Origin of the sequence: Pseudomonas sp. IT-347P (assembly GCF_949768005.1) — a bacterium.
Taxonomy (GTDB): domain Bacteria; phylum Pseudomonadota; class Gammaproteobacteria; order Pseudomonadales; family Pseudomonadaceae; genus Aquipseudomonas.
This window is the reverse complement of the sequence record NZ_CATKPQ010000044.1, coordinates 511620-566356: the sequence shown is the minus strand read 5'-3', so window position 1 is coordinate 566356 and position 54737 is coordinate 511620. Positions and strand designations below refer to the sequence as shown.

Sequence of the window (54737 nt, the reverse complement as noted above, 5' to 3'; positions counted from 1 at the left end):
CCAGCCCACGGAACGTTACGATCGCCACCGGTTGGCCGTCGAGTTTCTTGCGCAAACGATGCACGTAGATTTCGATGGCATCGGGACTGGCCTCTTCGTCGAGGCCGAACACCTGCGAGGCCAGTTGCTCCTTGCTCATCACCCGTCCCGGTCGGGCGATCAGCGCTTCCAGCACCGCTTGCTCACGGGACGTCAACGTCAGCAATTCTTCGCCAAGGGTGAAGCGCCGGGTGTCGAGATCATAGGCCAGCACGCCACAGCGCTGCTGGCGCTCACCGCCAAGTACGCTGCGCCGCAGCAAGGCTTTGACCCGGGCTTCCAGCTCGGTCAGTTCGAAAGGTTTGGCCAGATAATCGTCGGCGCCCAGATTGAGGCCATGGACGCGATCCTTCACATCGCTGCGTGCCGTCAGCATCAACACCGGCAGATTCTTGCCGCGTGCGCGCAAGCGCGCGAGTACTTCGAAACCGTCCATGCGCGGCAAGCCGACATCGAGGATCGCCACAGCGTATTCCTCACTGCCCAGCGCCAGGTCGGCGGCCACGCCATCGTGCAACACATCCACGGTCAGACCGGTGCTCTTGAGCGCCTGCGCAACGCTTTCGGCCAGTTGCAGATGGTCTTCGACGAGCAGAACACGCATGGATTTTTACCTCGTTCGGGGATGGCCAACGCCACGCTTTGCCGCGGAGTTTACAGCCGCGACCGCCGCTGTGAAGCCCGAAAATCTTGAAAACCCGTTGAAAGGTTAGCGAAAGGTTAGCTGGTTAGAGTCGGCCCACGGACAGTTCCGACTACCGTCGCTGATGCCACACAGCGCAACGAAAAACGCCTCGAAGCGTTTTCGACCCATAAAAACAATAAACGGAGTACACCCGCATGCCGTCCATGCAGCCTCAGGCGTCCACGCCTGCTCGCCCTTGCCGTTTCAGCCACACCGCCCTCGCCAGTGCCGCCGCTTTTGTCGATGGCAGCGCCCCGTATCTGATCAACTTCGTGCAGATCAACGCCTTCGCCGGTGCTGAAGAACGTTCCTGAAAATCAAAAGGTCGCCGCCTGCGGCAGCTCCCGCAAAGCCCCTACAACAAGAAACCGTGGAGAAAACCATGAACCTGTCACTGCGTAAAGTCGCTATAGCCGCTGGCGTAATGCTGTTTGCCGGCCAACTGATGGCCGAACCGAAACGTCCGGAATGTATCGCCCCGGCCTCCCCCGGCGGTGGTTTCGACCTGACCTGCAAACTGGTGCAAAGCGCACTGGTCAACCAGAAACTGCTGAGCAAACCGATGCGCGTGACCTACATGCCCGGTGGTGTCGGCGCGGTGGCCTACAACGCCGTGGTCGCGCAACGTCCGGCCGATGCCGGGACGCTGGTCGCATGGTCGAGCGGTTCGCTGTTGAACCTGGCCCAGGGCAAGTTCGGTCGCTTCGATGAAACCAACGTGCGTTGGTTGGCAGCCGTCGGCACCAGCTATGGCGCCATCGCAGTGAAAAGCGATTCGCCCTACAAAACCCTCGACGATCTCGTTCAGGCGCTGAAGAAAGATCCAAGCTCGGTAGTGATCGGTTCCGGCGGTACCGTCGGCAGCCAGGACTGGATGCAAACCGCACTGATCGCCAAGGCCGCCGGGATCAACCCGCGTGACCTGCGTTACGTTGCGCTCGAGGGTGGCGGCGAAATCGCCACCGCCCTCCTCGGCGGGCACATCCAGGTCGGCAGTACCGACATCTCCGACTCCATGCCACATATCCAGAGCGGTGACATGCGTCTACTCGCGGTTTTCGCCGACAAACGTCTCGACGAGCCGGAAATGAAAGACATCCCGACCGCTCGCGAGCAAGGCTACGACATCGTCTGGCCAGTGGTGCGCGGTTTCTACCTGGGGCCAAAAGTCAGCGATGAAGACTATGCCTGGTGGAAAGACTCGTTCGACAAACTGCTGGCCTCCGATGAGTTCGCCAAACTGCGCGATCAGCGTGAACTGTTCCCGTTCGCCATGACCGGCCCGGAACTCGACACCTACGTGAAGAAGCAAGTGGCGGACTACAAAGTGCTGGCCAAAGAGTTCGGCCTGATTCAGTGATCGCCTCTTTCTAGCGGCTGCGTTCCCGGTGACGGGGACGCAGCACAGGAGCTCCCATGCTTATTCAACGCATTTTCGCCTCGGTGTTGTTGCTGGTCTGTGCCGGCCTGGCACTGATGGCGTGGCCGTACCAAGCGGCTTTTTCCTACGAACCGGTGGGCCCGCGCGCCTTCCCTCTGCTGATGCTCGGCCTGATGGGCCTGGCGCTGCTGTACATGGTGTTTCGCCCGGCGCCAATCAAACACAGCGAAGACGAGCCGCCACTGGATCGCGAAACCCTGACCAAGATCGCCATCTGCGTTGCGCTGTTGCTGGTGTTCGCCGGCCTGTTTGAACCGCTGGGTTTCATCCTCAGCAGCATGCTCATCGGCATTCCGATGGCGCGTCTGTATGGCGGTCGCTGGATGCCGAGTGTGGTGGTAACCACGCTGATGGCCATCGGTCTGTACCTGCTGTTCGACCGTGTGATGGACGTTCCGCTGCCCCTTGGCCTGCTCGACGTGCTGGAGAACTGATATGGATACCCTCGGTTATTTGGGTCAAGGCTTCGGCGTCGCGCTGAGCCCGTACAACCTGGTCACGGCCCTGACCGGCACACTGATCGGCACCGTCGTCGGCCTGCTGCCGGGCCTCGGCCCGATCAACGGCGTGGCCCTGCTCATTCCGATTGCCTTCGCCCTCGGCCTGCCGCCGGAGTCGGCACTCATCCTGCTCGCGGCGGTGTACCTCGGCTGCGAATACGGTGGCCGGATCAGCTCGATCCTGCTGAACATTCCGGGCGAAGCATCGACCGTAATGACCACCCTCGACGGCTACCCGATGGCGCGCAAAGGCCTCGCCGGTGTGGCGCTTTCACTGTCGGCGTGGAGTTCGTTCATCGGTGCGTTTATCGCCACCTGCGGCATGGTGCTGTTCGCACCACTGCTGGCGAAATGGGCGATTGCCTTTGGCCCGGCGGAATACTTCGTGCTGATGGTGTTTGCGATTGTCTGTCTCGGCGGCATGGCCGGTGATCGACCGTTGAAAACCTTCATCGCAGCGTTGATCGGCCTGTTCCTGTCGAGTGTCGGCATCGACGCCAACAGCGGCGTATATCGCTTCACCGGCGACAACATTCACCTGACTGACGGTATTCAGTTCGTCGTGCTGGTGCTGGGCCTGTTCTCGGTCAGCGAGATCCTGTTGCTGCTGGAGAAAACCCATCGCGGCCAGGAAGCGGTGAAAGCCACCGGGCGAATGATGTTCAACTTCAAGGAAGCCTCGTCGGTGTTCGTGGTGAACATCCGTTGCGGCCTGCTCGGCTTCATCATGGGCGTATTGCCGGGTGCCGGCGCGACGCTGGCCAGCGCCGTGGCTTATATGACCGAAAAACGCATCGCCGGTGCCAGCGGCAAATTCGGTCAGGGTGATGCCCGTGGCCTTGCCGCCCCCGAAACCGCCATCGGTGCCTCGGCCTGTGGCGCGCTGGTGCCAATGCTGACGCTGGGTGTGCCAGGTTCGGGCACCACAGCAGTGATGATCGGCGCGCTTTCGTTGTACAACATCACCCCAGGCCCGCTGCTGTTCCAGCAACAACCGGACATCGTCTGGGGCCTGATCGCCTCGCTGTTCATCGCCAACATCATGCTGGTGATCCTCAACATCCCGATGATCCGCATCTTCACCCGCATCCTCGCCGTGCCTAACTGGGCGCTGGTGCCGGTGATCGCGATCATCACCGGGATCGGCGTTTACGCGGTGCACGCCACCACGTTCGACCTGTTCCTGATGGTCGGTATCGGCATCTTCGGTTACATCCTGCGCAAGCTCGATTTCCCGCTGTCGCCGGTGCTGCTGGGCTTTATCCTCGGCGGTCTGATGGAGCAAAACCTGCGGCGGGCGCTGTCGATTTCCAACGGTGCGCTGGAAATCCTCTGGTCGAGCCCGATCACCTTCGGTGTCTGGGTGCTGACCGCGATCATGCTGCTGATGCCGCTGCTGCGCATCTGGCGCAAACGCTCGGTCGCGCGTCGCGCCATCGCCGATGTTTGATCGCGCCTCACTGAAATCCTGGTGGGGAACCCCGCTGGTCGGTCTGCTCGGCGGTTACCTCGCCAGCCAGATCGGCTGGCCACTGCCGTGGATGGTCGGCTCGTTGCTGGCGATCATCCTCGTGCGCTGCCTGACCCCTTGGCAACTCACGGAAATCCCTGGCGGCCGCAAGTGCGGCCAGTGGATTGTCGGCATTGGTATTGGCCTGCACTTCACCCCGGTGGTGATGGAACAGGTGCTCAGTCATTTCGGTTTGATCTTCTTTGGGGCGCTGGTCACCAGTGTCTCGGCGGTGGTCGGCGTATGGTTGATGCGCCGCACCGGCGAGGATCGCGCCACCGCGTTTTTCTCGAGCATGCCCGGCGGCTCCGGGGAGATGGTCAACCTCGGCGCGCGCAATGGCGCGATGCTCAGTCATGTTGCGGCAGGGCAAAGTTTGCGCGTGTTGGTGGTGGTTTTGTGTGTGCCAGCGGCGTTCAAGTACCTGCTCGGCGATGGCAACCCGATTTCCCACGCTGGCAGCGTCGATTGGCGCTGGCTGGCGATTTTGTTTCCGGCAGGCGGTTTGCTCGCGTGGCTCTGGCAACGTTTGCGCCAACCCAATCCGTGGCTGTTCGGGCCGTTGCTGGTGAGTGCGGCGGTGAGCATTGGCTGGGATCTGCACATCGGTTTGCCCAATGGCGGCAGTCAGATTGGTCAGTGGTTGATTGGCAGCGGTTTGGGTTGCCACTTCAACCGGCAATTCTTCCGCCGTGCGCCTTCATTCATGGGGCGGACGTTGATTGGCACGGCGTTGACCATGTTGATCGCGACGTTGGCGGCGTTGGGGCTGAGTGCGCTGACTCATCTGGATTTGCGTTCGCTGACGCTCGGCATGATGCCGGGCGGGATTGCCGAGATGAGTCTGACGGCGGAGACCCTGCAATTGTCGGTGCCGCTGGTGACGGCGATGCAGGTGATGCGGTTGTTGTTTGTGCTGTTTCTGGCGGAGCCGTTGTTCAAGTACTGGAATCGTCATCCCGAGTAAGACCGAGTTGCCCTTTTCGCGAGCAGGCTCACTCCTACAGCGGAACGCATTTCAACTGTAGGAGTGAGCCTGCTCGCGATGCTTTTTAGATCGGCGGCAGGCGCCACTCGATCGGCGTCTCGCCATTCTGCTCGAGAAACTTGTTGGTGCGGCTGAAGTGCCCGCAACCCAAGAACCCGCGATACGCCGACAATGGCGACGGATGCACCGACGTCAGCACCAGATGCTTGGTTGCGTCGATCAGCTTTTGCTTGCTCTGCGCATGCGCGCCCCAGAGCATGAACACCAGATGCGGCTGGCGCTCGCTGACCACTTCAATGATCCGATCAGTAAAAAACTGCCAGCCCTTGTCCTTGTGCGCATTGGCGTTGGCGCGCTCGACGGTCATGGTGGTGTTGAGCATCAGCACGCCCTGCTCGGCCCAGCTCTGCAGGTAGCCATGATTGGGGATGTCGATATTCAGGTCGCGCTTCAACTCTTTATAGATGTTGACCAGCGACGGTGGCGCCGGCACGCCCGGTTGCACCGAGAAGCACAAACCGTGGGCCTGCCCTGGGCCGTGATACGGATCCTGGCCGAGGATCACCACCTTCACTTGATCCAGCGGCGTCGAATTCAGCGCGTTGAAAATCATCGGCCCCGGCGGATAGATTTCCTTGCCGGCCGCCCGCTCCTGCTGCAGAAACTGGCGCAACTCTGCCATGTAAGGCTGGTCGAACTCAGCACGCAGTGCCTCCTTCCAGCTCGGTTCGAGTTTGATACGGTCGTCAGCAGTCATGGTCATACCCGGCAAAAACAATGGGGCGAACCCTAGGAAAGCCGACCACGCTTGTCAATTGATCTGACGCAGATCCGGCACTTTCCCACACAACGATCATACTGATCGTTCAAATTCCCGATCGAGGTCACGATGAATCTGCACTTCGAAGAACTCACCGGCACCGACGGCGCCCGCATCGGTATCGCCAGCCTGGATGCTGAAAAATCGCTGAACGCGCTGTCCCTGCCAATGATCAACGCACTCAGCGACAAATTGAGCGCCTGGGCCAATGACCCGCAAATCGTCTGCGTGCTGCTGCGCGGCAACGGCGCCAAGGCGTTCTGCGCCGGCGGCGAGGTGCGCAGCCTGGTCGAGGCCTGTCGCGCCCACCCCGGCGAGGTTCCACCGCTGGCCGCTCAGTTTTTCAGCGCGGAATATCGCCTGGATTACAGCCTGCACACTTATCCGAAACCGCTGATCTGCTGGGGCCACGGCTATGTACTCGGCGGCGGCATGGGCCTGTTGCAAGGCGCGAGTACGCGGATCGTCACACCGAGCAGCCGCTTGGCGATGCCGGAAATCACCATTGGTCTGTATCCGGACGTTGGCGCCAGTTGGTTCCTCGCACGGCTGCCGGGCAAGCTTGGCCTGTTTCTCGGATTGACCGGCGCGCACATGAACGGCCGTGATGCGATAGATCTCGATCTGGCTGATCGCTTCCTGCTCGACGAACAGCAGCCGCAACTGATCGAAGGCCTGTTGCAGCTCAATTGGCAGGAACAGACCGACATGCAACTCAACAGTCTGCTCAAGGCCCTGCAACAGGAAGCCGTGGCGCAGCTGCCCGAGGCGCAGTGGCTGCCGCGTCGTCAGCAGATCGATGAACTGCTCGACGTCAGCGACGTCACTTGCGCCTGGAAAGCCATTAGCCTGCAACGCGACAGCAGGGATCCGTTGATCGCCCGCGCGGCAAAAACCATGGCCGAGGGCTCGCCGTTAACCGCACATCTGGTCTGGGAACAGATCATCCGCGCCCGGCACTTGTCGTTGGCGGAAGTCTTTCAGATGGAATACACCTTGAGCCTCAATTGCTGCAGGCATCCGGAATTCAGCGAAGGCGTGCGGGCACGTTTGCTCGACAAGGATCAGAAGCCGCACTGGCACTGGCCGGACATCAATAACGTGCCGGATGCGGTGGTCGAGGCGCACTTTCACAAAGTCTGGGAGGGGCGTCATCCGTTGGCGGATTTGACGCAATACTGAGTGCCCCGGAAAAAATCCACGCACAAAAAAGCGGCGCTTCATGCGCCACTTTTCATTTGCGGGTGTTTACCAGCGATGGCCACGTCCATTGTGGTCGCCGCGTCCACTGTGGCGATCATAGTTGCCACGACCGCGGTGATCGTTATCCCAACCGCCACGACGATGGCCGTCCCAGCGTCCGCGATCATTGCCGTGCCAGCGACGGCTTTCGTAGTAGCGTGGGGCCGGTTGGTAGTAACGCGGCGCCGATTGGTAATAGCGCGGTTGCTGGTAATACCGCGGGGCTGGCTGGTAGTAGCGTGGTTGCGCGTAATACGTGCTGCCACCGCGGTAATAGGTGCCGCCCGTGTTGTAGTAGGCCGGTGCGGGTGACGTGTAGACCTCTGAGCTGTAATACGAGTCCGCGTAAGAGTACGGGACGCAACCGGCAACGGAAAACATCAACGCAGCAAGCAGAAGAATTCGTCTATACATGGCGGCCTCCTGGACCGCGGGTGGGCCACACCAGCGACGCTGGCAGGCGTCAGTCGTTTATTCGGTGACTGACGAAATATCTGACAGCGTTTTCCGAATCTGGTGCGTTCATGTAACAAGTTGAAACAAGTGCTTGATGAAACCTTGTTCATCCGCAAAACCCGATCATTCAGCCGCTGATTAATGGTGGCTACCGTGATATCCGCCGCCGTGATAACCCCGTCCGTAACCCCCTCGATACCCGTAGCCACCATGGTAATAACGCGCGCCGCCGTAGTAACGCGGACCGTAATAGCCGCCGTAGTAATAAGGCGAGTAATAACCGGGATAGTAGTAGGTAGACGGATATGCATCGTAGGGACCGGCGTAGTAATAACAACCGGACAGACCGAAACCGAGCACCGCTCCCAGCAGCACCCTGCGTAACGTTTTAGAAATAAGCATGGCGGCCTCCTGAAAGACCTGCGACAGCAGTCGGCACAGACCGGCTGACATCTGTTTTGACTGGCGAAGCCATGCCGAGTGCCAACACCGCAAAACCATCGGATCAGCGGCAAGCACGCTGCATCACGGTGCAGCCGCGCACCAACACAAAGCGCCTAAGCGCCCACGCCGCCAAGCCGATGGACCCACGCCCCCGTGCCAGAGCGCCTGACGCGACTTGGCACGCGTCTCGCTTTAGCAAACCCGTGCAGGAGTCAACACAGGTTCGTGGCACCACAATTTGCAATGGCTGACTAGGGTTCCGGCTCGCAATAGCGAGTGGCTGGTCCGAGAGTTGGCGACCTCCAGTTGAGGTTACACGGCGGGACAAAAGCCCGGGAGACAAGCCACCGTTCGCGGTGCCGCGTTGCCTTCCTGTCCGCCCTCGATCAACTGGAGAACCCACCATGACCCGACTACGTTTGCCCGCCCTGCTCGCCGCCGCGTTCGCTGCGCTCATCAGCAGCCAAGCCCCCGCCGCCCAGAAAGACCACTTCAGCGTGTGCTGGACTATCTACGCTGGCTGGATGCCATGGGAATACGCCGGTAGCCAGGGCATCGTCGACAAATGGGCGAAGAAGTACGGGATCAAGATCGACGTCGTGCAGCTCAACGACTACGTCGAATCGATCAACCAGTACACCGCAGGCCAGTTCGACGGTTGCACCATGACCAACATGGACGCACTGACCATTCCGGCTGCCGGCGGCGTCGACAGCACCGCGCTGATCGTCAGCGATTTCTCCAACGGCAACGACGGCATCGTCCTCAAGGGCGACGGTAAAAAGGTCAGCGACCTCAAGGGCATGGACGTCAATCTGGTCGAACTGTCGGTCTCGCATTACCTGCTGGCCCGCGCGCTCGATTCGGTGGACCTGACCGAAAAAGACCTGAAGGTGGTCAACACCTCCGACGCCGACATCTCCGCCGCCTTCAACACCACGCAAGTCAACGCCGTGACTACGTGGAACCCGATGCTCTCGGACATCAAGGCCAAACCGGGCGTGACCGAAGTGTTCAACTCCAGCCAGATTCCCGGCGAAATCATGGACATGATGGTGGTCAACAGCGCCACCCTCAAAGACAACCCGGCGCTGGGCAAAGCGCTGACCGGTGCGTGGTTCGAAGTGGTCGAACTGATGAACGCCAAGAACGCCGCGAGCAAAGCTGCGCTGGAGCACATGGCCAAGGCCTCGGGCACCGATCTGGCCGGATTCCAGGCACAACTCGACACCACCAGACTGTTCGCCACACCGAGCGAAGCGCTGAGTTTCGCCACCAGCAAACAACTGCCGGAAACCATGCGCAAGGTCGCCGAATTCTCCTTCCAGCACGGCCTGCTCGGAGAAGGCGCGAAAGACACCAGCGCGGTCGGCATGGCCTTCGCCAACGGCGTGACCAGTGGCGATACCGGCAACCTCAAGCTGCGTTTCGATCCGACCTACGTGCAGATGGCCGCCGACGCCAAGCTGTAAGCCACGGAGGATTTGGCCATGCGCCTGATCAATCGCCACCCGGATCGCCCCAGTCGCCTGTTGCTGGTGATCCTGCCGTTCGCATTGCTGCTGTTCGCCTACTTCATGGGCTCGGCCGAGCGCCTGGCGGACAACCCCAACGACAAACTGCTGCCCAGCGCCGTGCAGATGAGCGACGCGGTAAAACGTTTGGCCTTCAATGCCGACAGCCGCACCGGTGACTACCTGTTGTGGCAGGACACCGCGTCGAGTCTGCGGCGTCTGGTCATCGGCCTCGGCATCGCTGCATTGGCCGGGCTGTGCCTGGGCATCGCCGCCGGCACGCTGCCGCTGTTCGGCGCACCTTTGTCGCCACTGTTGACGGTGCTGTCGATGGTGCCGCCACTGGCGATCCTGCCGATTCTGTTCATCGTCTTCGGGCTGGGCGAGTTGTCGAAAGTCATGCTGATCGTGATCGGCATCACCCCGGCGCTTGCTCGCGATCTGGAACAGCGCGCGCGGGACATTCCCGTCGAACTGCTGATCAAGGCGCAGACCCTCGGCGCCTCGACCTGGACGCTGTTGCTGCGCGTGGTACTGCCGCAGTTGTTGCCGCGCTTGTTGATCTCGTTGCGGCTGATGCTCGGTTCGGCGTGGCTGTTCCTGATTGCCGCCGAAGCGATCGCCTCCACCGACGGCCTCGGTTACCGGATTTTTCTGGTACGCCGCTATCTGGCGATGGACGTGATTCTGCCGTACGTGGTGTGGATCACCCTCCTCGCCTGGCTGATGGATTGGGGCCTGAAGTACCTGACCCGTCGCGCCTTCCCTTGGTATGAGGGGGCGGCCAAATGAGCTTCATCACGGTAAAAAATGTCTGGCAGCAATATGCCGATCAGATCGTGCTGGAAGGCTTGAACCTGAGCGTCAACGAGGGCGAGTTCTGCACCTTGGTCGGCGCGTCCGGTTGCGGTAAATCGACCTTCCTGCGCCTGCTGCTCGGTCAGGAAACGGCGAGTCGCGGCGAGATTCTGCTCGACGGTCAAGCGCTGGCCAGCGAGCCGGATGTCAGCCGTGGCGTGGTGTTCCAGCGCTACTCGGTATTCCCGCATTTGAGCGTACTGGACAACGTCGCCCTCGGCCTGGAACTGCCGCGTGCGCCGCTGATCGGTCGGTTGTTCGGCAGCGGTAAACGTGAGGCGCGCGAACAAGCGGCGGCCTTGCTGGAAAAAGTCGGCCTCGGCCATGCGCTCGACAAATACCCGGCGCAGTTGTCCGGCGGCATGCAGCAACGGCTGGCGATTGCCCAGGCACTGATCATGAAGCCGCGAGTATTGCTGCTCGACGAACCGTTCGGCGCGCTCGATCCGGGCATCCGCAAAGACATGCACGCCTTGCTGCTGGAGTTGTGGCGCGAAACCAAACTGACGGTGTTCATGGTCACCCACGACCTGTCCGAAGGTTTCAGCCTCGGCACCCGTCTACTGGTGTTCGACAAGGTGCGTCTCGATCCGCACGCCCCCGGCGCCTATGGCGCCCGCATCACCTACGACATCCCTTTGAACAGCGACCGCCGCGCCCAACGCGCCGCCGTCGACGCCCTGCCACTGCCATTGGCAGGCGCCCTTCGCACCGCTTGAGAGGACTGCTCCGATGAAAACACCGATGACCGATTCGACCCAACTGTTTCCACCGTTCGCCGAAGAAATGCTCCCCGGCGGCGGCCACCGTTCCTTCGTGCTCAAGCGCGGCCAATTGCTGCGCCTGACCGATCTGCGCGGTGGCGCCAACGTCAGCCTGACCCTGCTCAACGCCAATGAAAAAACCGAGCGGCTGAACCTGCCCGACAGCCTCAAATGCCAACACACCGCCAAGCTCACCAGCGGCCACTGCCTGTACTCGGACATGGGCCGTGTACTCGCTGCGATCACCGCTGATACCTGCGGCTGGAGCGACAGCCTCGGCGGTGTGCTCTGCGCCGAAGAAGTCGCGCAGAAGTACGGTCAGGGCCGCTATCAGGAACTGCGCAACGGTTTCTTCCGCAACGGCACAGACAACCTGTTGGTAGAACTCGGCAAGTGGGGGCTGGGCCTGTCTGACCTGTTAATGACGCTCAATCTGTTCAGCCGTGTGAACGTCGATGAAACCGGGCGCTTCCACTTCGTCGAGGGCAATTCCAAGGCCGGCGATTACATCGAGTTGTACGCGCCGATGGACACGCTGGTGGTGCTCACCGCCCTGCAACACCCGATGGATCCGTCCCCTGAATACGCGCCCAAACCGCTAAAGCTGAGCTGGATGAACGCCGACGCCAGCGTCGCCGAGCACTGCCGCACCTCGCGCCCGGAAAACGAGCGCGGCTTTATCAACACCGACCGTTTGTTCGCCTGAGGATCGCTGCCATGTCAGTTGCTATCGCCACTTCGCAAAAACAACCCGACGCAGCGGTGTACCGCGCCACGATCCCGGCCGGTGAACCCTGGCTGATGGAGGTCAAGGCTGGCCAGACCCTGCGCATTCTCGACCTGGAAGGCAATCAGGCCGTCGATACCTTGTTCTACAGCCTCGCCAATCCCAAGGAACGCTACGACGTGCAGCGCACACTGCGCCGACAAAACAGCGTCTACCTGAGCACCGGCAGCGTGCTGTATTCCAACCTCGGTCACGCAATGCTGACCATCGTCGCCGACACCTGCGGACGTCACGACACCCTCGGCGGCGCGTGCGCGCAAGAGAGCAACACTGTGCGCTACGCCCTGGAAAAACGCTACATGCACAGCTGCCGCGACAACTACCTGCGCGCCTGTGCCCATGATGGGCGACTGGGCAAAGGCGACATCGGGCCGAACATCAATTTCTTCATGAATGTGCCGGTCACGGCGGATGGCGGGCTGACCTTCGAGGACGGAATTTCTGCGCCGGGCAAGTACGTCGACTTGCGCGCGGAGATGGATGTCATCGTGCTGATTTCCAACTGCCCGCAGTTGAACAACCCGTGCAACGCCTACAACCCGACACCTGCGGAGCTGCTGGTATGGAACTGAAAATCAGCCGTTTGCGCCGTTGGCTATTCGCACTGTGCCAGGCCCGTTCCGGGCAGTGCCTGAAATCCCCCAAACACCCCTGATCAAAATGTGGGAGCGAGCTTGCTCGCGAAGGCGTCGCATCAGAAACATCAATGCTGACTGACACATCGCATTCGCGAGCAAGCTCGCTCCCACAAGGGATCCGAGGTGGTTTGGAATAGGTATTTTTTTTCATCCGGGACGGCCCGGATGTCTGTCGAAAAACGGCGGGACGGCCCGCTCCCCCTTCAGGGGTTATGCCATGTTCGAAAAAGTCCTTATCGCCAACCGTGGCGCCATTGCCTGCCGCATCCTGCGCACCCTTGAATCTTTGCAGGTGAAAGGCGTGGCCGTGTATTCCGAAGCCGACGTCGCCAGCCTGCACATCCTGCACGCCGATGAAGCGCACAGTCTCGGTGAAGGCGCTGCTGCCGGCACTTATCTGGCCATCGGAAAGATCCTCGCCATCGCCAGACAAAGCGGCGCCACGGCGATCCATCCCGGCTACGGATTTCTCTCGGAAAACGCTGCGTTCGCCGAAGCCTGTGAAGCGCAGAACATCGCCTTCATCGGCCCCACGCCGGAGCAACTTCGCGTGTTCGGCCTCAAGCACACCGCCCGCGCGCTGGCCAAACAGCACGGCGTGCCCATGCTCGAAGGCACCGAACTGCTCGACAGCCTCGACGCCGCGCTGATTGCCGGTGAACAGGTCGGCTACCCGGTGATGCTGAAAAGCACCGCCGGCGGTGGCGGTATCGGCATGCGCGTGTGCCGCAGCGCCATTGAATTAAGCGAATCGTTTGAAGCGGTAAAACGTCTCGGCCAGAACAACTTCAGCGACGCCGGGGTGTTCATCGAAAAATACATCCAGCGCGCCCGTCATCTGGAAGTGCAGGTGTTCGGCGACGGTCGCGGTGAGGTCATCGCCCTCGGCGTGCGCGACTGCTCGGTGCAGCGACGCAATCAGAAAGTCCTTGAGGAAACCCCTGCGCCGAACCTGCCGGACGGCATGGCCGATCAGCTGTGCGCTGCGGCGGTCAAACTGGCGAAAGCGGTGAACTACCGCAGCGCCGGCACGGTTGAATTCGTCTTCGACAGCGAGGCGCAGCGTTTTTATTTTCTCGAAGTGAACACGCGGTTGCAGGTGGAGCATGGCGTCACTGAACAAGTCTGGGGCGTCGATCTGGTGCGCTGGATGGTCGAGTTGGCGGCCGGTGATCTGCCGCCGCTGAGCGAACTCATATGTGGTCTGCAACCCGAGGGCCATGCGATTCAGGCGCGGCTGTATGCGGAAGATCCTGGACGTGATTTTCAGCCGAGCCCGGGCCTGCTGACGGCGGTGGATTTCCCCCCGGCCAATGGCATTCAACTGCGCATCGACACCTGGGTCGAGGCTGGCTGCGAGATACCGCCGTACTTCGACCCGATGGTCGCCAAAGTCATCACCTGGGCGCCGACCCGCGAACAGGCGCGTGCCGAGTTGCACCAGGCGTTGGGCGATAGTTTGTTGTACGGCGTCGAAACCAACCGCGATTATCTGCGGCAGATTCTCCTCGACAGGCCTTTCGTCAGCGGCGAGCCGTGGACCCGTTGCCTGGAAGGTCTGGTCTATCGCGCCAACACCTTCGAAGTGCTCAGCGCCGGCACGCAAACCAGCGTGCAGGACTATCCCGGTCGCCTCGGCTACTGGGCGGTCGGTGTACCGCCGTCGGGGCCGATGGACAGCCGCGCGTTGCGTCTGGGCAATCGTCTGCTCGGCAATGCTGACGGGGCTGCGGCGCTGGAAATCACCATGAGCGGGCCGTTGCTGCGTTTCAATTGTGAGGCGGTGGTCGCGGTGACTGGCGCGCCGATTAGCCTGACGCTTGAAGGTTTGAGCGTGCCGATGAACACCGCGTTGCTGATCCCGGCGGGCGCGACGTTGCATCTGGGCAGTATCAGCGGTGCCGGGGCACGCAGTTATCTGTGCCTGCGCGGTGGTTTGCAGGTGCCGGACTATCTGGGCAGTAAAAGCACTTTCACCCTTGGCCAGTTTGGTGGGCATGGTGGTCGGGCATTGCGTGCCGGGGATGTATTGCCTATCCCTGCGCTGACTGACCGCAGTGCTGGTCAGCATCTGGCCGAACAGCACATCACCGCGTTGCCAGCGGTGCGGCAGATCCGGGTGATCTACGGCCCGCACGGCGCACCGGAATACTTCACCGAAAACTACATCGGCACTTTTTTTGAAACCCAGTGGGAAGTGCATTTCAACTCCAGCCGCACCGGTGTCCGCCTGATCGGACCGAAGCCGGAATGGGTGCGCGCCGACGGTGGCGAGGCCGGGTTGCATCCATCGAATATTCACGATAATCCGTATGCCATTGGCGCGGTGGATTTTACCGGTGACATGCCAGTGATCCTCGGCCCGGACGGCCCGAGCCTTGGCGGGTTTGTGTGCCCGGTGACGGTGATCGAGGCGGACCTTTGGCAGCTTGGGCAGCTCAAGGCGGGCGATAAAATCCAGTTCATCCCCGTCGACCTCAAAACCGCCCGCGATCTCGCTCTGAAATGGGATCTCCCCTGTGGGAGCGAGCTTGCTCGCGAAGAGGCCTTGTCAGTCAACATTGATGTGTCTGACACACCGCATTCGCGAGCAAGCTCGCTCCCACAGGGTCTGGTTTCGCCTGTGGTGTTGGAGTTGGGTCAGGGCGATATGCGTTTGGTTGGGCGGGTTTCTGGCGACACTCATTTACTGCTGGAAATCGGCGAGCCTGAACTCAATCTTGTTCTGCGTTTCCGCGCCCACGCCCTGATGCAGGCACTGGAGAGCAAAACCCTGCACGGCGTGATCGACCTCACCCCCGGCATCCGCTCGCTGCAAATCCACTACCAGCCCGAGCAACTGCCGCTGGCCGATCTGCTCGGCATCATCGCTGGCGAATGGGATGCGGTGTGTGCCGCCAACGACCTGCAAGTGCCGTCACGCATCGTGCATTTGCCGCTGTCGTGGGACGACCCGGCCTGCCAGTTGGCCATCGAGAAATACATGACCACCGTGCGCAAGGACGCGCCGTGGTGCCCGAGCAATCTGGAGTTCATCCGCCGTATCAACGACCTGCCCAACCTCGACGAAGTGCAGCGCACGGTGTTCGACGCAAGCTATCTGGTGATGGGCCTTGGTGACGTTTACCTCGGTGCGCCAGTCGCCACACCGCTCGATCCGCGTCATCGTCTGGTCACGACCAAATACAACCCGGCGCGCACCTGGACCGCTGAAAACTCGGTGGGCATCGGCGGCGCTTACATGTGCGTGTACGGCATGGAAGGCCCCGGCGGTTATCAGTTTGTCGGGCGCACGCTGCAGATGTGGAACCGCTATCGCGATGTCGCCGCGTTCGAAGGCAAACCGTGGCTGCTGCGCTTCTTCGATCAGATTCGTTTCTACCCGGTCAGCGCCGACGAGCTGCTGCGCATTCGCCGCGATTTTCCCTTGGGGCGCTTCAATCTGAACATCGAACACAGCCAGCTCAACCTCGCCGACTATCAGGCGTTTCTCAATCTTGAAGCCCAGAGCATCAGTGCCTTTCGCGCCCAGCAACAGGGCGCGTTCAACGCCGAGCGTGAACGCTGGATCGCCAGCGGTCAGGCGCATTTCGACAGTGAAGAAGCCGTGCCGGAATCGACCGAGGATGCGCCACTGGCCGATGGTGAACACAGCGTCGACAGCCACATAGCCGGCAATCTCTGGCAGGTGCAGGTCGAGGCCGGCAGCCGTGTCGCGGCGGGCGACGTGCTGGTAATTCTCGAGTCGATGAAAATGGAAATCCCGGTACTCGCGCCGCTGCCCGGGGTGGTGCGCGAGATTCGCGTGCAACCCGGTTCAGCGGTGCGCGCCGGACAACGGGTCGTGGTGCTGGAACTCGACTGAAGCCTATTGCATAAGGATCTACTCATGAATCTGCAACTCGATGTTCTGCGCCAGGCCTATCGCAATGGCGATACCACACCACGCCAACTGCTGCTGAAACTGCGCGATAAAGCTGCCGCGCTGAATCCGGATTATCACCTGTTCATCCACCTGCTCAGCGTCGCCGAACTGGAGCCCTATCTCGCCGCTCTTGACGGTCGCAACCTCGACAGTCTGCCGTTGTATGGCGTGCCGTTTGCGATCAAGGACAATATCGATCTGGCCGGTATTCCCACCACGGCCGCGTGCCCGGACTTTGCTTATGTGCCGGAGCGCTCGGCGACCATCGTCGAGCAACTGCTGGCACTGGGCGCAATTCCTTTGGGCAAGACCAATCTCGATCAATTTGCCACGGGGCTCAATGGCAGCCGCTCGCCTTATGGCGCGTGTCCGAACAGCGTGCTGACGGAGTACCCGTCTGGCGGCTCCAGCGCCGGCTCGTCGCTGGCGGTGGCGCTGGGCGTGGCGAGTTTTGCCTTGGGCACCGACACCGCAGGCTCAGGTCGGGTGCCGGCGGCACTGAATAATCTGGTCGGATTGAAGGCGAGCAAAGGCCTGATTTCCACTGCTGGTGTGCTGCCTGCATGCCGAACGCTGGATTGCGTGACCACGTTTACCGCGACGGCGCGTGAGGCCAGTCAGTTGCTGGCGCTGACCGCCAAACTTGATCCGCGCGACGAATACAGCCGTCGCAATCCATCGTGGAATGACGGCTCGGCGTTTGGTGCACCACGCGCGTTTCGTTTCGGCGTGCCGCGCGCGCAGGATCTTGAGTTTTTCGGCTGCGTCGAAGGGCCGCTGTTGTTCGGCGACGCCATCGATCAACTCAAGGCCTTGGGTGGCGAAGCGGTCGAGCTGGATCTGTCGCCATTCCTTGAAGCCGCGCGTTTGCTTTACGAAGGGCCGTGGGTTGCCGAGCGCTATAGCGTGGCGGGCGAGTTGATGGAGCAGAATCCCGAGGCCGTTTTGCCGGTGATCCGCGCCGTACTGGCCAAGGCGCCGGCGGTGACAGGCGTGCAGACCTTCCGCGCGCAGTATCGGCTGCAAGCTTTGAAAGCGCTGTGCGATCAGGCCCTCGAAGGCCTCGACTGCGTGCTCACACCGACCATTGGCCGGCCGGTGACGCTGGCCGAACTGCACGCCGAACCGGTGCTGCGCAATTCCGAACTGGGTTACTACACCAACTTCATGAACCTGCTCGACTACGCCGCCGTCGCCGTGCCAAGCGGGTTTATGGCCAATGGATTGCCGTGGGGCGTGACGCTGTTTGGCCGGGCGTTCACCGATCAATATTTGCTGAGTGTGGCCGATGCGCTGCAGCGTCAGCAGGACCCGGCATTGCCCACGCCTATGAACGCAGCGCGCCATGATCGTGCACGCATCGTGGTGTGTGGCGCGCATCTGCAGGGGTTGGCACTGAACTGGCAACTGACCCAGCGGGGTGGGCGTTTGCTGGAGACAACGTTGAGCTCACCGGATTATCAACTGTATGCGTTGGCCGGCGGCCCGCCGCTGCGGCCGGGCATGGTGCGAGTGAAGGATGGCGGTGTGGCGATTGCGGTGGAGGTGTGGGAATTGCCGAGCAGTGAATTGGGCTCGTTCCTCACCGGGATTCCGGCACCGCTTGGATTGGGCAAGGTGCAACTGGCGGATGGGCGTTGGGAGAGCGGGTTTATTTGTGAGCCGTATGGACTGGAGGGTGCGCTGGACGTCAGCCATTTGGGGGGCTGGCGGGCGTATCTTGAGACTCGGATCTGATCCGGAAACCAACCCTCACCCTAGCCCTCTCCCAGAGGGAGAGGGGACTGATCGAGGTGTTTGTCAGGTGGTTGCCATTCGGTGATACCGAGCCGAACACAATTTTTGAATTCACCACAAATCGGCGCCCTCTCCCTCCGGGAGAGGGCTGGGGTGAGGGCGCGATCCTCCTGACACACCCTCAAGGTCATATCCCCCGCCATTTCAGGCATAAATCCCGCAGTCTTTTCTCGGCCATCCCACTAGAATGCATGCCATCGGGCCATTGCCAACGGATCTGCCATGCCGCTTCGTTCTCCCCTGTACTCGCAACGCTCGCTGGTCCTGACGCTGATCGCCCTGCTCGGCGCCGGGTTCCTTGCCACGTCGTTACTCAGCTACTACGCCTCCCGCGAGTCGATCCGCGACAACATCGTCAACACCGAACTGCCGCTGACCTCCGACACGGTCTACTCGGAAATTCAGAAAGACCTGGTCCGGCCGATCCTGATTTCCTCGATGATGTCCCGCGACACCTTCATGCGCGACTGGGTGGTCAACGGCGAGCAAAATCCCGAGCAGATGACCCGCTACCTCGACGAGGTCATGAGCCATTACGGCGCCTACACCGCGTTCTTCGTTTCCGACGGCAGCCACACCTACTACCACGCCAAAGGCGTGCTCAAGCAGGTCAGGGTCGATGAGCCGCGCGACGCCTGGTACTTCCGCGTGCGCGACATGAAGGATCCCTACGAGATCAACGTCGACCCGGATCTGGCCAACAAGGACAACCTGACCTTCTTCATCAACTACAAGGTTTACGACTATCACAATCGCTTCATCGGCGCGGCCGGGGTCGGTCTGACCGTGGACGCGGTGATCAAGTTGATCGACAAGTATCAACAGCGCTATCAACGCAGCGTGTACTTCGTCGACACCTTCGGCCGACTGGTGTTGACCGGCGCCGACGGCGGCCCCGAGGGTGCGCACATCGGCCAGAGCCTGAGTGAACTGGAGAGTATGAAGAGTCTGGTCAGCCAGTTACCCAAACCGCACAGCGGCAGCTACGAATATTCCGCCCACGGTCAGGGGCATTTCCTCAACGTGCGGTTTATTCCGGAGCTGAACTGGTACCTGTTCGTTGATAAGCGCGAAGACGGCGCCCTGAGTGAAATCCGTCAGTCGCTGTATCTGAATCTGCTGATCTGCCTGCTGGTGACACTGATTGTCCTGGCGCTGCTCAACCGCGTGATCAAGCGCTATCAAGGAAAGATTCAGGCGCAGGCGATTCTCGACAGCCTCACCGAACTGCCGAACCGCCGTGGCTTCGACATCCTCGCCGCGCAGGCCCTGCACGAAGCGCAACGCGAGACCAAACCCCTGACTGCGTTACTGCTCGATCTCGATCACTTCAAGGCATTGAACGACACTTACGGGCACATGGCCGGCGATCAGGTGTTGATCGGTTTTGCCCGCGACCTGCAAAGTTGCCTGCGCCATGCCGACATCGTCTGCCGCTGGGGCGGTGAGGAATTTATCGTTTTACTGAAGGACACCGACGGCGACACCGGTCAGAAAATTGCCGAGAAGATCCGCCAACACGTCGAACAGCACGAATATGCCTACGACGGCCATCGCCTAAATCTGACGGTGAGCATCGGCGCGACCACGCTGCAACGCGATGACAGCTTGCACAGCCTGCTGTCGCGGGCCGATCATGCGATGTACCGAGCCAAACAAACCGGCCGCAATCGCACCTGCGTGGAAATGCTTCACTCGACTTATGCCTGATTCCGACGTTCAACCCGACCATTGCCCAGCCTGCGGCGCCCGCAACGACTGCAGCCTGGCTGACCCGCGCACCGCCGACCGCGAATGCTGGTGCTATGGCGTGAGCATCGACCCGGCGGTGCTTGAAGCACTGCCGCCAGCGCTGCGCAACCAATCCTGCCTGTGCCCGCGCTGCGCCCAGGTCGAAGCGCAACTGCAAGCAGCCAAGCGGCCGATCCCGTAAGATGCGCGCCCCGCTATCCACTGAACCCTGAACATGCGCGTCGACCGTTTCCTCAGCAACCTGCCCCGCTACAACCGTCAGCAGGTTCGCCTGTTGCTGGTGGAAAAGCGCGTGCGGATTGACGGAAAAGTCGTCAGCGACCCGCACAGCGAAGTGCTGGAATTCAGCCGCGTCGAAGTCGATGACGAAGTGCTGCAAAGCGGCAAAGCGGCGCGCTACTTCATGCTGCACAAGCCGCCGGGCTGCGTCAGCGCCACCCGCGATCCGCAACACCCGACTGTGCTCGACCTGCTCGATGAGCCGGACAAGGACGACCTGCACATCGCCGGGCGTCTGGACTTCAACACTACGGGCCTGATGTTGATCACCAACGACGGCGCGTGGTCGCGCCGCCTGACCCAGCCGCAGACCAAACTGCCGAAGGTCTATTACGTCGAGACCGAGCAAGAGATTGGCGCGCACTATGCGATCACCTTTGCCGCAGGGATCTACTTCGCCTTCGAGGACCTGACCACGCAACCGGCGCAACTGGAGCTGCTCGGCTCCCATTCGGCGCGACTGAGCATCGTCGAAGGCCGCTACCATCAGGTGAAGCGCATGTTCGGTTACTTCAACAACAAAGTCCTGCGCCTGCACCGCGAATCGATGGGCCCGCTGCGGCTCGATAACGCGCTAAAACCGGGCGAGTACCGCGCTTTGCGCACCGAAGAGATCCATTTGTTCTAAGCCCGCGACCGCTCAGCAGAAGTTGTCGAACAATTTACCAACGGCACTTGCGCGATCCCGACTGCCCTGCTTGAATCAGGACGTCGGCCAGATTGTGACCGATGAGTCACGACATACATCCAAGAAACTTTTTGCCGGTAGAGAGCCTTCAAGGCTCCGCCTCAGCCGGCAGACTGCCCGCCAATAACAACACCCGTCGACCGTAGTCATGGATCGACATGGGCCAAGCAAATTCCAGGCGTATGCCTACCTGTCACAAAGCTCGTGCAATCTCAATTTGCGCGCATACCCGCTTGCTTGCCAGGAGTCTTATGACATGAGGCCAGAAATCGCTGTGCTGGATATACAGGGTCAGTATCGGGTTTACACGGAGTTCTATCGCGCAGACGCCGCAGAAAAGACCATCATCCTGGTCAACGGCTCGATGGCCACGACTGCGTCGTTTGCACAGACTGTGAAAAACCTGCACCCGCAATTCAACGTGGTCTGCTACGACCAGCCCTACGCGGGCAAGTCAAAAGCCCACAACCGCCACGAGAAACATCTGACGAAAGATGTCGAAGGGCAGATTCTGCTCGAGCTGATCGACCACTTCGCCGCCGAACACGTGCTGTCGTTTTCCTGGGGCGGCGCGGCGACCCTGGTCGCCCTCGCCCACCAGCCACGGCGCATCGAACGGGCCGTGATCAGCTCCTTCTCGCCGGTGATCAACGCGCACATGCTCGATTATCTCGAACGTGGCGTCGACTACCTCGGCCAGCGTGACGGCGACCGCGTCGGCCACTTGGTCAACAACACCATCGGCAAACACCTGCCGTCACTGTTCAAACGCTTCAACTATCGCCACGTCAGCAGCCTGGCCGAACACGAATACGGACAGATGCACTTCCACATCAGCGACGTGTTGCACAGCGATCGGCAGTGCTATCTGAACGCAGCGAAAAAGATCAACGTGCCGGTGCTGTTCTTAAACGGCGAATGGGACGAGTACACCGCTGCCGAAGACGCACGCCTGTTCGGCAACCACGTGGCACAAAGCACGTTTACTACGCTGCAGGCCACCGGGCACTTCCTCGACATGGAACACAAGGCGGCGTGCCGCGACAGCCAGAATGCCCTGCTCGGCTTTCTGAAACCGGCGCAGCAGACCAGCCGAACGCGTTACTCGTTTGTTCAGGATCAACATGCATTGGCAATTTGAAAGAGAGTCGTCGCGAGCGAGGCTGTGGGGTTGGGATTTTGCTTTACGCACCGCAGTGCTCGCCCGCGATTGACCGTTTTCAGTGATTCAAAGCGTTCATGAGTAAAAGAAAAACTTCAAATCCGTGGCCGAGTCTGGTACAAAGTCAGCCGCTCTGAGCGGGTATAGTTTAATGGTAGAACAGTAGCTTCCCAAGCTTCCGACGAGGGTTCGATTCCCTCTACCCGCTCCACTCAATTTTGTCTCACGTTGTGTTTTTTGACGGGGGATGCAGGAACAGAAAAAACCGGCCTTGATGGCCGGTTTTTTTGTGCCTGAAAAATCCGATGCTGCATTTCGATGCAATGCAAAAACCTGCAACACACTCTGAATCCCCGCGCTGCCTCCCTATCTAGACTGATTCACACCGCCGAGCCGAATGACGGACGATGACCATTTGGTGGTTATAGTGTTGATCACAAAAGCCAAGTAGATATAGTACCCACCAAGCACACCACAAGGAGGTGTTGTGAATAGCCGTTTTTTAATCGGCCAGTTCGTCGCAGGCGGTTGGTATTTAGTGTGAGTCAGAGGCAGCCACCATCACTTCAAACACCCGGTCAAGCCTGGACTGGTCACTGTGCCGCATCCGAAGAAAGATCTTTTGAAAAAAACGGCCATCAGTATTTTGCAACAAGCGCTGCTCTGATTTTTTCAGGTCATCGGCGCGATGGAGGAAACGAATATGCTCTACCCGATTGCGATTTCAATAGGTGATGAAGAACACGCCTGGGGCGTGGAGGTGCCGGACATTCCGGGCTGCTTTTCGGCGGGCGATGATCTGGACGATGCCGTCGCCATGGCTCGCGAAGCCATCGAGGGGCATTTCGAAATTTTGGCTGAAGGCGGTGCGCCGATCCCGGCTGCGAGCAAACTTGGCGTGAACGTTGCCAATCCGAAGTACGCAGGATGTGCTTGGGCCGTGGTCGATATAGATGTCCTGAAGTACTTGGGCAAAGCCCAGAAACTCAACATCACTTTGCCGGGGCATTTGCTTAACCGCATTGACGAATATGTGTTGCACCACCCGGAAGAAAAAAGCCGCTCGGGCTTTCTGGCGTCGGCGGCTCTGAAAGTTTTGCAGCAGGGTTGAACCTTGGCGCGTCAACCCGTGCTGGCCTATCCTACCCATTAAACCTAATTACATTTTCTTGTGAGTTAAATGATATTTTTAGGTTTAATCCACAGTATATTGTGTGCTGATAATCAAAACTGAACGCCGACGGTACACACGACATGCTGGATTTAAGCCTCACCACCGCAAGCGAGATCGTCAAACGGATTTGCCAACGCCTGCGCACAGAACGATTGGCCTTGGAGATGACACAAGCAGACGTGGCCGCTCGCGCGGGCATTGCGACGAATACGGTGTCAAACCTTGAAGCCGGTCGTAATGTGAGTTTCGACAACATGGTGCGAGTGGCGATGGTTCTTGGACGCGAAAAGGAGCTTGAAGGATTGTTTCTGCCAAGGCTCGAAACTCTGGACGATATCATTCGCTACGAAAAGACGGCCAAGCGTCATCGCATCAAAAGGAAAGCCGACAATGCTTGAACAAGTTGACGTCTATTACGAGGGCTGGGGTGAACGTTGGCGGTGGGGCACACTTGCTTCCACAAAAGCCCTGACCGGTCGCCCGCAGGTCGTGTTTGAGTACAGCGATGAGGCAAAAAACAGAGGGCTGGAACTCTCCTCCTTGAGGCTTCCATTACAGGGAACCAGGTTAAACCGGGATTTCCCGTCACATCAACTGGGACTGCCTGGGCCGATTTATGACTCGCTGCCGGATGGCTGGGGCATGTTGCTGATGGACCGATTGTTCAAACGTCGAGGCCTCAACCCCGCGCGAATAGGTCCTTTGGAGCGGCTAGCCTACATTGGCAACAATGCCATGGGGGCCATGTCGTTTGAACCTGTTGCACCCGAGGCGCTGGAGCCGCAAATGCATGTTCCCATCGAGTTGCTCGCGTCCGAAGTGCAGGAGGTACTCAAAGGTAAAGGTGGAGAGCTTCTCCAGAAACTGCTACTGGTCGGAGGCTCTCCACAGGGCGCCCGACCCAAAGCGCTGGTGTATCGCGATTCGCACACTGACGCCTTTACTACGGCCGCCACTCCCGGTTTCGAAGCCTGGTTGGTGAAGTTTCCGGCTCAGCAAGAACATCCCGAGGTGTGCGCCATCGAAATGGTCTATGCCGAATGTTTACGCTTGTGCGGTATCCAGACTCCTGACACTCGTTATTTCAGCCTGTCTGAGGGAATGGCCGCTTTTGCCACAAAACGCTTTGACCGACAAAACGACTTGCGGGTGCCCATGCAGAGTCTTGCAGCCTTTACCGGTGCGGACTTCAGATCTCCCGGGGCGCTGGACTACGTCAACTTCTTGCGTGCAACTCATAAGTGCAGCAATGACGTACGAGAGAAAGCCGCCGCGTTTGAGCGGGTCGTCTTCAATGTCGCATTCAACAACCGAGATGACCATCCGAAGAACTTTGCTTACATCATGTCGCCTGGCGGAGACTGGAAATTAGCGCCGGCCTATGACGTCACTTTCTGCGAGGGGCCGGGAGGCTATCACCAGATGGACGTGATGGGTGAAGCCTTGGAAATTGGCAGAGAACACCTGCTCAACCTTGCAGTGGAGGCTGAAGTAAACGCCGCTACGGCCGCCGACATCATTGACAGATTTTGCGCGGTAGCTAGCCGATTCACAGCCATGGCTGAAAGTTTGTATCCGGGTGTGATCACCCAGGAAACCTTGCGCACCATTCAACAACGCATCGACCAAAACATCGGGCTACTTGCCGGAAGTCGTGCTGCCAGGTAGCCGTCTCGAGAAACCGGCACTCATTGGCCGGTTTCTTTGGCTTCTTGAAGCGAAAGGGTTAACCCGCCGGCACAACCTTATCCAGCGCCTGATTCACCGCCAATTCCCCCAACATGACGACCTGCGCGATGCCGAGTGCAGTCTTGCGGTGCGAGGTGTCGAGCAGCGCGGCGAAGTTGTTGAGCATGGTGGTGGCCGAGCCGAGTGTTTCGCTGGCGTTGGCCAGCAGGGATTCGGTGTCATAGGCAGGGTTGGCGAGGTACATCGGTTCGGGTTCGCGGGAGGAACCCATGATCTGCGCGGTCGGGCTGAGGTAGTGGTCGAGCGCGCGTTCGGCGGCTTCGTGGAATTTCTTGGAATTGGGTGATTCGTAGGGGGATGCCGGATCGGTTTCCGGCGGATTGGGCGTAACTTTGAACATTGGATTGAGACCTTTTAGTAAGGCCGCAACCGATCTCGCTACTAAACGGATGGGTGGCAGCTGTGCGCAAGTTAGTAGACCGGACCCCAATCCAAATCCGGCGCACCCGAGGGCGCCATGCGCACAGCCACCATCAGGTGCAGGCATTCGCCTGACTGAGTGGTACTCATGCAGCTATTTAGATTGAGGATACCGGGCTACTAAACCCGATCACTGGAAATCAGTGACGCGAACCAAGTTACCGACCGCCCCCCAAGCGCACAAGCCGGCGGATTCTGGCGTAGCGGTAGGCAACGGCGCAAGGATTTGTAGGCTTCAGGACGTAACACCGCACGCCTCTAAACACTTCAGTCGGAACATGTTTATGAAGCGATAACAAATAGCGATTTCCCCGACATTACAGATCCACAACACGCCACCGGTTTTCACCTCCCGCCCAACCGACTAGCATTTCCTCATCAACCACCACCCTCCCCCTGCGCGGCCATCGACGAATACGCGCCATCACTTTCGAGGGATTCCAATCGCGGCCACATGCCGCTGACGACCGAACTCAAAAGAGCACTTCACCATGACCCAAAACATTTACGACGATCCCGAATTCTTCCAGGGTTACAGCCAGATGAACCGTTCCATCGGCGGCCTCGACGCGGCGCCGGAGTGGCCAGCGCTCAAGGCGCTGTTGCCCTCCATGCATGGCCTGAACGTGGTGGATCTGGGCTGCGGTTATGGCTGGTTCAGTCGCTGGGCCATTGAGAATGGCGCGGCCAGTGTCTTGGGGCTGGATGTCTCGGAAAAGATGCTGGAGCGGGCACGGGAGACCACCACGACGGCGAATATTCGCTATGAGCGCGGCGACCTGGAACAGCTCGACCTGCCCGCCTGCAGTTTCGATCTGGCTTACAGTTCGCTAGCGCTGCATTACATCAAGGATCTGCCGGGGTTGTTTGCGCACCTGTACGCGGCGCTGAAACCGGGTTCGCATTTTGTGTTTTCCATTGAGCATCCGATCTTTATGGCGCCACGTAATCCGGGTTGGTTGATTGACGCTGAAGGCAACAAGCGTTGGCCGCTGGACAGCTATCAGTTGGAGGGTGAGCGGGTGACGAATTGGCTGGCTGAGGGCGTGATCAAGCAGCATCGTACGGTTGGGACGTTGCTCAATTCGCTGATCGATGCAGGATTCACGATTCGACATGTCAATGAATGGGGGCCGAGCGATGCTGAAGTGGCGGCGCAACCGGCTCTGGCAGAAGAGCGAGAGCGGCCGATGATGATGTTGGTGGCGGTGCAGCGCTGAGCCCTCACCCTAACCCTCTCCCAGAGGGAGAGGGGACTGACCGCAGTGCCAGTACAAGCAACACCGACGTGCGAAATCGAGCCGAACTCCGGTTTTGCAAGCAACACCAATCGGCTCCCTCTCCCTCGGGAGAGGGCTGGGGTGAGGGGTAAGTCCGCAACCGCGCCAAAAATCTCAAGCCAAACAACAGACTCAATTGATTTCAGCGTGTCGCAACGATAAACAACCTGGGAAATGGCAACAGTACCGAGCCATCCGCCAACGCCGGATACGCTTTCGCAACCTCCGCCAGATACTGTTCCAGGTACTGCGCCTGTTCCGTCTCGGTCAGCGGACTCAAAAACGGAATCAACCCGCTGCCCTTGAACCACTCCACCACTCCCGCCGCCCCGCTAGACAGTTGATGGTGATAGGTCGTGCGCCACACATCGACCCGCGCGCAGTGTGGCCGCAGCATCGAGAAATAATTACTGGCGCTGGCCATGTCAGTACGCTGCCCCGCAGCGCCGGAAAGCTTGCTCGCCCACGGGCCATTCGCAGCGACTTCACGCATCAAGCGATGGGACGGCTCATTGAGGTTATCCGGCATCTGGATCGCCAGACTGCCGCCGGCCGACAACTTGCGGACCAATGTCGGCAACAACGTCGCGTGATCCGGCACCCACTGCAGCACGGCGTTGGCGAAGATCACATCGAACGGCCCCGTATCGGCCCATTTATCAATCTCGGCCACCTCAAACTGCAGATCCGGCAAGCGCTTGCGAGCCGCGTCGATCATGTCTGCCGAACTGTCCAGGCCGCTGACCTTCGCCCCGGGAAAACGCTGCACCAGCAATTCCGTGGAGTTGCCGGGACCGCAACCGATATCGACCACTGTTCGCGCTTCGGGCGTGGGAATCGCCGCCAGCAGATCACGGGCCGGGCGGGTGCGTTCATCTTCGAAAGCGACGTATTGTTTGGCGGACCAACTCATTGCGTTCTCCTGTCGGGGCATGTCAGCGGTTCATCACGATACAGCGATCGGGCGCGCCTGCCTCTGCTACCAACGTCCGGTGAGATCCGCTGATTTGTAATTAGAATTTTCCACGCGCCGCAGATGTCTGAATTTCAAGCACTCCCTCCAATAAGGAACACGGCCATGAAATTCGCAAAGTTGTCGCAAAAACTCGCGTTGTGGGCAGGTAGCCCGAAGACCTTCATGGGGGCGTTGATTTTGATTGGGTTGTGGGGATTGAGCGGGCCGATCTTCGATTACAACGACACTTGGCAACTGATCATCAACACCTCGACGACCATCATCACGTTCCTGATGGTGTTCCTGATTCAGAACACGCAGAACCGCGACACCGATATTCTGCATTTGAAAATCGATGAATTGTTGTTGGTCACCAAAGAGGCACAGAACGCGATGCTCGGGCTGGAGGCGCTGGATCTCAAGCAGTTGGAAGCGTTGCGCAGGCACTACCGCTCGTTGGGCGAGGGCGAGGTGTTCAATCTTGAGGGGCTGGGCGACAAGAGCAAGTCAAAGCAGGATTTGAATGAGTGCTGATGGCAAATAAAAAGCAAAAGATCGCAGCCTTCGACAGCTCCTACACGAACTCTGCAGGCGCTGCCGAAGGCTGCGATTTCTTGATATTGATTAGCGGCTAGCCAGCGCGCGGGCCATCTCAAGGTGGCTTTGCAGTTTCGGCAGTGTTTCGTCGGCGAAAGCCTTGATCTCCGGAACGTCAGTGGTCTTGGCTTCCTGCTGAATCTGCTCGATGGCCTCTTCAGTGGCTTTGACCTGGCTGGCGGCGTAGGCCTGATCGAAGGTGTCACCGTCCTTCACTTGCGGCATCAATTCTTTGGCCTTGTCGGCCAGTTCTTCGCGGGGCGCCACGGGCAGGTCGAGTTTCTTGGCAATTTTCGCCAGATGCTGGTTGGCCGTGGTGCGGTCGTTGATGACGACGATGGTGTAGTCCTTGACCTCTTTCGATTCGGCTTTGCTGTGGGCCAGACGACTGGCCTCGATGTCGGCCATGCCTTTGGCCGAGGCATCGTTGATGAAATCGGCGGGCGACTGGGCAAAGGCACTGCTGGCACACAGGCCCAACAGCGATGCAAAACTCATGGTGCGTATACGGGTGGCCATCCGGCTCATGGTCGCGCCCTCCTTACTTGCGAAATTCAAGCGGGAGCTTACGCCCCCGCCTCTCAATCAAAACTACCTTCACCGACTACTTCGATTTCTGAGCGGGCTTGCGGCCCATGTCTGTTTTAGGCTCTTTGTCGACAGTCGTTGTGGTGGTTTTCCCACCTTTGCGACCTGCTTCAGAAGCCTTCGTTCGATCGTTGGCGAAGTTTCCCGAGTTCGAGTTTCTTGAGTTAGGCATGATTCTCTACCTCTTGGTAATGATCGTGGCGAGCAGGTGCCCGCCTAGGTTGAGAATTTTCTCGTCGGCAAAGGTTTAGAAAAATTGCAGCCGCTGCGACGAACGGCGCCGCTTTATCAAACCTGTCTAGCTGTTTGATTGCGCATCCGCGCGCGCACCTCAAGCCTTGTTCGGCATCAATCCCGGCAGCGCATGCATCAGCGCGTTGATGGCGAACCCGATAAACATCACGCCGCACAGTCGCGTGATCAACAGTTCATGGCGCTGATACAACGTGCGTACCCGCTGCGCGCCAACCACGCCGATGAGAATCGCGTAGGCCAGCAAGCCACCGAGGAAACTCAGGGCAATCAGCGCCGGCAACATCGACCAGTTGAGCAGTTCGGCGCGGCTCGACAACAACGCGGTGAACGTCGCGACGGCCACGGGATAGGCCTTGGGATTGGTCAAGCCGAACAGAATGCCGTGCCAGAACGGTTTGCGCGCCGCGCCTTGCGGTTCGTCACCGTTGCGGCGCTGGGCCCGCACCGCGCGCCAACCGAGCCAGAAAAGGTACAGACCGCTAAGCACACCGAGCACATCAAACGCGGTACTGCCGATTTCCCGGGCGCCGACAATGGCGATCAGCGCCGTGCTGCACCAGACCACATCGCCGAGCAGATGCCCACAAAGAAACCCCGCCCCGGCACGCCGCCCGTGGGCGGCACCGATGCCGAACACCGCCAGCACACCTGGCCCGGGCGTAATGCCGTAAATGAAACCCGAGGCCAGCACGGCCATTAGCAACGATGGAGTCATGGAAAACCTGCAAGCGCCAGAACACGTGGCCGCCAGTCTATATCAGCCGCTTGTGCCTGTTCACTGCTCGTCGTAAAAGCGCATGCCGGCGTACGGTTTTTGCCGACACGCTGCCAGTCGCGAAGCGAGATCGCCGACGTGGGCTTCGAGTTTGTGGCCGTCGGGATCAAGAAAGTAGAACGACGCACCTTCACTGCGGTTATCCCGCCACTCCTGCACATTCGCCGCTTTCAGCCTTTGCACGAAACCTGAAAAATCGGCCGCATCAAGGCTGAACGCGTAATGGGTGTAGTCGACACTCGCCTCGGCTTTGCGCAGCGGATCAAGCGACAGACACCACCACAAACCGGGCAGCGACAAGTAGGCACCGGTATCCCACGTGGCTTCGACGCGCAGCTGCAACACATCGCGATAGAACGCCAGGCTGCGGTGCAAATCGCTGACCGCGAGGGTCAGGTGGTTGAGGCCGGTGAGCATCGGGTCAGTAACCTCTGAGGTCTTCGGGGACGACGTATTGCTGGCCGTCGTAGGTCAGGGTGATCTGTTTTTGCTTCAGGCGGGTGGTATTGGACAGACACTCTTTACCCGACTGGGTGTTTTTCATTCTGCTGCCATTGGTGGTGACGATCAAATCGGCCAGCCCATGATGACTGGACAGGCCGATTTCTACGGTTCGGCGAATGGTCTTGGTATAGCCTTCGCAATCATTGATGAACTCACCGTTGTGCTTGGCAACCACCAGGCCCTCCAGCACCGGACGCAACTCATTGCCTTCGCGAACATACAGCGCCAGGTCAGTTTTCTCGTAGGGAATCGCGTGGGAACTGTGCGCGAACATTGAACGCAGACCGAAGGCCCGAACCTGCGGCGCCAGTCGATAGCGGGCGGTGTCGATACGCAGATCATCGAAGCGCACGGCATCGGAGTTGTAGGCGCCCGGTTTACGGTACGTGGCGATGGTTTGGTAATTGCTCGCGTTGACGATCGACAGATCCAGATCGAACACCCCGGCATCATCGCCACCGGCGTCAGGGATATAAGTGGATTTAACCGAAATCGCCTGGTTCTGCACAGCCGGCCAGACTTTGCAGCGCGACAGGATTTTACCGTCGAAGTCCTTGGTCTGGCAGGCGGCCTGGGCTTGAGAAGCGAGGGCCAGAATACTGAGGGCGATAAGGAATCTGGTGGGCGTGAGCATTATTCTTCCTTGATAAGAGTCGTATTAAGCAGGCCACTTACAGGCCTTTGAAGCCTTGCGGCAAGACGTAAGACTTTCCGTCATAACGCAATGTTGTGAGAACCGGCGGGTACTGGGTAATTTTATCTTCACAAGCCTCTGCGTCGCCCACACTGGTCGTGCCCGTTTGTTGAGTCTTGACGATCAGGTCCGCGTAACCATGGGAACTCGTTTTGGCGATTTCCACCGTTCTGGTAATTTCGCTGCGTACACCTTCGCAAACATCATTCCACTCGCCACTGTACTGGGAGACCAGCAACTGCCTCAGGACTGGGCGCAACGTTGCACCCTCTCTCACGTAGAGCGAGAGCTGCACTTCTTCCAGAGGATTGAGACGGGATGCATTAGTGACACGGGCACGCACACCGAAGGCACGGGAATCGGCAGCCACTTTGTAGCGCGCGGTATCGAGCGCCAGTTCCACCAAGGCTACGCCGTCAGTTTCGAAAGCAGCGGCTTGATGATAAGTGGCGACAGGAACTGATCGCCCATCCTGCGATACAGACAAATCAACATCGTAAAAGCCGTGTGAGTTTCCCTCGACATAATCGGAAGCGCGCTCGAACCTGGCCGTGGCGCTGATGGTCTGCCCGGGATAAGCCGGCCAGTCCTTGCAAACCGAAAAATCCAGATCCCCCGACACTGCCGGCGGCGTGCAATCGGCCAACGCCTGCCCGGCCAGCAACCCTGCGCACAATGCTGCACAACCGATCCAGCCAGACTTCACTGTCACTTCCTGCTCCTTGATTACTTTTTCAGCCGCGCACTATCCCCTGCTGTATCGACCCTTTCAACCGAATCATCAACACCTCAACGCGTATTTCGCCTTACCCTGAAGACGAACGGAACTGGCCCCTCTGTGTATTACCCTGTAGTGTCCTGTACTACACGTCACTACACCGAGCTATCCATGTCCGTTATGTCCCTGCGTATCCCAGACGAAATTGCCGACACCCTTGCCAATCTCGCCAAAGCAACCGGTCGCACCAAGTCTTACCTGGCGGTGGATGCATTACGTGAGTACCTGGCTCGGGAGGCCTGGCAAATCGAAGAAATCCAGAAAGCAGTAAAAGAGGCCGATGCTGGTGATTTCGCTTCTGCTGAGGATGTCAGGGCCATCGCTCAAAAATGGAATGCCAATGCGGGTTGAGTGGCTGAAAACTGCGTTAAAGAATCTCGATGATGAAGCTGCCTACATTGCGCTCGACAATCCCAAGGCAGCTTCAGAGTTTGTCCAGGCTATCTTCGCCAACATTGATCATCTCACCCGCTTTCCCTCATCAGGTCGCGAAGGTCGCCTCCCAGGCACTCGAGAGTGGGTCGTTCCTGACCGGCCCTATTTGATTCCTTATCGTGTTCGTCAAAGCCGGTTGCAGGTTTTGCGTATTTTCCATACCCGACGGCTCCCACCCAATGCTTGGTAGCAAGGGGCTGTGAGCATCGTTGTATGCCCTCCTCCATATTGTGCTTGACCCCGCTCAACTGGCTGGTGGGTAATTCTGCTGGGTTATTCAGTGTCTGGAAGTCCGTCTTCGCGAGCAGGCTCGCTCCCACAGGGGAATGCATTTCAAATGTGGGAGCGAGCTTGCTCGCGAAGGCGTCATTGCAGGCGCCGCAGATCTCAGAACTTGTCGAGCGTGCGTAATTTCTGCGGCAATCCCCACAACAGCAACGCCGCCGCAATCAGCGCCGCGACGCCAATGACATACAGCGCCGGCGTGGTGCTGCCAGTCAGGTCCTTGATCCGCCCGACCATCACCGGGCTGACGATCCCGCCGAATTGCCCCAGCGTGTTGATCACCGCAATCCCGCCCGCCGCACCAGCACCCGCCCCGGCCAACAACTTCGGTGGCAGGGTCCAGAAGCTCGGAATCGAGGCGATGATGCCGGCGCCGAGCAAGCCCAGAGCTACGATCAGGAACGTGGTGTGGCTGGCAAATATCCCCGCACTGAAGAAGCCGATCGCCCCGACAATGACCAGCCCGGCGACAAACTTGCGCCGCTCGCCGGTCGCGTCCGACAAACGCCCGATCACCACCATGCTGATCGCCCCGCAAATGTACGGAATGGCCGTCAGCAGACCGATCATCACCGGACTCTCGGTGCCGGCGCTGCGGATCAATTGCGGCGCCCAGAAATTCAAACCGTAGGACGCCACCTGAATCAGAAAATAGATCAGGCCCAAGGTCAGAAAACCGGGAATCTTCAACGCCGCCAGCAGCGAGCCGCCACTCTTGTGCGGCTCATGCTGGGCGATGCGGCTGGACAGCAGTTTCTTCTCGTCAGCGCTCAGCCAGTGCGCATCCTCAATACGATCCTTGAGCAGCGTCAGCACCAGAAAACCGAGGCCGATGCACGGCACACCGCCAAGCAGGAACAACCAGTGCCAACCGCGCATTTGCAGCACGCCGTCGAGGTGTTCCAGCACTAGCCCCGAGAAAGGCGCGCCGACCAGCCCGGCAAACGCCGAGGCGAGAAACAGCAGCGAAGTGATGCGGCCACGGAAATGCTGCGGGAACCATAGCGTCAGGTAATACAAAACGCCCGGGGCAAAACCGGCTTCCATCGCGCCTATCACAAAGCGCAGCGCGTAGAACTGCCATTCGCTGTTGACGAACACCATCGCTGCCGTGGCCACGCCCCAGGACATCATGATTCGGGCAATCCAGCGGCGCGCACCGACCTTGTACAACATCATGTTGCTCGGTACTTCGAAGAGCACGTAACCGACCACGAACAACCCGGCGCCGAGGCCGTACGCGGTGTCGCTCAGGCTCAGGTCAGTCTGCAATTGGAACTTGGCGAAGCTGATGTTGATGCGGTCGAAAAAGGCGAACAGGTAGCAGACCATGATCAGCGGCATCAGGCGCCAGGCGACTTTGCTGACCAGGGCTTTTTCGGCGTCGTGATCGACGGACGGACGGGCGCCCGCCTCCATTACATTGAGGCTCATAGCTTTCTCCAGGCGGACTGCCGGTGGGCGTCCGATTGTTTTTGTTGTCTGGTTATGACGCTCACTGTGGAGCGTTTTTTTGTGGGAGCGAGCTTGCTCGCGAAGGCGTCGAGTCAGTCGAAATCAAATGTGAATGACGCACCGTCTTCGCGAGCAAGCTCGCTCCCACAGGGGGATTTGTATATTCAGGTGGGGATCGGATGCAGGTCGCAGTTGCGCCCGGCCTTGGCCAGTTGCCCGGGGACTTCGTGGCCCAGCAGATCCGGCAAGCCGCGCGAGAGTTTCAGCAGCAGCGGCAAGTCGATGCCGGTGTGAATGCCGATCTCATCGCACAGGTTCACCAGATCCTCGGTGCAGATATTGCCCGACGCACCCGGCGCAAACGGGCAGCCACCGAGGCCACCCAGCGCCGCATCGAAACGCCGCGCACCGGCCTCGTAAGCCGCCAGCACGTTGCACAAGCCCAGACCCCGGGTGTTGTGAAAATGCAGGGTCAGATCCGCCGGCGCAACCCGTTGCAACACCCGCCGCACCAGCCGATCCACCTGGCGCGGATTGGCCATGCCGGTGGTGTCGGCGAGGGTAATGCCCGCAATGCCCAGCTCCTGGTACGCGTCGACAATCTGCAGCACGCGATCCTCGTCGATCTTGCCTTCGAACGGGCAACCGAAGGTGGTGGCGATGCTGCCATTGAGACGTACGCCAGAACCGCTGGTGAACGCGACGATGTCACCGAATGCTGCCAGCGAATCTTCACAACCCATGCGCATATTGGCCCTGTTGTGCGTCTGACTGGCGGACATCACCAGATTCAACTCATCGGCACCCGCCGCCAGTGCACGCTGTGCGCCTTTGAGGTTGGGAATCAACGCGACATAAAGGACGCCCGGTTGGCGTTGAATGCCGGTGAAGACCTGCTCGCCGTCACGCAGCGCCGGAATGGCTTTCGGTGAAACGAACGAGCCGGCCTCGATACGGCTGAAACCCGCCAGCGACAGTTGATCGATGAGGGCGATCTTGTCCGCGGTTTCCACCCACGTCGGCTCGATCTGCAAGCCGTCGCGCGGTGAGACCTCCTGGACGATCAGGGTTTGCGAATAGTCGGTGATCATTGCACCACCCCTTGGCTTTTCAGGCGTTCGATATCGAGTTCAGTCAGGCCGAGGCCAGCGAGAATACCGTTGGTATGCTGGCCGAGTGTCGGCCCCGACCAGTTCACGCCGCCGGGGGTTTCCGAGAGCTTCGGGACGATGCCGGGCATCTTCACCATCGCCCCGCCGGGCAGTTCGGCGTTGAGCAGCATGTCCCGTGCCTGATAGTGCGGATCGGCAACGATGTCGGCCACCGAATAAATGCGCCCGGCCGGCACTTCAGCCGCTTCCAGCGCCGCGAGCACGTCGTCGATCGGCAAGCTGCTGGTCCAGTGGGTGATGGCGGCGTCGAGCAAACCACTCTTGGCGGCGCGGCCATCGTTGTGGGCGAATTCCTCGGCATCAGCCAGATCATCGCGCCCGATGGTGTGCATCAGCCGCTTGTAAATCGGATCACTGTTGCCGGCGATCACCACATAAGCGCCGTCGGCCGTGAGGTACGTGTTGGACGGGGCAATGCCCGGCAAAGCGCCGCCGCTGCGTTCGCGGACATGGCCGAGCATGTCGTATTCCGGCACCAGACTTTCCATGACGTTGAACACGCTTTCGGCCAGCGACACGTCGACCACTTGCCCACCGCCCTGCCCGGTCTTGACCCGCAGCAACGCCATCAGTGCGCCGATCACCGCGTGCAGCGAGGCCAGCGAATCACCGAGGCTGACACCGACCCGCGCCGGCGGCGAACCGGGGGTGCCGGTGGTGTAGCGAATGCCGCCCATCGCTTCGCCGATTGCGCCAAAGCCTGGACGATCACGGTACGGGCCGGTCTGGCCGTAACCGGAAATACGCACAAGGGTGAGATTGGGGTTGAGCGCGTGGAGTACATCCCAGCCGAGGCCCAGTTTTTCCAGTGCACCGGGGCGCAGGTTTTCGATGATCACGTCAGCATCGCTGGCGAGTTGCTTGACCAGATCGATGCCTTCGGCGGATTTCAGGTTGAGTGCCAGGGATTTTTTGTTACGTGATTGCAGGTACCACCACAGCGACGTGCCTTCGTGCAGCTTGCGCCATTTGCGCAATGGATCGCCCTGACCCATGGCTTCGATCTTGATCACTTCGGCGCCGAATTCGGCAAGCATGCGCGCGGCAAACGGCGCGGCGATCAGCGTGCCGATCTCGATCACTTTGATTGCACTCAAAGGGGCAGTCATCGCGGGGGACCTCTTGTTCTTGGAATATGCCGCCAAGGCTAGAGGAACGATGATCGGACAATCCAGCCGTCTCTCGGCAATGGGCGTTCGCGAAATGCGAACGCTCTGCGGGAGGCGCTGGGTTAGAGGCCGCCTTCGCGGGCAAGCCCGCTCCCACAGGGATCAAGGTCTGCCGCAAAATGTGCATGCACCACAAAAAACTGTGGGAGCGGGCTTGCCCGCGAAGAGGCCGGAACATTCACTGGAGATCTAAGCGCCCTGCCCCCGCAAATGCTCAAACAACAACCGACTCACCGGCGATAACCCAGCCTCATCCCGCACCACCACAATCAACGCGCGATCCGACCAGTCATCGGTCAACGGCACTGCGTGCAACCCCAGCGCCTGGCCGAACAATTCATAAGCGCGCTGCGGCAAAATGCCGATGCCCATGTTGGCCTGAACCATCCGGCACACCGCATCGAACCCCGGCACATGAATACGAATGCGCAGGACTTTACCGGCCTGTCTCGCCGCCGAGTGGGTGCGCCTGTTGATCGAACTGGCCGCGTGCAAGCCGACATAATCACTGTCCAGAGTTTCAGCGAACGCCACCGATTCACGCGGTGCCAATGGATGCCCCGGCAGCATCACCACCACCAGTTTGTCCTGACGGTACAACACGCTGTGCAGGCCTTTGGTGTCGCTGTCGTTGGAGCAAATACCGAGATCCGCCACGCCATCGAGTACGCCCTGAATCACCCCGGCACTGGGCCGCTCTTCAAGGTCGGTCTTGACCTGCGGATGCTGCGCGGAAAAGTCGCGCAAGTCTTCGGGAAGAAACTGAATGATCGCCGACAGGTTCGCCAGCATGCGCACATAACCGCGCACACCATGGCTGTGCTCGCCGAGTTCCAGGCCCATTTTCTCGACGTTGAACAGCATTTGCCGCGCATGGTGCAGCAAGGTTTCCCCGGCCGGGGTCAGCTTCATGCCCTTGGCCTGACGCACGAACAGGCTGATCCCGAGCGCCTCTTCCAGCTCCATCAGCCGTTTGCTCGCCGCCGACACCGCGATGGCTTCGCGCGAGGCGGCACGGGTCAGCGTGCCCTCTTCGTGCACGGCGACAAACAGTTGCAGGGTGATCAGGTCGAGGCGGCGGATCAGGCTTTTTTGCAGCATGCGAGACTCGGCAGTGGCAGCGCGAACGAGCGCTGAGCATACCGCCGTTCGCCGCCGCTGTACCCGCTTCAGAACGCGTTGCGAAAGATCTCCTCGATCTGGCGCTGATCCGCCGCCCGCGGATTGGTCAGGCCGCAGGCGTCTTTCAGGGCATTGGTGGCGAGCACCGGAATGTCGCTGAGCCTGGCACCGAGTTCACGCAAGCCACCCGGAATCTCGACATCCCTGGCCAGGCTACGGATTGCGTTGATCGCCGCCTGCGCACCCTCTTCGGCACTGAAACCGCGAATGTCGGCGCCCATGGCGTGGGCAACGTCGGTCAGCCGATCGGCACAGACCAGCGCGTTGAACGTCTGCACATGGGGCAGCAACACGGCGTTGCACACGCCGTGGGGCAAGTCGTAGAAGCCGCCCAACTGATGCGCCATCGCATGCACGTAACCGAGCGATGCGTTATTGAAGGCCATACCGGCGAGGAACTGCGCATAAGCCATGTTCTCCCGCGCGGCGAGATCACCGTCATCGCGCACGACCAGGCGCAGGTTGTTGCTGATCAGGGTCATGGCCTTCAGCGCGCAGGCGTCGGTGATCGGGTTGGCGGCGGTCGAGACATAAGCTTCGATGGCATGGGTCAACGCGTCCATACCAGTGGCGGCGGTCAGGCCTTTGGGCATGGCGACCATCAGCTCCGGATCGTTGACCGACAGCAGCGGCGTAACGTTGCGATCGACGATGGCCATTTTCACGTGGCGCGATTCATCGGTGATGATGCAGAAGCGGGTCATCTCGCTGGCGGTGCCGGCGGTGGTGTTGATCGCGATCAGTGGCAGTTGCGGCTTGCTCGATTGGTCGACGCCTTCATAGTCACGGATCTGCCCACCGTTGGTCGCGCACAGAGCAATGCCTTTGGCGCAGTCGTGCGGCGAACCACCGCCCAGCGACACGACGAAATCGCAGCGACTTTCCTTGAGCAGCCCCAGCCCGGACTCGACGTTGGCGATGCTCGGATTGGGTTTGGCACCGTCAAAAATCACCGAATCGATGTCCTGCATCGCCAGTTTTTCGGCGATCATGCTCGCCACGCCGGCCTTGGCCAGCCCCGCGTCGGTAACGATCAGCGCCTTGCGAAAGCCGTAGTTGCGGATCGCGACCATGGCTTCGTCGAGGCAGCCGCTGCCCATGATGTTTACCGCCGGAATAAAAAAGGTGCTGGTCATACGTGCATCTCCTGACAGGGGCTGAATCGACTGCCGCGAACCGGCGGACAGGCACAGCATCGACCGATCGGTCACGGCCGATGTTGATCTGGCTCAATGCCGGCTCGTGATAAAGTCGCCGCTCATCAGCCCCTTTGTTTTGAGACGCCTGCGCAATGACCGATTTTCTGGATGTCGACGCCACCCTCGAAGACTGGAACGCCTTGCGCGCCACCAGCGCCTTCAACGGCCTGCTGGTGGGCAATGGCGCCAGTCGTGCGATTTGGGATGATTTCGGCTACGACTCGCTGTTCGAAAACGCCCGAACCGTTGAGGAGAAACCAATGAGCCCGTCGGAACTGGCGGTGTTCGACGCCCTGCAGACGCGCAGTTTCGAGCAAGTCCTCGGGGCGCTGAAAACCACCAGCCGGGTCAACAAGGCGTTGGCCGTCAGCTCGGCGGCGCCGCGCAACCGTTACTATGCGATCAAGGAAGCGCTGATCAACACCGTGCATGCCGTGCACATTCCGTGGCGGCTGGTCAAAGCCTCGACGCTGGCGACGCTGAATGAAGAACTGGCGCGCTATCGCACGGTGTTCACCACCAATTACGACTTGCTCAACTACTGGGCGCTGCAACACCGCAGCGAGGCCATCGACGACTTGTTCAACGGCGCAAATGCCAGCTTCGATCTGGCCGAAAGCGCCACCGACAAACCGCGCTTGCTGTACCTGCACGGCGGTCTGCATCTGGTGCGCAATCAGGACGGCACTGCACGCAAACTGACCTCAACCAAAGGCACATTGCTCGGCAGCTTCGCGATCAACAACACGATCAAGACGCTGGATGACGTGCCGCTGTTCGTCACCGAAGGGCCGAGTGCGGACAAGCTCAAGACCATTCGCAGTTCGGATTATCTGTCGTTCTGTTACGAGCAGTTGTTGGGGCATGGCGGCAGTTTGTGCATTTTTGGCCATGCCTTGGGCGAGCAGGATGCGCACATTGTTCGGGCGCTGCGTTTGGCGAAGCCTGCGACGGTGGCGATCTCGATTTTTCCGCGCAGTGCGGCGTTCGTTCAGCATCAGAAGCGCCATTACGCGAAAGTGTTCGAAGGCACGGGCGTTGAGTTGCGGTTTTTTGATGCCAAGACGCATGCGCTTGGCAACCCGAAATTGTCGGTGCCGGTCGAGGTTTAGTGGCGAGGCTAGCGACGCCATCGCGAGCAGGCTCACTCCTACAGGGGAGCGCATTTCAACTGTAGGAGTGAGCCTGCTCGCGATAGCTTTAGCCCAATCAACTCATTCTTCGCTGCTGTGCACCACCACCAGCAACTGCGCCTGCACCTCGCCCACCGAGCGGATCCGGTGCGGTTTCTGCGCATTGAAGTGCAGTGCATCGCCGCGCTCCAGCAACACCTTCTCGTTCATGAAATCCACTTCCACCTGGCCTTCGTGGACGAACAGAAACTCCTCGCCCATATGCTCCTTGAAGGTCTTGTCGGTGAATTCGCCTGGCGGGTAGATGATGAACGGCAGCAGGTTGCGTTCGCTGACCTGATGGGCCAGCACCGCATAGCCGGGGCTCTGATCATTCGCCGCCAGTGACTGGCGCTCATGACTGCGCACCAGGCTGTAGCTGTCGAGGCTGACGCTGTCTTCGGAGAACAATTCCTCGACTTTCACGTTCAGCGCCTTCGCCAGTTTCAACGCGGCAGCAATCGACGGGGTGTTCAGCCCGCGCTCGACTTTGGACAGATAACTCTTGGTCATGCCGGATTTTTCGGCCAATGCTTCAAGGGTTACGCCAAGTTTTTTTCTCAACAATTTCAAACGGATAGACATGCGCGGCGGTTATTCCAGCTAGGAAGCGACGATTCGTGCTTGCCAATGACACTTTGTGTCATATAGCCTCTCTCGTGTCATTTGCTCTCACCCAAAGGACACAGACATGGCCAAGACATTAGCACTACCCAAAGACCAACTGGTCAAGCAAGCGCTGACCCAGATGCAAAAAAGCCTGGCGGATAATACGTGGACGGACCGGCAAAAGCTGGCCCTGACTTGCCGGATACTCTTCGAGAACGGTCACGACTCCGGTCTGGCCGGACAAATCACCGCCCGTGGGCCGCAGCCCGGCACCTATTACACTCAGCAACTGGGCCTGGGTTTCGACGAAATCACCGCGAGCAATCTGCTGCTGGTCAACGAAGACCTGGAAGTCCTCGAAGGTCACGGCATGGCCAACCCGGCCAATCGTTTCCACAGCTGGGTGTACCGCGCCCGACCGGATGTGAACTGCATCATCCACACCCATCCGACCCACGTCGCGGCGCTGTCGATGCTCGAAGTGCCGCTGCAGATTTCTCACATGGACCTGTGCCCGCTGTACGACGACTGCGCGTTTCTCGAAGGTTGGCCGGGCGTGCCGGTGGGCAATGAAGAAGGTGAGCTGATTGCCGGCGCGCTGGGCGACAAACGCGCGATCCTGCTTTCGCACCACGGTCAGTTGTCGACCGGCACAACGATTGAAGAAGCGTGTGTCATCGCCCAATTGATCGAACGCGCGGCCAAGCTGCAACTGCTGGCGATGGCGGCCGGCACGATCAAACCGATCATTCCCGAGCTGGGCCGCGAGGCGCACGACTGGATCGCCAAGCCGAAGCGCCACGCCGCCGCCTTCAACTATTACGCCCGGCAGAACCTGCGCCAACACGCCGATTGCCTGAACTGAAACCTTTACGGAGAGACTTCCATGTCCACTATTCACGGCATCATCGGCTACACCATCACCCCGTTCGGCGCCAACGGCGAAGGGCTGGATCTGCCAGCACTCGGGCAATCGATCGATCGCCTGATCGACAGCGGCGTCCACGCCATCGCGCCGCTGGGCAGCACCGGCGAAGGCGCTTACCTGAGCGATGCGGAGTGGGATCAGGTTGCCGAGTTCAGCATCAAACACGTGGCCAAACGGGTGCCGACCATCGTCAGCGTCTCTGACCTGACCACTGCCAAAGCCGTGCGCCGCGCGCGTTTCGCCGAAGCTCACGGTGCCGATGTGGTGATGGTGCTGCCGGCCTCGTACTGGAAGCTCACCGAGGCAGAAATTCTCGCCCACTACCGCGCCATCGGTGAAAACATCGGTGTGCCGATCATGCTCTACAACAACCCGGCCACCAGCGGCACCGACATGTCCGTTGACTTGATTCTGCGCATCGTCCATGGCGTGGAAAACGTGACGATGGTCAAGGAAAGTACCGGCGACATTCAGCGCATGCACAAGCTGCAATTGCTCGGCGACGGTCAGGTGCCGTTCTACAACGGTTGCAATCCGCTGGCGCTGGAAGCGTTTTCCGCCGGGGCGAAAGGCTGGTGCACCGCGGCGCCGAACTTGATTCCACAACTGAATCTGGACTTGTACGCCGCATCGTTGGCGGGAGATCTGGAGCGCGCGCGGGAGCTGTTCTATCGCCAGTTGCCGCTGCTGGACTTCATTCTCAAGGGCGGCTTGCCGGCGACGATCAAGGCCGGGTTGCGTCAGACTGGTCTGGAGGTGGGCGATCCACGCTTGCCGGTGTTTCCGCTGAGTGAAGCGGGCCAGACTCAGCTGCAGGCAATCCTGAAAACCCTGCGCTGATCTCACTGCAATGTACAAAAACCTGTGGGAGCGAGCTTGCTCGCGAAGGCGTCAGTTCAGTCAACATCGATGTTGAATAAACGACCGCTTTCGCGAGCAAGCTCGCTCCCACAGGGGATTTTGGTGGATTTGAAAGTGAGGTCAGAGAACCGGCAAGGTCTTGTCCTTGATCACTTTGCTCGGTCCGTTCGCCTTGACGCTGGCAATGCCTTTATCGCACGCCGCGTCCGAGGAATACGCTTCGCTGCTGCCGATGACCTGATGATTGGCGGCTTTCAGATTGAAGTAAGGATGGCCATCCTTTGTCGACTTCTTCTCGTAGCGCTCATCCAGCGGGCTGTTGGTTTGCACTGCCGAGATGCCGCCGTCGGCCGCAGCGCGAGTGGTGTACAGCTCGCTGGTCAGAATCGTTTCGGCATTCGCCGCTTTCAGCACGAACCTGAACTGGCCGTTGCTGCTTTTACTGATTTCGTACCATCCGGACATGCTCGTTTCTCCTTGGCGATTGAGAGCTTTCGCGCTTCAGAGTAAAGACCAGTCCAGAACATCTGTCGCCTGTACCGGCCCCTTCGCGAGCAGGCTCGCTCCCACATTTGAGCGCATTCCAGTTGGAGAACGCGGTCGATAGTGGGAGCGAGCCTGCTCGCGAATGAGGCAACTCGGTGCCGGCTATTTCACCACAGCCCGCACCACCGACAACTCCGGCGCACTCACCCGCCGCTGACTCAGATAGCGCATACAGCTCACCCGCAAGAACGAGGCAAAATTCACCACCTCCCCGCGATAATCCATCACCTCCTCATACAACTTGGCGATCAGTTGGTTGGTGGTCATGCCGTCAACCTCAGCGATTTCGCTGAGAATGTCCCAGAACTGATTCTCCAGGCGCAGCGTCGTCACCACGCCGCAGATGCGCAGCGAGCGCGAGCGTGATTCGTAAAGAATCGGGTCAGCCTTGACGTAGAGCTCGCACATCGGCGAATCCTCGTTACAGGGTGATTTTTGTGCCGAGCAAGCCGAGGAAACCGGCCAGCCAGTTCGGATGCGCCGGCCACGCCGGGGCAGTGGCCAGATTGCCCTGAACGTGGCCGTCCGTCACCGCAATGTCGATGTACGTACCGCCCGCCAGTCGTACTTCCGGCGCGCAGGCTGGATAGGCGCTGCATTCGCGACCTTCAAGCACGCCCGCCGCCGCCAGCAATTGCGCGCCGTGGCAGACCGCTGCAATCGGTTTGCCGGCCTTGTCGAAGGCGCGCACCAGGTCGAGGACTTTTTCGTTGAGGCGCAGGTATTCCGGCGCACGTCCGCCGGGGATCAACAGCGCGTCGTAATCGGTCTCGCTGACCTTGGCAAAGTCGTAGTTGAGCGCGAACAGGTGACCAGGCTTTTCGCTGTAGGTCTGATCGCCTTCGAAGTCATGGATCGCCGTGCGCACGGTTTGGCCGGCAGCCTTGTCCGGGCATACGGCGTGGACGGTGTGACCGACCATTTGCAGGGCCTGGAACGGCACCATCACTTCATAGTCTTCGACGTAATCGCCGACCAGCATCAGGATCTTTTTCGCGGCCATTGGGAGGACTCCTCTGGAATTTACCTGTGAGTGTTCAAGGTAGACCTATTCGGGAGTGACGGGTAACAACGGGCTACTACCGAGTTGACGCCATCGCGAGCAGGCTCACTCCTACAGGGGTACGCATTTCAACCGTAGGAGTGAGCCGGCTCGCGATGGCGTCCGCAAACTGTACGGATAAGTCTGTGCCTAGCTGTAACAGCCCGAAACGCCCGGTTTATGGCTTTATGAAGGTCATTCCCTGCCACCTTCAAATCCGGTCCCCATCATGTCCTCGCGCGAAAACACCGGCATGGCCCTCGGCCTGCTCGGCGTGGTGATCTTCAGCCTCACCCTGCCCTTCACCCGCATCGTGGTGCAGGAACTGCATCCGCTGCTCAACGGTTTGGGGCGCGCGTTGTTCGCAGCGATTCCGGCGGCGTTGCTGCTGTTGTGGCGGCGTGAGAAGTGGCCAACCTGGCAGCAGGTCAAAGGCCTGAGCCTGGTGATTGCCGGGGTGATTCTGGGTTTCCCGGTGTTGTCGGCGTGGGCCATGCAGACGTTGCCGGCGTCCCACGGAGCGTTGGTCAACGGCCTGCAACCGTTGTGCGTGGCGTTGTATGCCGCGTGGTTGTCTCACGAGCGCCCGTCAAAGGCCTTCTGGGCTTGCGCGGCGCTGGGCAGTGCGTTGGTGCTCGGTTATGCCTTGTATACCGGGGCCGGCAGCATTCAGGCGGGTGACTTGCTGATGCTCGGCGCGATTGCCGTCGGTGGTCTGGGTTATGCCGAGGGTGGCCGCTTGGCCAAGGAGATGGGCGGCTGGCAGGTGATCTGCTGGGCGCTGGTGTTGTCGACGCCGCTGTTGATCGGGCCCGTGCTGTATCTGGCGCTGCAACATCAAGGCGCGGTGTCGGCCAAGACCTGGTGGGCATTCGGCTATGTGGCGCTGTTTTCGCAGTTTCTCGGCTTCTTCGCCTGGTACGCCGGTTTGGCCATGGGCGGCATTGCCCGGGTCAGTCAGATCCAGCTGTTGCAGATCTTCTTCACCATCGCGTTTTCGGCGTTGTTCTTTGGTGAACATGTCGAGCCGATCACTTGGGTGTTTGCCTGCGGGGTGATTGCGACCGTCATGCTAGGCCGCAAGACGGCTGTGAAATCAAATGTGGGAGCGAGCTTGCTCGCGAAGGGGCCATAACAGTCGACATCATCGTTGCCTGTCAGTCCGCTTTCGCGAGCAAGCTCGCTCCCACAGGGGCAAAGTCAGGCCAGGTAGCCGTCAGCGCGCAGCAGGGTTTCCAGGCAGTGTTCGCTGATGTGGTAGAAGGCCTTCAACTCTTCAATCTTCACCAACAACTGCGCCGGGTCGACCGGCTCGGCGCGTTTCACCGCGAGAATCATTTTGTTCTTGTTGGTGTGTTCCAGCGAGATGAACTCGAACACTTTGGTCTCATACCCGCAGGCCTCAAGAAACAACGCACGCAAGCTGTCGGTGACCATCTCCGCCTGCTGGCCCAGGTGCAAACCGTATTGCAGCATCGGCTTGAGCAACGCCGGGCTCTGGATCTGCAAGCGGATCTGTTTGTGGCAGCACGGCGAGCACATGATGATCGACGCGCCCGAGCGGATGCCGGTGTGGATCGCATAGTCGGTGGCGATGTCGCAGGCATGCAGGGCGATCATCACGTCCAGTTCGCTCGGCGCGACACTGCGCACGTCACCGCACTTGAACACCAGCCCCGGATGATCGAGTTTTGCCGCAGCGGCGTTGCACAGGTTGACCATCTCTTCGCGCAGCTCGACGCCGGTGACCTCGCCTTCAGCCTTGAGCGTGTTGCGCAGGTAATCGTGAATCGCGAACGTCAGGTAACCCTTGCCCGAACCGAAATCCGCCACGCGCACCGGTTTGTCCAGCGCCAGCGGCGACGAGGTCAGCGCATGGCTGAACACTTCGATGAACTTGTTGATCTGCTTCCACTTGCGCGACATCGCCGGGATCAGCTCGTGCTGGGCGTTGGTCACGCCGAGGTCCTTGAGGAACGGTCGGCTCAATTCAAGGAAACGGTTTTTCTCGCGGTTGTGCTCGGCGGACGGCGCTTCACGCAATTGCTGAGGTTTGCTCTTGAACAGCGAAGGCTTGCCCTTTTTGCTGTACTCCAGCTGCGCTTCGTCGGTCAGCGCCAGCAAGTGCGCATTCTTGAACGAGCCTGGCAACAGCGCGGCAATCGCCGCCACACCTTCAACCAAGGGCAGATTCTTGGTGATATCGCGGGTCTTGTAGCGATAGACGAACGACAGGTTCGGTTGCGCTTTGACGGTCACCGGTTTGATGATGACCCGCTGCAGATCCGCTTCTTCACCAACGTACTTGGCCAGCACCAGTTTGATGAAGCCGTTCTGCTCAAGGCTGGTTTGCAGCAGCTCGATGAACTGGGCGTGGTGATCGGGCGCGGGCTGGATGGACGGGGCGGTAACGGACATGGAAAAGCGGCCTCGGACGGGCGAAATCGGGAATGGCGGGTATTTTAGAGGGGATGGGGGTTGGGGACACGCGCTTATTTACCCAACGGTTTTAAAAACGGCCCTCACCCTAGCCCTCTCCCAGAGGTAGAGGGGATTGACCGAGGTGTTTTCACGAGTTACGCCGACCTGAGATACCGAGCCGAACTCAGGTTTGAAAAATTTGCTTTTAATCCCTAATCGACTCGGTTCCACAGGTCGATGTCGAGCGCCAGACACCTCGGTCGGCCCCCTCTCCCTCCGGGAGAGGGCTGGGGTGAGGGTTTGTCTTACCCCAGCACAATCAACCGATTCGGCAACTCATTGCGCACCTGCGTCACCGGCACATGCACTTTGAGCAACTCCCCACACGCTTCGATACAGGTGACAAACCCTTCCAGCGTACGCCCTTGCCTGACCTGCTCGGTAAACGCTGCCACAATCGCATCCCAACTCTTGTTATCCAGCCGCTGGGAAATCCCCTCATCCACCAGAATCTCCACATACCGCTCCGCCTCACAGACAAAAATCAGCATACCGGTGCTGCCCACCGTGTGATGCAGGTTCTGTTCGAGAAATTGCCGCCGCGCCAGGTTCGACGCGCGCCAGTGCCGCACGCGGCGCGGGATCAGATGGGTGGTGATTTTCGGCAGACGAAACAGCAGGCACAGCACGATAAATGCGCCCCACTGCACCAACAGCAGGCTGTGCATGGTCAGCCATCCGGTCAGGTAGTGCACGACGCCCGGCACCACCAGTGCCAAAAGGCTCGCCCACAACAGCGGGATGTACGCATAGTCATCGGCGCGGGCGGCCAGTACCGTCACCAGTTCGGCGTCGGTATCGCGCTCGACCCGGGCAATCGCCTCGGCGACCTTGCGTTGTTCGTGTTCGGTCAGTAGTGCCATGTTGAAAAGTGCCTGCTCATTGTTCTTCTGATATCACCAGCCGCCGGACGAACCACCGCCGCCGAAACTGCCCCCGCCGCCGCTGAAGCCCCCGCCTCCACCACCGCCGCCAAAACCACCGCCACCGCCAAAGCCGCCTCCTCCTCCGGAGCCACCCCGACCGGCAGGCAGGATACCGAGCATCTGGCAGACAAACACCGTCAGGATGAACAACATCACCAGAAATACGAACAATCCCGGATGCCGCGAGATGAAATCATCGGACGGATCACCGCTGGATTCATACACCGTCGACGGCTCGTCGAGCGGATTGCCGCCCAGCACCACCAGCATCGCTGCCACACCGTCGCTGATGCCTTTGCTGAAATGGCCGCTCTTGAATGCAGGAGTGATCACTTGATGAATGATCACAGAAGTCTGCGCATCGGTGAGCCGGTCTTCCAGGCCATAACCCACTTCGATGCGCAGTTTGCGCTCGTCACGGGCAACGATCAGCAGCGCACCGTTGTTCTTGTCCTTTTGCCCGATGCCCCAGTGCCGCCCGAGCTGAACGCCGAAGTCCTCGATGGTCGTGCCTTGCAGATCCGGCAGCGTGACCACGACCAACTGCTCACCGGTCGCCTGCTCATGGGCCTGCAACTGCTGGCTCAGTTGCGCGCGCACCGATGGCTCAAGCATCTGCGCTTCGTCCACCACCCGCCCGCTCAGCGCCGGGAACGTCAACTCGGCCCGGGCGCTGACGGCGAACAGCCACAGCATCAGCACCAGGCCCATCTTCAACACGCGCATGGACAACCTCGAATCAGAATTTCACTTCCGGGGCCTTTTCCGCGCCGGGCGTGGTGGCTTCGAAGGTTTCGCGGATCGGCAGGTCGCTGTACATCACGCTGTGCCAGAGGCGACCGGGGAAGGTGCGAATCTCGGTGTTGTATTTCTGCACCGCCAGAATGAAATCGCGGCGCGCCACGGCAATGCGGTTTTCCGTGCCTTCAAGCTGCGATTGCAGGGCGAGGAAGTTCTGGTTGGCTTTCAGATCCGGATAACGCTCGGATACCACCATCAAGCGGCTCAATGCGCCGGTCAGTTGATCCTGCGCCTGCTGGAACTGCTTGAGCTTCTCGGGATTGTCGAGGGTGCTGGCGTCGACCTGAATCGACGTCGCTTTCGCCCGCGCCTCGATCACAGCGGTCAAGGTTTCCTGCTCATGAGCGGCATAACCCTTCACCGTTTCCACCAGATTGGGGATCAGGTCGGCGCGGCGCTGGTACTGGTTCTGCACCTGGCCCCATGCAGCTTTGGCCTGTTCGTCGAGGGTCGGGATATTGTTGATGCCGCACGCGGTCAACAGCGTGGCCAGCACCAACAGCGTGGCGACCTGCAGACGTGAGCGATAGGTTGGACTTGCATTCATCGCAGTGATGCTCCTTGGCACATATCATTATAAAAACCGAGCGCGAAACATTCTCAGCGGGCTCTTGGGGCATAATCGGCCGCGTCGCTGGATTACGACGGGGCAATGGGCTAAAAAGTGCCCTGCGTGATCATGCTGCCAAGTGTCGGCTGCCGTTTTTGGCTCTGTTTCATTGAGCCTGTACCCGAACAACAATAGTCGCTCCCTAAATTTTGGCTGGCCGGCGTTGCATTGCCGCTTGGGCCCTTGAGAAAAACATTCATGAAGAAGCTGTGTTTGCTGGGTCTGTTCGTCAGCCTGGCCAGTCATCAAGTATTGGCCGCCACGACCCCGGTACCCCTGGAAAACAAGGACGCGTTCATCAATAACCTGATGAGCCAAATGACCCTCGATGAAAAGATCGGCCAGTTGCGCCTGATCAGCATCGGCCCGGAAATGCCCCGCGAACTGATCCGCAAAGAGATCGCCGCCGGCAACATCGGCGGCACGTTCAACTCGATCACCCGCCCGGAAAACCGCCCGATGCAGGACGCTGCCATGCGCAGTCGCCTGAAGATTCCGATGTTTTTCGCGTACGACGTGATCCACGGTCACCGTACGATTTTCCCGATTCCGCTGGCCCTCGCCTCGAGCTGGGACATGGACGCCATCGGCCAGTCCGGGCGCGTTGCCGCTAAAGAAGCTGCTGCCGACAGCCTCGACATCACCTTCGCGCCGATGGTCGACATCTCCCGCGACCCGCGCTGGGGCCGTAGCTCCGAAGGTTTTGGTGAAGACACCTACCTGACTTCGCGCATTGCCGGGGTCATGGTGCGCGCCTATCAGGGCGCCAGCCCGAGCGCTGCCGACAGCATCATGGCCAGCGTCAAGCACTTCGCCCTGTACGGCGCGGTCGAGGGCGGTCGCGACTACAACACCGTCGATATGAGTCCGGTGAAGATGTACCAGGATTACCTGCCGCCGTACCGCGCCGCGATCGATGCCGGCGCTGGCGGTGTGATGGTTGCGTTGAACTCGATCAATGGCATTCCGGCCACGGCCAACACCTGGCTGATGAATGATCTGCTGCGCAAGGACTGGGGTTTCAAAGGCCTGGCGGTCAGCGACCACGGCGCGATCTTCGAACTGATCAAGCACGGTGTGGCCCGCGACGGTCGTGAAGCGGCGAAGCTGGCGATCAAGGCCGGTATCGACATGAGCATGAACGACACCCTGTACGGCAAAGAACTGCCGGGGCTGCTCAAGGCTGGCGAGATCGAACAGAAAGACATCGACAACGCCGTGCGCGAAGTGCTCGCGGCCAAGTACGACATGGGCCTGTTCAAGGACCCGTACCTGCGCATCGGCAAGGCTGAAGATGATCCGGCCGACACCTACGCCGAGAGCCGTCTGCACCGCGCCGAGGCCCGTGAAGTGGCGCGTCGCAGCATGGTGTTGCTGAAGAACCACAACGAAACCTTGCCGCTGAAGAAAGACGCGAAAGTCGCGCTGGTCGGCCCATTGGCCAAGGCGCCGATCGACATGATGGGCAGCTGGGCCGCCGCCGGGCGCCCTGCGCAATCGGTGACGCTGTTCGATGGCATGAGCTCGGTGATCGGCGACAAGGCCAACCTGATCTACGCCCGTGGCGCCAACATCACCAGCGACAAGAAGGTGTTGGACTACCTGAACTTCCTCAACTTCGATGCGCCGGAAGTGGTCGATGACCCGCGCCCGGCCAACGTGCTGATCGACGAAGCGGTGAAAGCCGCCAAGGACGCTGACGTGATCGTGGCTGCGGTGGGCGAATCCCGTGGCATGTCCCACGAATCCTCCAGCCGTACTGACCTGAACATCCCGGAAACCCAGCGCGAGCTGATCCGTGCGCTGAAAGCCACCGGCAAACCGCTGGTGCTGGTGCTGATGAACGGCCGTCCGCTGACCCTTCTCGAAGAGAACCAGTCGGCTGACGCGATTCTGGAAACCTGGTTCAGCGGCACCGAGGGTGGTAACGCCATCGCTGACGTGCTGTTCGGCGACTACAACCCGTCGGGCAAACTGCCGGTGACTTTCCCGCGCTCCGTGGGCCAGATCCCGACCTACTACAACCACCTGAGCATTGGCCGGCCGTTCACGCCGGGCAAACCGGGCAACTACACCTCGCAGTATTTCGATGACACCACCGGGCCGCTGTTCCCGTTCGGGTATGGCCTGAGCTACAGCCAATTCGCCCTGAGCGACATGGCGCTGTCGTCGACCACCCTGAACGCCACTGGCAAGCTCGACGCCAGCGTGATGGTGAAAAACACCGGCAAGCGTGACGGCGAAACCGTGGTGCAGTTGTACATCCAGGACGTCACCGGTTCGATGATCCGCCCGGTGAAAGAACTGAAGAACTTCCAGAAGATCATGCTCAAGGCCGGCGAACAGAAAGTCGTGCATTTCACCATCACTGAGGATGACCTGAAGTTCTACAACGCCCAGCTCAAGTACGCGGCAGAGCCTGGCAAGTTCAACGTGCAGATCGGCCTGGATTCCCAGGATGTGAAGCAGCAGAGCTTTGAATTGCTGTAACCGCAACAACACCGCAAAACCCTGTGGGAGGGGGCTTGCTCCCGAAGACGGAGTGTCATTCAGCATATTATTGCCTGACACACCGCTTTCGGGAGCAAGCCCTCTCCCACATTAGGCTCTCAGTATTTTCTGGTGTGCCGGTTATCCCCGGCGGTCGAGGATGTTGACCACCACCCGATCCACCCACCCCCACACCCGCTGCTTCACCCGTCGCCACAACGGCCGGCGCTGCCATTCCTCCAGGCTCACCTGCTGACTCAGCCCGAAGTCCTTCACAAAACTTGCCTCCACCGCTGCTGTCAACGACGGATCCAGCGCCTCCAGATTCGCCTCCAGATTGAAGCGCAGGTTCCAGTGGTCGAAGTTGCACGAACCGATGCTCACCCAATCGTCCACCAACACCATTTTCAGGTGCAGGAAACACGGCTGGTATTCGAAGATCTGCACCCCTGCCTTGAGCAGTCGCGGGTAATAACGGTGCCCGGCATAACGCACCGACGGGTGATCGGTACGCGGCCCGGTCAGCAGCAGCCGCACATCGACACCGCGCGCGGCGGCCTTGCGCAGGGAGCGGCGGATTTTCCAGGTTGGCAGGAAGTACGGCGTGGCCATCCAGATGCGTTGCTGGCCGCTGTTCAACGCACGGAACAGCGATTGCAAAATGTCACGATGCTGGCGGGCGTCAGCATACGCCACGCGCCCCATGCCTTCGCCCTTGTCCGGCACCCGTGGCAGACGCGGTAGACCAAAATGCGCGGCCGGCCGCCAGGCGCGGCGATAGCGGTTGGCGATCCACTGGCGATCAAACAGCAGTTGCCAGTCGATCACCAACGGGCCGCTGATCTCGACCATCACTTCGTGCCATTCGCTGGTGTCGTGGCCCGGCGTCCAGAACTCATCGGTGACACCGGTGCCGCCAACCACTGCCAGACGCTGATCGACCAACAACAACTTGCGGTGATCACGATAAAAATTGCCGACCCAGCGCCGCCAGTTCAAGCGATTGTAGAAACGCAGTTCGACCCCGGCGTGTGTCAGGCGCTGGCGCAGATTGAGGGTGAACGCAAGACTGCCGTAATCATCGAACAGGCACCGCACGCGCACACCACGCTCAGCGGCCAGCACCAGCGCCTGCACGATGGTTTCGGCACAGGCGCCGGCCTCGACCAGATACAACTCCAGTTCGATCTGCTCTTGCGCGCCAGCAATCTGCTCAAGCATGCGCGGGAAGAATTGCGGGCCGTCGATCAACAGCTCGAAGCGGTTGCCATCCCGCCACGGAAACACCGCGCCGCGCATGTCAGCGCGCCGTGAAGATCAGCACCGCACCCACCGGCACCGACAGACTGATGGCCGACAGGTCGGCGAGTTTGCGCAGGCTTTCCAGCCCCGGCACGAGGTCGAAATCCTCGGCGTTGATCACCAGCGGCTCCAGGGTGACCACTTGAAAACGTCGATCATCGAGCCGTGTCGCCAACAGTTCGGCCGGGTACTCATGTTGCTTGCCGTGCAAGTTGACGGTCAACGGCAGGCGCAATTCCAGTTGCGCACCGGGGGCCAGATCGTTGATCGGGCGCAGGTCGATCTGGGTGGTGATGGTCGCTTCGGGAAATTGCTCGATCTGGAACAGCTCCTTGCGCATGCGCTCATCGCGCAGCGGGATGCCGCTGTTGATAGAATCCAGCTCGACTTCGACTTCGGCGCGACCGTTGGGGTCGACCTTGCCGTGCAGCACCAGAAAGCGCTGCACCTCGGAAATGTGAGCGTTTTTCGTACTGACGAACGACAGCCGCGACGACTCGCCGTCCAGATACCAATTGGCCTGCGCCGGCAGCGCGACGGCGGCGAGCAGCAGGCCGGACAGGGTTGCACAGAGAGAGCGGTTGAACATTGAACACTCGTGGGGCCGATAAACCTGCACGAACCTTAACCGCCCCCGCGGTTATTGCAAACTCGGTTGCCGCAAATCTATCGATTGATGAATTCCCTGTGGGAGCTGGCTTGCCAGCAATTGCGCCGGCACAGGCAATATTTGTGTGCCTGATACACCGCCATCGCTGGCAAGCCAGCTCCCACAGAGTTCTCTGTTCAAAGGAGATCTGCATACTTCAGGGATCGAGGCGGCAGCCCCGGCGTTCGCTTTGCCACTGTGCGCGATTGCTGCGGCCCATGCCGCTGACGGTGACGGTTTTGCTCGCAGGGTCATCGGTGAACTGGCTGATCGGCAGCCATTGTTTTACATAGCCACGACAGTACTCAGCGTCGTTGTTCATCACGTACCGGCAGGAACAATATTCCTTGGCGGTGTAAGCGCTGATGATGTCTGGAAAAGCCCACAGATTTTCGCGTTCGTAGCCGACCCAGCCGAGCAGCAACACAAGCAGTAACAGCAAAAAGCGCTTCATGGCCGCACCGCCTTCAACACCTGCTTGAGCAATTCGTTATGACGATAACTGCCGTCACGGTCATCGGCGTAGCGCACGATCACCAACTTTTCGCTTGGAATGACGAACAAGGCCTGGCCCCAATGGCCGAGCGCGGCGAAAGTATCGGGCGGTGCATCGGGCCAAGGCGACGCGGCGCCACCGGCCGGACGATTGAGCCACCAATGGCCGCCGGGCACGGCTTCGTCCTGATGAGCCTTGTAACCGGCGAAGGGTTTAAGGTTGAAGGCGACCCAATCTTTGGGCAGCAGTTGCCGATCGTTCCAGCGCCCATCGCGGGCCATCAGCAGACCGACCCGCGCCAGATCCCGCGCCGTCAGGTAAGCGTACGACGACGCGACAAAGATGCCAGTGGCATCGGTTTCCCACACGGCATGGCGAATGCCCAACGGTTCGAATAACGCCGTCCATGGATAATCCGGATAACGCTGCGGACCGACGATGGTTTTCAGCGCCGCCGCGAGCAAATTGCTGTCGCCGCTGGAATAGCGGAAGGCCTGCCCCGGTTCGGCGTAAGTGTCGTGAGCGGCGGTGAACGCGGCCATGTCGCGATGACCGCGGGTGTAGAGCATCGCCACCACCGAGGATTTCAGCGGGGCATATTCGTAGTCTTCCTGCCAGTCGATGCCGGAGGACCAGTGCAGCAGGTCGGCGATTTTGATGGACGGGTGTTGTTCCAGCGGCGGGTAAAACTGCACGGCCGGGTCTTCGAGTGTGAACAGGCCTTCGCCGTACGCCACGCCAAGGACGGTGGCCATCAGGCTTTTGCTGATCGACCAGGTCAGGTGCGGTGTGTGTTCGGTGGTCGGACCGGCGTAGCGCTCGTAGATGATCTGGCCGTCGTGGATGATCAGCAGCGCGTCGGTGCGGAT

58 protein-coding genes, 1 tRNA gene, 1 pseudogene and 1 riboswitch (2 of these 61 cut by a window edge) are annotated in these 54737 nt (G+C 59.9%); of the genes and pseudogenes, 31 read left to right on the top strand and 29 right to left on the bottom strand.

Translation table 11 applies throughout. The features are described 5' to 3' along the window. Nucleotides 1-643, bottom strand: the 5' portion of a protein-coding gene (locus ACM6IV_RS18960; protein ID WP_007911422.1) for a response regulator. Its footprint begins 29 nt before the window's first position; only the first 643 of its 672 coding nucleotides appear in the window; its start codon is at nucleotides 641-643; its stop codon lies off the left edge, out of view. Nucleotides 644-879: 236 nt separating this feature from the next. Here ACM6IV_RS18960 and ACM6IV_RS18955 point away from each other — a divergent pair, with 236 nt between their 5' ends. The 5 genes from ACM6IV_RS18955 (at nucleotide 880) to ACM6IV_RS18935 (ending at nucleotide 5142) form a co-directional block, all read left to right on the top strand. Next, nucleotides 880-1038, top strand: a complete 159-nt coding sequence (locus tag ACM6IV_RS18955) for a hypothetical protein (protein ID WP_414871263.1) — start codon at nucleotides 880-882, stop codon at nucleotides 1036-1038. A gap of 68 nt (nucleotides 1039-1106) precedes the next feature. After that, on the top strand, nucleotides 1107-2084 hold the full coding sequence (locus tag ACM6IV_RS18950) for a Bug family tripartite tricarboxylate transporter substrate binding protein (RefSeq protein WP_414871162.1): 978 nt from the start codon (nucleotides 1107-1109) through the stop codon (nucleotides 2082-2084). A 56-nt stretch (nucleotides 2085-2140) separates the two neighbouring features. Continuing rightward, nucleotides 2141-2599, top strand: a complete 459-nt coding sequence (locus ACM6IV_RS18945; protein WP_414871161.1) for a tripartite tricarboxylate transporter TctB family protein — start codon at nucleotides 2141-2143, stop codon at nucleotides 2597-2599. 1 nt (nucleotide 2600) lies between these two features. Continuing rightward, a complete protein-coding gene (locus tag ACM6IV_RS18940) occupies nucleotides 2601-4115 on the top strand; it encodes a tripartite tricarboxylate transporter permease (RefSeq protein ID WP_007911435.1) in 1515 nt (504 codons plus the stop codon). Then, on the top strand, nucleotides 4108-5142 hold the full coding sequence (locus ACM6IV_RS18935; protein ID WP_414871160.1) for an AbrB family transcriptional regulator: 1035 nt from the start codon (nucleotides 4108-4110) through the stop codon (nucleotides 5140-5142). Before ACM6IV_RS18940 ends, ACM6IV_RS18935 begins: the two co-directional genes overlap by 8 nt. Before the next feature lie 85 nt (nucleotides 5143-5227). Here ACM6IV_RS18935 and ung read toward each other — a convergent pair whose 3' ends face one another. Next, entirely contained in the window at nucleotides 5228-5920 is a 693-nt protein-coding gene (ung, locus tag ACM6IV_RS18930) for a uracil-DNA glycosylase (RefSeq protein ID WP_414871159.1), read from the bottom strand. 132 nt (nucleotides 5921-6052) lie between these two features. Here ung and ACM6IV_RS18925 point away from each other — a divergent pair, with 132 nt between their 5' ends. Beyond that, nucleotides 6053-7165 carry an enoyl-CoA hydratase/isomerase family protein gene (locus ACM6IV_RS18925; protein WP_414871158.1) on the top strand — a complete coding sequence of 371 codons (1113 nt, stop codon included), beginning with the start codon at nucleotides 6053-6055 and terminating at the stop codon, nucleotides 7163-7165. Nucleotides 7166-7231: 66 nt separating this feature from the next. On the opposite strand, the gene ACM6IV_RS18920 is transcribed toward ACM6IV_RS18925, so the two are convergent. Together ACM6IV_RS18920 and ACM6IV_RS18915 are read right to left on the bottom strand one after the other, a co-directional pair. After that, a complete protein-coding gene (locus ACM6IV_RS18920; RefSeq protein WP_414871157.1) occupies nucleotides 7232-7639 on the bottom strand; it encodes a hypothetical protein in 408 nt (135 codons plus the stop codon). 180 nt (nucleotides 7640-7819) lie between these two features. Further along, the gene (locus ACM6IV_RS18915; protein WP_414871156.1) at nucleotides 7820-8083 is read right to left on the bottom strand and encodes a hypothetical protein; all 264 of its coding nucleotides are present in this window, start codon (nucleotides 8081-8083) and stop codon (nucleotides 7820-7822) included. 282 nt (nucleotides 8084-8365) lie between these two features. Further along, a riboswitch (guanidine-I (ykkC/yxkD leader) is annotated at nucleotides 8366-8466 on the top strand. Between the two features lie 63 nt (nucleotides 8467-8529). On the opposite strand from ACM6IV_RS18915, the gene ACM6IV_RS18910 reads away from it, so the two are divergent. The 16 genes and pseudogenes from ACM6IV_RS18910 to ACM6IV_RS18835 all read left to right on the top strand — a co-directional run bounded on the left by ACM6IV_RS18910 (nucleotide 8530) and on the right by ACM6IV_RS18835 (nucleotide 25131). After that, nucleotides 8530-9597 carry a putative urea ABC transporter substrate-binding protein gene (locus ACM6IV_RS18910; protein ID WP_414871155.1) on the top strand — a complete coding sequence of 356 codons (1068 nt, stop codon included), beginning with the start codon at nucleotides 8530-8532 and terminating at the stop codon, nucleotides 9595-9597. Between the two features lie 18 nt (nucleotides 9598-9615). Next, nucleotides 9616-10431, top strand: coding sequence for an ABC transporter permease (locus ACM6IV_RS18905; RefSeq protein ID WP_414871154.1), 816 nt, complete (start codon nucleotides 9616-9618; stop codon nucleotides 10429-10431). Further along, entirely contained in the window at nucleotides 10428-11216 is a 789-nt protein-coding gene (locus ACM6IV_RS18900) for an ABC transporter ATP-binding protein (protein WP_414871153.1), read from the top strand. Before ACM6IV_RS18905 ends, ACM6IV_RS18900 begins: the two co-directional genes overlap by 4 nt. A 25-nt stretch (nucleotides 11217-11241) precedes the next feature. Beyond that, nucleotides 11242-11967, top strand: coding sequence for an urea amidolyase associated protein UAAP1 (locus tag ACM6IV_RS18895; protein ID WP_414871261.1), 726 nt, complete (start codon nucleotides 11242-11244; stop codon nucleotides 11965-11967). A gap of 11 nt (nucleotides 11968-11978) precedes the next feature. Further along, nucleotides 11979-12620 carry an urea amidolyase associated protein UAAP2 gene (locus tag ACM6IV_RS18890; protein ID WP_095113798.1) on the top strand — a complete coding sequence of 214 codons (642 nt, stop codon included), beginning with the start codon at nucleotides 11979-11981 and terminating at the stop codon, nucleotides 12618-12620. 283 nt (nucleotides 12621-12903) lie between these two features. Beyond that, complete coding sequence (gene uca, locus ACM6IV_RS18885; RefSeq protein ID WP_414871152.1) at nucleotides 12904-16551, top strand: urea carboxylase; 3648 nt, start codon at nucleotides 12904-12906, stop codon at nucleotides 16549-16551. Between the two features lie 24 nt (nucleotides 16552-16575). Beyond that, nucleotides 16576-18348 (top strand): allophanate hydrolase, encoded by a 1773-nt coding sequence (gene atzF, locus ACM6IV_RS18880; RefSeq protein ID WP_414871151.1) that lies wholly within the window; start codon nucleotides 16576-16578, stop codon nucleotides 18346-18348. Between the two features lie 282 nt (nucleotides 18349-18630). Beyond that, nucleotides 18631-20118 (top strand): diguanylate cyclase, encoded by a 1488-nt coding sequence (locus ACM6IV_RS18875; protein ID WP_414871150.1) that lies wholly within the window; start codon nucleotides 18631-18633, stop codon nucleotides 20116-20118. Next, nucleotides 20111-20341 carry a cysteine-rich CWC family protein gene (locus ACM6IV_RS18870; protein WP_414871149.1) on the top strand — a complete coding sequence of 77 codons (231 nt, stop codon included), beginning with the start codon at nucleotides 20111-20113 and terminating at the stop codon, nucleotides 20339-20341. Before ACM6IV_RS18875 ends, ACM6IV_RS18870 begins: the two co-directional genes overlap by 8 nt. Before the next feature lie 33 nt (nucleotides 20342-20374). Continuing rightward, a complete protein-coding gene (locus tag ACM6IV_RS18865) occupies nucleotides 20375-21067 on the top strand; it encodes a pseudouridine synthase (RefSeq protein ID WP_414871148.1) in 693 nt (230 codons plus the stop codon). A 316-nt stretch (nucleotides 21068-21383) separates the two neighbouring features. Then, nucleotides 21384-22268, top strand: a complete 885-nt coding sequence (locus ACM6IV_RS18860) for an alpha/beta fold hydrolase (RefSeq protein ID WP_414871147.1) — start codon at nucleotides 21384-21386, stop codon at nucleotides 22266-22268. Nucleotides 22269-22426: 158 nt separating this feature from the next. Then, nucleotides 22427-22500 (top strand) — tRNA-Gly (locus ACM6IV_RS18855). Between the two features lie 276 nt (nucleotides 22501-22776). Continuing rightward, nucleotides 22777-22956: pseudogene (locus ACM6IV_RS18850) on the top strand (type II toxin-antitoxin system HicA family toxin). Between the two features lie 36 nt (nucleotides 22957-22992). After that, nucleotides 22993-23400: a type II toxin-antitoxin system HicB family antitoxin gene (locus ACM6IV_RS18845; RefSeq protein WP_414871146.1), complete on the top strand. Its 408-nt coding sequence runs from the start codon at nucleotides 22993-22995 to the stop codon at nucleotides 23398-23400. 143 nt (nucleotides 23401-23543) lie between these two features. Further along, complete coding sequence (locus ACM6IV_RS18840) at nucleotides 23544-23861, top strand: helix-turn-helix domain-containing protein (RefSeq protein WP_095119135.1); 318 nt, start codon at nucleotides 23544-23546, stop codon at nucleotides 23859-23861. Further along, nucleotides 23854-25131, top strand: coding sequence for a type II toxin-antitoxin system HipA family toxin (locus ACM6IV_RS18835; protein WP_414871145.1), 1278 nt, complete (start codon nucleotides 23854-23856; stop codon nucleotides 25129-25131). Before ACM6IV_RS18840 ends, ACM6IV_RS18835 begins: the two co-directional genes overlap by 8 nt. Before the next feature lie 58 nt (nucleotides 25132-25189). Here ACM6IV_RS18835 and ACM6IV_RS18830 read toward each other — a convergent pair whose 3' ends face one another. After that, nucleotides 25190-25552 carry a DUF6124 family protein gene (locus tag ACM6IV_RS18830; protein ID WP_123376334.1) on the bottom strand — a complete coding sequence of 121 codons (363 nt, stop codon included), beginning with the start codon at nucleotides 25550-25552 and terminating at the stop codon, nucleotides 25190-25192. A 571-nt stretch (nucleotides 25553-26123) separates the two neighbouring features. Between ACM6IV_RS18830 and ACM6IV_RS18825 the strand changes: the two genes are divergently transcribed. Then, nucleotides 26124-26852: a class I SAM-dependent methyltransferase gene (locus tag ACM6IV_RS18825; protein ID WP_095113805.1), complete on the top strand. Its 729-nt coding sequence runs from the start codon at nucleotides 26124-26126 to the stop codon at nucleotides 26850-26852. A 202-nt stretch (nucleotides 26853-27054) separates the two neighbouring features. On the opposite strand, the gene tam is transcribed toward ACM6IV_RS18825, so the two are convergent. Further along, entirely contained in the window at nucleotides 27055-27825 is a 771-nt protein-coding gene (tam, locus tag ACM6IV_RS18820) for a trans-aconitate 2-methyltransferase (protein WP_414871144.1), read from the bottom strand. 165 nt (nucleotides 27826-27990) lie between these two features. Between tam and ACM6IV_RS18815 the strand changes: the two genes are divergently transcribed. Continuing rightward, on the top strand, nucleotides 27991-28401 hold the full coding sequence (locus tag ACM6IV_RS18815; protein ID WP_414871143.1) for a low affinity iron permease family protein: 411 nt from the start codon (nucleotides 27991-27993) through the stop codon (nucleotides 28399-28401). 90 nt (nucleotides 28402-28491) lie between these two features. Here ACM6IV_RS18815 and ACM6IV_RS18810 read toward each other — a convergent pair whose 3' ends face one another. The 6 genes from ACM6IV_RS18810 to ACM6IV_RS18785 form a co-directional block, all read right to left on the bottom strand. Further along, entirely contained in the window at nucleotides 28492-28992 is a 501-nt protein-coding gene (locus tag ACM6IV_RS18810; protein ID WP_414871142.1) for a DUF4142 domain-containing protein, read from the bottom strand. A 76-nt stretch (nucleotides 28993-29068) separates the two neighbouring features. Further along, nucleotides 29069-29224 (bottom strand): KGG domain-containing protein, encoded by a 156-nt coding sequence (locus ACM6IV_RS18805; RefSeq protein WP_077045875.1) that lies wholly within the window; start codon nucleotides 29222-29224, stop codon nucleotides 29069-29071. Nucleotides 29225-29383: 159 nt separating this feature from the next. Beyond that, on the bottom strand, nucleotides 29384-30022 hold the full coding sequence (locus ACM6IV_RS18800) for a LysE family translocator (protein ID WP_116028846.1): 639 nt from the start codon (nucleotides 30020-30022) through the stop codon (nucleotides 29384-29386). 60 nt (nucleotides 30023-30082) lie between these two features. Beyond that, a complete protein-coding gene (gene fos, locus ACM6IV_RS18795) occupies nucleotides 30083-30499 on the bottom strand; it encodes a fosfomycin resistance glutathione transferase (RefSeq protein WP_414871141.1) in 417 nt (138 codons plus the stop codon). Nucleotides 30500-30503: 4 nt separating this feature from the next. Then, nucleotides 30504-31220: a hypothetical protein gene (locus tag ACM6IV_RS18790; RefSeq protein WP_414871140.1), complete on the bottom strand. Its 717-nt coding sequence runs from the start codon at nucleotides 31218-31220 to the stop codon at nucleotides 30504-30506. A 37-nt stretch (nucleotides 31221-31257) separates the two neighbouring features. Continuing rightward, on the bottom strand, nucleotides 31258-31992 hold the full coding sequence (locus ACM6IV_RS18785) for a hypothetical protein (protein ID WP_414871139.1): 735 nt from the start codon (nucleotides 31990-31992) through the stop codon (nucleotides 31258-31260). A 177-nt stretch (nucleotides 31993-32169) separates the two neighbouring features. Here ACM6IV_RS18785 and ACM6IV_RS18780 point away from each other — a divergent pair, with 177 nt between their 5' ends. Both ACM6IV_RS18780 and ACM6IV_RS18775 read left to right on the top strand, forming a co-directional pair. Beyond that, nucleotides 32170-32409 (top strand): CopG family ribbon-helix-helix protein, encoded by a 240-nt coding sequence (locus ACM6IV_RS18780; RefSeq protein WP_414871138.1) that lies wholly within the window; start codon nucleotides 32170-32172, stop codon nucleotides 32407-32409. Further along, a complete protein-coding gene (locus ACM6IV_RS18775; protein WP_414871137.1) occupies nucleotides 32399-32683 on the top strand; it encodes a type II toxin-antitoxin system RelE/ParE family toxin in 285 nt (94 codons plus the stop codon). The genes ACM6IV_RS18780 and ACM6IV_RS18775 overlap by 11 nt, the downstream gene beginning before the upstream one ends. Before the next feature lie 197 nt (nucleotides 32684-32880). On the opposite strand, the gene ACM6IV_RS18770 is transcribed toward ACM6IV_RS18775, so the two are convergent. From ACM6IV_RS18770 to yiaY, 5 genes are all read right to left on the bottom strand, one after another. Beyond that, nucleotides 32881-34212, bottom strand: a complete 1332-nt coding sequence (locus tag ACM6IV_RS18770) for an MFS transporter (RefSeq protein WP_414871136.1) — start codon at nucleotides 34210-34212, stop codon at nucleotides 32881-32883. Between the two features lie 185 nt (nucleotides 34213-34397). Beyond that, complete coding sequence (locus ACM6IV_RS18765; RefSeq protein ID WP_414871135.1) at nucleotides 34398-35324, bottom strand: hydroxymethylglutaryl-CoA lyase; 927 nt, start codon at nucleotides 35322-35324, stop codon at nucleotides 34398-34400. Further along, entirely contained in the window at nucleotides 35321-36514 is a 1194-nt protein-coding gene (locus ACM6IV_RS18760) for a CaiB/BaiF CoA transferase family protein (RefSeq protein ID WP_414871134.1), read from the bottom strand. The genes ACM6IV_RS18765 and ACM6IV_RS18760 overlap by 4 nt, the downstream gene beginning before the upstream one ends. A gap of 249 nt (nucleotides 36515-36763) precedes the next feature. Next, a complete protein-coding gene (locus ACM6IV_RS18755; RefSeq protein ID WP_414871133.1) occupies nucleotides 36764-37675 on the bottom strand; it encodes a LysR family transcriptional regulator in 912 nt (303 codons plus the stop codon). 68 nt (nucleotides 37676-37743) lie between these two features. Continuing rightward, nucleotides 37744-38892: an L-threonine dehydrogenase gene (yiaY, locus tag ACM6IV_RS18750; RefSeq protein ID WP_414871132.1), complete on the bottom strand. Its 1149-nt coding sequence runs from the start codon at nucleotides 38890-38892 to the stop codon at nucleotides 37744-37746. A gap of 155 nt (nucleotides 38893-39047) precedes the next feature. Here yiaY and ACM6IV_RS18745 point away from each other — a divergent pair, with 155 nt between their 5' ends. Next, nucleotides 39048-40067: a DUF4917 family protein gene (locus tag ACM6IV_RS18745; RefSeq protein ID WP_414871131.1), complete on the top strand. Its 1020-nt coding sequence runs from the start codon at nucleotides 39048-39050 to the stop codon at nucleotides 40065-40067. Nucleotides 40068-40169: 102 nt separating this feature from the next. On the opposite strand, the gene ACM6IV_RS18740 is transcribed toward ACM6IV_RS18745, so the two are convergent. Continuing rightward, the gene (locus ACM6IV_RS18740; protein ID WP_414871130.1) at nucleotides 40170-40712 is read right to left on the bottom strand and encodes a helix-turn-helix domain-containing protein; all 543 of its coding nucleotides are present in this window, start codon (nucleotides 40710-40712) and stop codon (nucleotides 40170-40172) included. Nucleotides 40713-40818: 106 nt separating this feature from the next. On the opposite strand from ACM6IV_RS18740, the gene ACM6IV_RS18735 reads away from it, so the two are divergent. Both ACM6IV_RS18735 and ACM6IV_RS18730 read left to right on the top strand, forming a co-directional pair. Beyond that, nucleotides 40819-41601: an aldolase gene (locus ACM6IV_RS18735; protein WP_007911518.1), complete on the top strand. Its 783-nt coding sequence runs from the start codon at nucleotides 40819-40821 to the stop codon at nucleotides 41599-41601. Between the two features lie 21 nt (nucleotides 41602-41622). Then, nucleotides 41623-42504, top strand: coding sequence for a dihydrodipicolinate synthase family protein (locus tag ACM6IV_RS18730; protein WP_414871129.1), 882 nt, complete (start codon nucleotides 41623-41625; stop codon nucleotides 42502-42504). A gap of 141 nt (nucleotides 42505-42645) precedes the next feature. Here the strand turns inward: ACM6IV_RS18730 and ACM6IV_RS18725 are convergent, their stop codons facing one another. The 3 genes from ACM6IV_RS18725 to ACM6IV_RS18715 all read right to left on the bottom strand — a co-directional run bounded on the left by ACM6IV_RS18725 (nucleotide 42646) and on the right by ACM6IV_RS18715 (nucleotide 44074). After that, nucleotides 42646-42990 carry a YegP family protein gene (locus ACM6IV_RS18725; protein ID WP_414871128.1) on the bottom strand — a complete coding sequence of 115 codons (345 nt, stop codon included), beginning with the start codon at nucleotides 42988-42990 and terminating at the stop codon, nucleotides 42646-42648. 183 nt (nucleotides 42991-43173) lie between these two features. Beyond that, nucleotides 43174-43479 carry a ribbon-helix-helix domain-containing protein gene (locus ACM6IV_RS18720; protein ID WP_007916314.1) on the bottom strand — a complete coding sequence of 102 codons (306 nt, stop codon included), beginning with the start codon at nucleotides 43477-43479 and terminating at the stop codon, nucleotides 43174-43176. Between the two features lie 13 nt (nucleotides 43480-43492). After that, nucleotides 43493-44074: a DJ-1/PfpI family protein gene (locus ACM6IV_RS18715; protein WP_414871127.1), complete on the bottom strand. Its 582-nt coding sequence runs from the start codon at nucleotides 44072-44074 to the stop codon at nucleotides 43493-43495. A 268-nt stretch (nucleotides 44075-44342) separates the two neighbouring features. On the opposite strand from ACM6IV_RS18715, the gene ACM6IV_RS18710 reads away from it, so the two are divergent. Beyond that, nucleotides 44343-45248, top strand: coding sequence for a DMT family transporter (locus ACM6IV_RS18710; protein ID WP_331695012.1), 906 nt, complete (start codon nucleotides 44343-44345; stop codon nucleotides 45246-45248). A 65-nt stretch (nucleotides 45249-45313) separates the two neighbouring features. On the opposite strand, the gene ACM6IV_RS18705 is transcribed toward ACM6IV_RS18710, so the two are convergent. From ACM6IV_RS18705 to ACM6IV_RS18690, 4 genes are all read right to left on the bottom strand, one after another. After that, nucleotides 45314-46531: a class I SAM-dependent methyltransferase gene (locus ACM6IV_RS18705; RefSeq protein WP_414871126.1), complete on the bottom strand. Its 1218-nt coding sequence runs from the start codon at nucleotides 46529-46531 to the stop codon at nucleotides 45314-45316. 308 nt (nucleotides 46532-46839) lie between these two features. Then, the gene (locus ACM6IV_RS18700) at nucleotides 46840-47457 is read right to left on the bottom strand and encodes a TPM domain-containing protein (protein ID WP_414871125.1); all 618 of its coding nucleotides are present in this window, start codon (nucleotides 47455-47457) and stop codon (nucleotides 46840-46842) included. A gap of 33 nt (nucleotides 47458-47490) precedes the next feature. Then, a complete protein-coding gene (locus ACM6IV_RS18695; protein ID WP_414871124.1) occupies nucleotides 47491-48246 on the bottom strand; it encodes a TPM domain-containing protein in 756 nt (251 codons plus the stop codon). A 13-nt stretch (nucleotides 48247-48259) separates the two neighbouring features. After that, nucleotides 48260-48868 carry a LemA family protein gene (locus tag ACM6IV_RS18690; RefSeq protein ID WP_414871123.1) on the bottom strand — a complete coding sequence of 203 codons (609 nt, stop codon included), beginning with the start codon at nucleotides 48866-48868 and terminating at the stop codon, nucleotides 48260-48262. Nucleotides 48869-49129: 261 nt separating this feature from the next. Here ACM6IV_RS18690 and bglX point away from each other — a divergent pair, with 261 nt between their 5' ends. Next, entirely contained in the window at nucleotides 49130-51421 is a 2292-nt protein-coding gene (gene bglX, locus ACM6IV_RS18685; protein ID WP_414871122.1) for a beta-glucosidase BglX, read from the top strand. A gap of 141 nt (nucleotides 51422-51562) precedes the next feature. Here the strand turns inward: bglX and ACM6IV_RS18680 are convergent, their stop codons facing one another. The 4 genes from ACM6IV_RS18680 to ACM6IV_RS18665 form a co-directional block, all read right to left on the bottom strand. Next, on the bottom strand, nucleotides 51563-52720 hold the full coding sequence (locus ACM6IV_RS18680) for a phospholipase D-like domain-containing protein (protein ID WP_414871121.1): 1158 nt from the start codon (nucleotides 52718-52720) through the stop codon (nucleotides 51563-51565). 1 nt (nucleotide 52721) lies between these two features. Then, complete coding sequence (locus tag ACM6IV_RS18675) at nucleotides 52722-53312, bottom strand: YceI family protein (RefSeq protein WP_414871120.1); 591 nt, start codon at nucleotides 53310-53312, stop codon at nucleotides 52722-52724. A 217-nt stretch (nucleotides 53313-53529) separates the two neighbouring features. Next, nucleotides 53530-53826: an amidase gene (locus ACM6IV_RS18670; protein ID WP_414871119.1), complete on the bottom strand. Its 297-nt coding sequence runs from the start codon at nucleotides 53824-53826 to the stop codon at nucleotides 53530-53532. After that, nucleotides 53823-54737, bottom strand: partial view of a serine hydrolase domain-containing protein gene (locus ACM6IV_RS18665; protein ID WP_414871118.1) — the 3' portion only. It continues 159 nt past the right edge of the window; the window shows 915 of its 1074 coding nt (coding positions 160-1074); its start codon lies beyond the right edge, outside the window; its stop codon occupies nucleotides 53823-53825. Before ACM6IV_RS18665 ends, ACM6IV_RS18670 begins: the two co-directional genes overlap by 4 nt.

Excerpts from the sequence above, each read along its gene's own strand:
- ACM6IV_RS18870 (WP_414871149.1), top strand. The coding sequence starts at position 20,111 with ATGCCTGATTCCGACGTTCAACCCGACCATTGCCCAGCCTGCGGCGCC.
- ACM6IV_RS18815 (WP_414871143.1), top strand. The coding sequence starts at position 27,991 with ATGAAATTCGCAAAGTTGTCGCAAAAACTCGCGTTGTGGGCAGGTAGC.
- ACM6IV_RS18695 (WP_414871124.1), bottom strand. The coding sequence starts at position 48,246 with ATGCGCGTGTTGAAGATGGGCCTGGTGCTGATGCTGTGGCTGTTCGCC.
- ACM6IV_RS18745 (WP_414871131.1), top strand. The coding sequence starts at position 39,048 with ATGACCGATTTTCTGGATGTCGACGCCACCCTCGAAGACTGGAACGCC.
- ACM6IV_RS18925 (WP_414871158.1), top strand. The coding sequence starts at position 6,053 with ATGAATCTGCACTTCGAAGAACTCACCGGCACCGACGGCGCCCGCATC.
- ACM6IV_RS18915 (WP_414871156.1), bottom strand. The coding sequence starts at position 8,083 with ATGCTTATTTCTAAAACGTTACGCAGGGTGCTGCTGGGAGCGGTGCTC.
- ACM6IV_RS18825 (WP_095113805.1), top strand. The coding sequence starts at position 26,124 with ATGACCCAAAACATTTACGACGATCCCGAATTCTTCCAGGGTTACAGC.
- ACM6IV_RS18810 (WP_414871142.1), bottom strand. The coding sequence starts at position 28,992 with ATGAGCCGGATGGCCACCCGTATACGCACCATGAGTTTTGCATCGCTG.
- ACM6IV_RS18955 (WP_414871263.1), top strand. The coding sequence starts at position 880 with ATGCCGTCCATGCAGCCTCAGGCGTCCACGCCTGCTCGCCCTTGCCGT.
- ACM6IV_RS18940 (WP_007911435.1), top strand. The coding sequence starts at position 2,601 with ATGGATACCCTCGGTTATTTGGGTCAAGGCTTCGGCGTCGCGCTGAGC.
- ACM6IV_RS18790 (WP_414871140.1), bottom strand. The coding sequence starts at position 31,220 with ATGCTCACGCCCACCAGATTCCTTATCGCCCTCAGTATTCTGGCCCTC.
- ACM6IV_RS18865 (WP_414871148.1), top strand. The coding sequence starts at position 20,375 with ATGCGCGTCGACCGTTTCCTCAGCAACCTGCCCCGCTACAACCGTCAG.
- ung (WP_414871159.1), bottom strand. The coding sequence starts at position 5,920 with ATGACTGCTGACGACCGTATCAAACTCGAACCGAGCTGGAAGGAGGCA.
- ACM6IV_RS18835 (WP_414871145.1), top strand. The coding sequence starts at position 23,854 with ATGCTTGAACAAGTTGACGTCTATTACGAGGGCTGGGGTGAACGTTGG.
- ACM6IV_RS18860 (WP_414871147.1), top strand. The coding sequence starts at position 21,384 with ATGAGGCCAGAAATCGCTGTGCTGGATATACAGGGTCAGTATCGGGTT.
- ACM6IV_RS18800 (WP_116028846.1), bottom strand. The coding sequence starts at position 30,022 with ATGACTCCATCGTTGCTAATGGCCGTGCTGGCCTCGGGTTTCATTTAC.
- tam (WP_414871144.1), bottom strand. The coding sequence starts at position 27,825 with ATGAGTTGGTCCGCCAAACAATACGTCGCTTTCGAAGATGAACGCACC.
- ACM6IV_RS18765 (WP_414871135.1), bottom strand. The coding sequence starts at position 35,324 with ATGATCACCGACTATTCGCAAACCCTGATCGTCCAGGAGGTCTCACCG.
- ACM6IV_RS18670 (WP_414871119.1), bottom strand. The coding sequence starts at position 53,826 with ATGAAGCGCTTTTTGCTGTTACTGCTTGTGTTGCTGCTCGGCTGGGTC.
- ACM6IV_RS18680 (WP_414871121.1), bottom strand. The coding sequence starts at position 52,720 with ATGCGCGGCGCGGTGTTTCCGTGGCGGGATGGCAACCGCTTCGAGCTG.
- ACM6IV_RS18895 (WP_414871261.1), top strand. The coding sequence starts at position 11,242 with ATGACCGATTCGACCCAACTGTTTCCACCGTTCGCCGAAGAAATGCTC.
- ACM6IV_RS18845 (WP_414871146.1), top strand. The coding sequence starts at position 22,993 with ATGCTCTACCCGATTGCGATTTCAATAGGTGATGAAGAACACGCCTGG.
- ACM6IV_RS18740 (WP_414871130.1), bottom strand. The coding sequence starts at position 40,712 with ATGTCTATCCGTTTGAAATTGTTGAGAAAAAAACTTGGCGTAACCCTT.
- ACM6IV_RS18770 (WP_414871136.1), bottom strand. The coding sequence starts at position 34,212 with ATGAGCCTCAATGTAATGGAGGCGGGCGCCCGTCCGTCCGTCGATCAC.
- atzF (WP_414871151.1), top strand. The coding sequence starts at position 16,576 with ATGAATCTGCAACTCGATGTTCTGCGCCAGGCCTATCGCAATGGCGAT.
- ACM6IV_RS18890 (WP_095113798.1), top strand. The coding sequence starts at position 11,979 with ATGTCAGTTGCTATCGCCACTTCGCAAAAACAACCCGACGCAGCGGTG.
- ACM6IV_RS18910 (WP_414871155.1), top strand. The coding sequence starts at position 8,530 with ATGACCCGACTACGTTTGCCCGCCCTGCTCGCCGCCGCGTTCGCTGCG.
- ACM6IV_RS18725 (WP_414871128.1), bottom strand. The coding sequence starts at position 42,990 with ATGTCCGGATGGTACGAAATCAGTAAAAGCAGCAACGGCCAGTTCAGG.
- ACM6IV_RS18945 (WP_414871161.1), top strand. The coding sequence starts at position 2,141 with ATGCTTATTCAACGCATTTTCGCCTCGGTGTTGTTGCTGGTCTGTGCC.
- ACM6IV_RS18805 (WP_077045875.1), bottom strand. The coding sequence starts at position 29,224 with ATGCCTAACTCAAGAAACTCGAACTCGGGAAACTTCGCCAACGATCGA.
- ACM6IV_RS18730 (WP_414871129.1), top strand. The coding sequence starts at position 41,623 with ATGTCCACTATTCACGGCATCATCGGCTACACCATCACCCCGTTCGGC.
- ACM6IV_RS18715 (WP_414871127.1), bottom strand. The coding sequence starts at position 44,074 with ATGGCCGCGAAAAAGATCCTGATGCTGGTCGGCGATTACGTCGAAGAC.
- ACM6IV_RS18780 (WP_414871138.1), top strand. The coding sequence starts at position 32,170 with ATGTCCGTTATGTCCCTGCGTATCCCAGACGAAATTGCCGACACCCTT.
- ACM6IV_RS18935 (WP_414871160.1), top strand. The coding sequence starts at position 4,108 with ATGTTTGATCGCGCCTCACTGAAATCCTGGTGGGGAACCCCGCTGGTC.
- yiaY (WP_414871132.1), bottom strand. The coding sequence starts at position 38,892 with ATGACCAGCACCTTTTTTATTCCGGCGGTAAACATCATGGGCAGCGGC.
- ACM6IV_RS18735 (WP_007911518.1), top strand. The coding sequence starts at position 40,819 with ATGGCCAAGACATTAGCACTACCCAAAGACCAACTGGTCAAGCAAGCG.
- ACM6IV_RS18675 (WP_414871120.1), bottom strand. The coding sequence starts at position 53,312 with ATGTTCAACCGCTCTCTCTGTGCAACCCTGTCCGGCCTGCTGCTCGCC.
- ACM6IV_RS18840 (WP_095119135.1), top strand. The coding sequence starts at position 23,544 with ATGCTGGATTTAAGCCTCACCACCGCAAGCGAGATCGTCAAACGGATT.
- ACM6IV_RS18920 (WP_414871157.1), bottom strand. The coding sequence starts at position 7,639 with ATGTATAGACGAATTCTTCTGCTTGCTGCGTTGATGTTTTCCGTTGCC.
- fos (WP_414871141.1), bottom strand. The coding sequence starts at position 30,499 with ATGCTCACCGGCCTCAACCACCTGACCCTCGCGGTCAGCGATTTGCAC.
- ACM6IV_RS18720 (WP_007916314.1), bottom strand. The coding sequence starts at position 43,479 with ATGTGCGAGCTCTACGTCAAGGCTGACCCGATTCTTTACGAATCACGC.
- uca (WP_414871152.1), top strand. The coding sequence starts at position 12,904 with ATGTTCGAAAAAGTCCTTATCGCCAACCGTGGCGCCATTGCCTGCCGC.
- ACM6IV_RS18905 (WP_414871154.1), top strand. The coding sequence starts at position 9,616 with ATGCGCCTGATCAATCGCCACCCGGATCGCCCCAGTCGCCTGTTGCTG.
- ACM6IV_RS18705 (WP_414871126.1), bottom strand. The coding sequence starts at position 46,531 with ATGTCCGTTACCGCCCCGTCCATCCAGCCCGCGCCCGATCACCACGCC.
- ACM6IV_RS18900 (WP_414871153.1), top strand. The coding sequence starts at position 10,428 with ATGAGCTTCATCACGGTAAAAAATGTCTGGCAGCAATATGCCGATCAG.
- ACM6IV_RS18700 (WP_414871125.1), bottom strand. The coding sequence starts at position 47,457 with ATGGCACTACTGACCGAACACGAACAACGCAAGGTCGCCGAGGCGATT.
- ACM6IV_RS18690 (WP_414871123.1), bottom strand. The coding sequence starts at position 48,868 with ATGAATGCAAGTCCAACCTATCGCTCACGTCTGCAGGTCGCCACGCTG.
- bglX (WP_414871122.1), top strand. The coding sequence starts at position 49,130 with ATGAAGAAGCTGTGTTTGCTGGGTCTGTTCGTCAGCCTGGCCAGTCAT.
- ACM6IV_RS18950 (WP_414871162.1), top strand. The coding sequence starts at position 1,107 with ATGAACCTGTCACTGCGTAAAGTCGCTATAGCCGCTGGCGTAATGCTG.
- ACM6IV_RS18830 (WP_123376334.1), bottom strand. The coding sequence starts at position 25,552 with ATGTTCAAAGTTACGCCCAATCCGCCGGAAACCGATCCGGCATCCCCC.
- ACM6IV_RS18710 (WP_331695012.1), top strand. The coding sequence starts at position 44,343 with ATGTCCTCGCGCGAAAACACCGGCATGGCCCTCGGCCTGCTCGGCGTG.
- ACM6IV_RS18755 (WP_414871133.1), bottom strand. The coding sequence starts at position 37,675 with ATGCTGCAAAAAAGCCTGATCCGCCGCCTCGACCTGATCACCCTGCAA.
- ACM6IV_RS18760 (WP_414871134.1), bottom strand. The coding sequence starts at position 36,514 with ATGACTGCCCCTTTGAGTGCAATCAAAGTGATCGAGATCGGCACGCTG.
- ACM6IV_RS18775 (WP_414871137.1), top strand. The coding sequence starts at position 32,399 with ATGCGGGTTGAGTGGCTGAAAACTGCGTTAAAGAATCTCGATGATGAA.
- ACM6IV_RS18875 (WP_414871150.1), top strand. The coding sequence starts at position 18,631 with ATGCCGCTTCGTTCTCCCCTGTACTCGCAACGCTCGCTGGTCCTGACG.